Below are 56294 nucleotides of genomic sequence, written 5' to 3'. Positions count from 1 at the left end.
CGCCGGCGGCGAGCAGGGCGGCGCCGAGGTTGTGCGCGGGGCCGAGCCACTCGGGGTCCTCGGGGCCGAGGCGGTCGAACACCTCGTGGGCTCCTCGCAGCTCGACCACGGCCGCCGTCAGGTCCTCCGCCCGGCCGTGGAGCTGGTGGCGCAGCAGCAGGGCGCGGCCCAGGTAGCCCCGCAGCATGGCCACCGTCTCCGGATAGTCGTCGAGCGCGTGCCGCTGCCGCATCGCGTCACTCAGCAGGGCGACGGACAGGTCCAGGTCCTCGGGGCGGCCGAGACGTTCGTAGAGAGCGGTCAGCTGCTGGGCGCCCAGGCCCTGGTACACCACGCTGTCGACGTCCGCGCCGGCGTCGCGGGCCAGCTTCTCTGCCTGACCGAGGACCGTGACGGCCCATTCGATGGCGCCGGGGTCGCCACTGCGGGCGGCGTCGCGGGCGAACGCCCCGGCCGAGGGCGGATCCAACCGCGAGGCGGTGGCGCGGGCCGCGTACAGCTGCTCCATGACGGGAGGCATCGGTGTCTCGGGCGCCAGGTCCCGCGCCGCGAAGAACAACTCGGCGGCGGCACGGACCGCCTCCTCGTACGCCTGCCGCTCGGCGACCTCCTGGCTCCGGTACCAGTAGAACCAGGCCAGCACGGTGAGCGCGTCGGGGTCGGCGGGGGCGGCAAAGAACGCCAGGGCCGCCCGCAGGTCCTCAGCCTCCGCCGCCGCCCGCGGGCCCACCACCGCGTCACGCCCGCCCGCCTCATACCGGGCCACCCGGCGCCGTAACGCGCTGAGTCGACGCTGATCATGCATTCGGCACCCCGTACCCCCTGCGCCCCGGCCCCTCTCTCCGACACTAACAGGCTGTACCACCGAAGTAACGGTTGGCTGCCTGGGCAGGCGGCGCTCGGCGGAGCGCCCGGCGCACACATCCCCTGTCCCGTGCCGCATCCACCAACGACCCGGCGGGCATTGAGCCCTTTTCCAACCTGCGGACGAGCTAGGGCCAATCAGCTCGGCAGGGGTCGCACGGTGGGCAGGAGCGTGGCGGCCAGGACCTCGGCGACATCGTCCGCACGCAGTCGGCCGGCCTGGACGTCGGCTGCGGCGGCGTGGACGAGGTGGTAGTAGACGCTCACCAGCCACTCGGCGGGCAGGTCGGCCCGGATCGCGCCCTGCTCCTGCCCGCGTTCCAGCAGGCCGCGCAGCGGGGTCAGGACGCGGTGGTGGCGGTCGCGCAGTTGCTCGGGCGTGAGGGTCGCGGACACGGCGGTGAACAGCCCCAGGTGGCGATCGAGGATCCGCCAGGAGGTGCGGGCCAGGGCCACCAGGGCCTCGTCGGCCGGCAGCGCCCGAAGGCCCTCGGCGTTCAGCACGGCGGAAGTCTGCGCCATGGCGCGGTCCATGACGGCGTCGAGCACCGCCTCCCGGGTGGGGAAGTGCGTATAGAGGGTGACGCGGCTGACGCCGGCGGCGCGGGCGATCGCGGCCATGCCGGCGTGTGGGTCGCTGCGGAAGCAGTCCAGCGCGGCGTCGATGATCGCGGCGATGTTCCGCTCGGCATCCGCACGCCGCTTCCCGGTCCTGCCTGTCGCGGTGCTGGCCATGGCCACAATCTTAACGTCTGTGTTCGGGTTATGCGTGAATGGACGTTACGCTATCCCTAACACCAGTGTTCAGGTTAAGGAGCGCATACCGTGCCATCCGACTCCGCCCCTCACACCCAGCACGCCGACCACACCGCCGCACCGCCTGCCCCGCACCCCCATCGCTGGCGGCTGCTGGCCGTACTGTGCCTGGCCCAGTTCATGCTCATCGCCGACGTGACCGTGATCAACGTCGCCCTGCCTACCATCGGCGAGGAGCTGTCCCTCTCCCCCGGTGCGCTCACCTGGGTCGTCACGGCCTACACCCTCTTCTTCGGCAGCCTGCTCCTCCTCGGCGGCCGGCTGGCCGACGCCCTCGGCACGCTGCGGATGTTCCTGGCCGGGCTGGTCGTCTTCACCGCCGCCTCGATCGCCTCGGGCCTGGCTACCAGCGGCGGCATGCTCATCGCCGCCCGCTCCGCCCAGGGCGTCGGCGCCGCACTGCTCTCCCCCGCCGCCATGGCACTGGTCGTCGCGCTCTTCCACGGCCCCGACCGCCACAAGGCCCTGGGCGCCTGGGCGGCCATCGGCGGCGCGGGCGCGGCGGTCGGCGTACTGCTGGGCGGCCTTTTCGTCTCCGGACCCGGCTGGGAGTGGATCTTCTACATCAACGTCCCCGTCGGCCTCCTTGCGCTGGGAGTCGTGCCCGCCCTGCTCGGCGAGGGCCGACAGCAGCTCGCAGGCGCGTCGGCGGCGCCGTCGCGACCCGACCTGCCCGGCGCGCTCACCCTCACCGCAACCCCGGCCCTGCTGATCTACGGGCTCGTCCAGGCCCGCGACCACGGCTTCGCCGACGCCTCCGTCTGGCTGCCGCTGGTGCTAGCCCTGGCCGCCGCGACGGCGTTCGTCGCGGTGGAACGCACCGCCCGCGACCCGCTGGTGCGTCTGGGCCTGCTGGCGCGCCGTACCCTCGTCGGCGGCGGGGTGGTGATGCTGGTCGCCTCAGGGCTGCTGATATCGGTCTTCTTCCTCAGCTCCTTCTATGTTCAGCACGCTCTGGGCCGCAGCGCGCTGGTGACGGGGCTGGCGTTCCTGCCGGTGGCCGTGGCCATCACGCTCGGCGCCCATCTCGGTGCGCGGGCTGTGCAGAGCGTGGGCTGGCGCCCGGTCGCGGCCACCGGCTTCGTGCTCGCGGCGGCCGGCGCGCTGCTGCTGGCCGGCCTGTCGCCGGACAGCGGCACCTGGACCGGGGTGGTGCCGGGCTTCGCGCTGTTCGCCCTCGGCATCGGCCCGGCGTTCGTCTGCGCCACCACCGCCGCCATGACCGGCCTCCCCCACCACGACGCCGGACTCGCCTCGGGCCTGGTCAACACCGCCCACGAGCTCGGTGCTTCACTCGGCGTCGCCGTCATCGCGGCCATCGCCGGGGCCAGCCTGGACGGCGGCCACGGCGGCGCGGGCCCGGTCGATGCCGGCGGCTTCGACAACGCCTTCACCGCGGTGGCGGCCATCGCCGCGGCCGGCGCTCTGGCCGCCGCGTTCCTGCTGCCGCCCGGCCGCCCCGACCGCGCCCAGGGGCCGGTCTTCGCGCACTAACGGGGGCTGGCTTAACGCTTGCTGAGGGGCGCTCAGGTCCCTCTCAGCGGCCTCCCGGCAGCGTGGGTTCGTCCCGGTGAGAGCCATCCGGGCAGACTCAGAAAGACCAGTGAGAGGCAATCCATGAAACGAGGTAAGAGGCTCCTCGCCGTCGCCGCGGCTATCGCCGTGCCCATCGGCCTGGGCGCCACCGGGATCGCGTACGCGCAGACCCAGCCGGACGCGGCCACGTCGTCCAGCGTCTCGGAGTCCATCGAGCAGTGGCAGCAGCTGCACGGTCCGGGCCACAAACACCCCGACCACGGACCCGGCCACCAGCCACCCGAGGACGTCGACCACGGACCCGGCCACGGGCACGAGCACGGGCACCACAACGGGGACCACCAGCCGCCAGAGGGTGTGGAACACGGCCCGGGACACCAGCGTCCTGACAGTGCTGAGCAGAACTGACGCGGGGCGCTGATCACGGCGCCCACGCGTCTGCGGCCCGGGGAACGGCGTACCCGTTCCTCGGGCCGCAGAGCGTCGTCTCCGCGCTCAGCTCGGCCGGGGAATACGCACCCGGAACAGGGCACCACCGGCTGGCGCGTCCGTTACCTCGACGCTGCCGCCGTGCTCGCGGGCGATCTGCCGCGCGATGGCCAGTCCCAGACCCGCGCCGCCGGACCGGCGACCCCGCGCGTCGTCCAGCCGCACAAACCGGTCGAAGACACGCTCACGCTCCCCGACCGGGACACCGGGACCGTCGTCGGCCACGTCGACCACCGCCTGCCCGTCCTCCTCCGCCGTGGCCAGTCGGACACGGGTGCGGGCGTGCCGGGCGGCGTTGTCGGCCAGGTTGCGGACCAGACGGACCAGCGCCTCCCGGTCACCACGCACCTTGACCGGCGTCAGGCTCGCCTCCACCGTCACGCCGGTCGTGGCGCGCAGCCGGGCCCGCTCGCCGTCGACCACGTCGTCGAGGTCCACCTCCTCGTGCCGCAGCGCCAACCCACCCTCGTCCGAGCGGGCGAGCAGGAGGAGATCCGTGATGAGGTCGCCCAGCCGCCTGGCATCGCCCTGGGCGGTGCGTAGCGCGTCGGGGTCGATCCGCCCGCCGTCGCGTTCGGCGATCTCCAGAACGCCGGTGAGGGTGGTCAGCGGGCTGCGCAGCTCGTGGCCGGCGTCGGCGACGAAGCGCCGCTGTGCCCGCTGCGCGCTCTCCAGCCGGGTCAGCATCGCGTTCATGGTCGCCGCGAGGCGAGTGATCTCGTCGTCTCCGCCGGGTTCGGGGACACGGCGGCCGAGGTCGCCCTCGCCGATGGCGGCCACCTGCTCGCGTATCCGCTCGACCGGCGCCAGCGCCCGGCCGGTAAGCCGACGGGCCAGCAACCCCATCAGCACCACGGTCAACGGGACCGTGACCGCCGCCATGACCAGGACCGTGGCCACCGCGACGTGAACGGGGCGGAGCGGCTCGCCCACCACGAGCGTGTGCTCCTCGCCGTCCACCTCGACCCGCTCCGCCAGCACGAGCATGCCGCCGGTCTGCGTCGTGGCGGTCTGCCCAGGCGGTGGGGCGAGGCCGGCGACGGGGGCGTCCGGACGGCTGCCCGCGACGAGCCTGCCGTCGGAATCGACGAGTTGGGCCACCGCCACGTCCAAGTGCGCGTTCCAGGGCATCCGGGCCTGACCCGCTGAGGCGTGCGGATGGGAGGCGGCCTGGCCGTCCTCGATCTCCTCGATGGCGTCGGTGAGCGTGTCCTTGATGGAATCGAGCAGCACCTGGTGCAGCACGAACACGCCGCCACTGGTGCCGAGGAGGAGGGCGACGGCGGTCACGGCGACCGTGACCCACACCAGGCGGCGGCGGATCCCGGCACGGAAAGCCGGACGCGCGGCCACCTCAGCCACCTTCCGGGTCGAGCAGGTACCCGGCACCGCGCACGGTGCGTATCGCCTGGCGTCCGAAGGGTTCGTCGATCTTCTTGCGCAGATAACGGATGTAGACCTCGACGACGTTCTCGCTGCCGTCGTAATGGGCGTCCCAGACTCCGGCCAGGATGTCGGTCTTGGCCAGCACGGTGCCCTTGCGGCGCATCAGGAACTCCAGCAGGCCGTACTCGCGCGCGGTCAGCTCGACCTCCACGCCGCCGCGCGCCACCCGGTGCCGGGCCGGATCCAGCGTCAGGTCACCTGCCGCCAGCACCGTCGGCCGCGCCGCCGAGCCCCGCCGGGTCAACGCCCGCAGCCGCGCCACCAGCACCACGAAGGAGAACGGCTTGGTCAGGTAATCATCAGCTCCCAGGTCGAAAGCGTCGGCCTCGTCGTACTCACCGTTCTTGGCCGTCAGCATCAACACCGGCGTCCACACGCCCCGATGTCGCATCCGCTTCACGATCTCGTAGCCGCTCAGGCCCGGCAGCATGATGTCGAGTACGACGACGTCGTAGTAGTCGCGCTCGGTCGCCGCCCACAGCCCGTCGACGCCGTCGGACTCCACATCGACCTCGATGTGCTCGGTGGCCAGCCCGCGCCGCACCGTCTCGGCGATCCGCGACTCATCCTCCACGAGCAGGATCCGCATCGCCTGTTTTCCCCTCGCCGGTGATCCGCTGGGGATGGTAGGGCGACCTGCGTCAGCGGACGGTAAATACCTGGTGAGGAAGGCCAGCTGGCGTGCTGGAGCGGCATGAGGCTGCATGTGCGGGTGGCGGTGGTCCTCGACGCCTACCCGCGGGCGGATGATGGTGAGATCGCCTCCAAGGAGGGCGCGGGCCGCTACGCCCTGGGGCCTTCCCGACCGGGGGGCACCGCATCGTGAGCGAGAGCCTGCGCATACGGCGCGCCGACCGAGCCCGACCGATGCTGTGTAGTGCCGTCACGGGGCGGGGTGAGTTCGTCCGCATCGGCCGCCGGGAGCCGCAACGCCCGCTCTACAGGACACCGCTGGCTCACCGACGCCCAGCGGCTCTACGCCGAGCACCCCACGCGCCGAGTCGACCAAGTCTGAGCGACGCCCGGACCGCCCCATTACCCCCCGCAGGTATAGTGGTTCGCGCATGATCAGCGAGGGTGAGGCGATGACGGCACCGACGGTCCGATGGAGCCGCTCCTACGGGGGCCACGCCAGCGGCCTGCGCCGAGCCGCGATCATCCTGGTCACGGCGCTGGTCGTGCTCGTCCACCACCAGACCGCCAGCGTGGCCATGACGGCTCCGGACTCGTCATCCTCCGCCGCATCTGCCGCACCGGCCATGCACGGCATGGCGCACACCCCCGGGATGTCCATGCCGGGTGGTTCCGCCACGGCACCGGAGGAGCATCCCGCATCGGGATCCGACGCCTCGCGTGCGGGCACCTCGGTGGATGCTCCGGCCCCGGGGCCCTGCACCGGTGTGAGCATGCAGCACTGCGCCACCGCCAGCGTGGACGCGATGAAGCTGGCGCCGCCGTCCGCTTCGTTCACCGAGCGCTCCCCTGACTCCCACGCGGCGGTCTCTCACCGCATGGCCGCGAGTGTGCCGCAGCGCTCGCCGCCCGATCTGTCCGTCCTGTCCCGGTGGTTGATCTAGGCCGTGCCCAACGGCGCGCCGCGCCGTGCCCGCACACGACCTGACACCACACCGAGACTCAAGGACACCTTTCCATGCCCAAGAACGCCATCAGCCGCCGTCCCATCCTGCTCGCCGGACTCGGCGTAGCGGGCGTCGGAGCTCTCGCCGCGTGCAGCGACGCTTCCAGCACCTCCGGCTCCTCCGGGGCCCCCGACCTGGTCAGCCCCTCCGGCGACGCGGTCCGCCGGGCGGAAGACGCGCGCTCCGGCACGGGTCGGGTGCGGGAGCACTCGCTGACCGCCGCGCCCGCCACCCTCGACCTGGGCGGCGGCGTCACCGCCCGGACCTGGGCCTTCGGCGAGCGCACGCCCGGCCAGGAGATCCGGATCACGGCCGGAGACACCCTCGCCGCCGACCTGGTCAACCGCCTGCCCGACAACTCCACCACCTCCATCCACTGGCACGGCCTGCACCTGCGCAACGACATGGACGGCGTGCCACCGGCCACCCAGCGAGCGGTTGCGGCCGGGAGCACCCTCGCCTACCGCTTCGTCGCCGACGCCCCGGGGACGTACTTCTTCCACCCGCATGTCGGTGTTCAGCTCGACCGGGGGCTGTACGCCCCGCTGATCGTGGAGGACCCGCACGAGCCCCTGTCGTATGACGACGAGTGGGTCGTGGTGCTGGACGACTGGCTCGACGGCGTCGCCGGCACCCCCGGCGAGGCGTTCCACGAACTGTCCCAGGGCATGGGGGACATAGGCGGCATGGACCATGGCGACATGGAGGGCATGGACCACGGGTCCATGGGGTCGCTCATGCTCATGGGCGCCACCAGCGAGCTGCTCGGCGGCGACGCCGGGGACGTGAACTACCCGCACCACCTCATCAACGGCCGCATCCGGCAGGACCCGCAGGTCCGCACCGCCCGCCCCGGCGACCGGATACGGCTGCGCATCATCAACGCCGGTGGCGACACCGCCTACCGCGTGGCCCTCGGCGGCCACCGCCTGACGGTCACGCACACCGACGGCTTCCCCGTCGAACACGCGGAGACCGACGCCCTGCTAATCGGCATGGGCGAGCGCTACGACGTGCTGATCACCGTTGGCGAGGGCGTCTTCCCGCTGGTCGCGCTCGCCGAGGGCAAGGACGTCACCGGCCTGGCGCTGCTGCGCACCGGCCCGGGCGCCAGTCCGGGGGCGGCCGTCCGGCCCGCCGAGCTCGACGGCCGGATCCTGACCGCCGCCGAGCTGCGCGCGGCCGAGGAGGTGCGCCTGCCCGCCGTCGAGCCGGACCAGATCCACCGCGTCGAGCTGACCGGCGGCATGGACGCCTACGACTGGGCCATCAACGGCCAACCCTTCGACATGGACAACCCGCAGGCGAATCCGCTGCTGGTCGAGGAGGGCCAGCGGGTCCGGCTCGACTTCGTCAACACCACCGAGATGTGGCACCCCATGCACCTGCACGGCCACACCTACCAGCTCGGCAACACCGGCCCGCGCAAGGACACCGCGATCGTGCTACCCGACCAGACGCTCTCGGTCGTCTTCGACGCCGACAACCCCGGCCAGTGGATGCTCCACTGCCACAACGCCTACCACGGCGAAGCCGGCATGATGGCCCTCGTCGCCTACCGCGCCTGACGCCCAACACGACGAGCGTGCCCGCCCGTTGCCGCCGCCCCCGGCGGCGACGGACGGGCCGCCGCGGTCGGCATCGGTCGGGATGGGTCGGCGCTCGAAACGGACGCCTCAGCCAGGTCGCCGCTCGCCGCCGGTGAGGTAGTGAGCTGTTTCCAACCTGGCTGGCGCCATGGGATGTTGGTGTAGGGGCCGGGTGCGAGAAGAGGCGAAGCTCCTGGTAGATGGGTTGGCCAAGAGCAAGCTATCCATCCGGAGCTTCACGTGCTTGTCTATCCATCGGGGATTGATCTGTCCAGCTCGGCCCTGTGTCACCTATCCGGTCTGCTGGCAGCTCGACGCCTGGAGCGCGGGACGCGATGGCGGCGTCTGTCAGCCGGCCGGCAGGCTCTGCTGGCGCTGGCTCATCTCCGGTGCGGCCACACCTACGCACAGCTCGCAGCCGGTTTCGGGGTCGGCACCACCACGGCATACCGCTACGTCACCGAGGCCGTGGAGGTCCTCTCGGCCCTCGCGCCGGATCTCACCACGGTGGTCGCCTCAGCGACCGGCAAGGCGTTCGTCATCCTGGACGGGACGCTGCTGCCCATCGACCGGATCGCCGCCGACCGGCCGTACTACTCGGGTAAGCGCCACCGGCACGGTATGAACATCCAGGTCCTGGCCGACCCGTTCGGGCGCCTGCTGTGGGCCTCGCCCGCCCTGCCCGGAGCCGTCCACGACATCCGTGCGGCACGCACCCACGGCATCATCGACACGCTGACCAGCGCGACCATCCCCTGCTGGGCCGACAAGGCCTATCGCGGAGCCGGCGGGACCGTGCGCGTGCCCTACTGGGGACGGTGGGAGACGCTGTCAGCCGGCCAGCAGGCCCACAACCGTTCCCACGCGAAGATCCGAGCGCTGGGCGAACAGGCCGTGGCCACGCTCAAGAACTGGCGGCTGCTACGCAAGCTGCGATGCAGCACCACGCGCATCACTGACCTGGTCAAAGCCGTCCTCGCCCTTCAGCTGAGGTCCACAGCCTGAGGTTGGAACAGTTATTGACGTGCTCAGATCATGCTTTACCGTGAGGATTCTGCTCGCCTCACTCGCCTCATCCAACGTCTCTCCGGGAGGACAGCGCGAGAACCACCCGTTCAGGCTTTATCCGACGGTTAGCGCGCCATACCCCGCTGCGCTGGCTTGGCGTACCAACGGCCTTGGCGACGGCGGCCGTTCTTCTTGCGGCGCCGCCGGCTCAGGCCGAGATCCTGGACCAGAGGACGATCGACTTCCAGGATTCCGGTGCCTACGCGATCGTTCATTACGGAGTGGACAGCGAGGGCCACTACCTCCAGTTCTACCTGCACGACACCCTCGCCGACGGCCGCTGTGCCGTGGCCATCGCGGACTTCCAAGTCGACCAGGGATTCTTTGACCACCACCACATCGATCCCGGCCGGGTCTGGGTGTGTGAGGACGGCGCGCAAGCGTGGTCCGAGCGGTGGCACCCGTACCCGAACAACGACGATCAGGACCCGGACGCGGGAATCGACGGCTGGGAGATCACGGGCATACGCTGGGCCGCCGCCTGCTGGCAGGACAGCTCCGGTACCAGGGGCTGCACCGACGCGCGAGGCGAGCAGAACGTCAGCTTCCACGACATTCCCATGCTCCCCTGACACTGATCCCTGCCTGCCCGCGTCCGTCCGGGTCCGCCAGCGTGTCAGGTGGACCCGGGCTCGGACGGTGGCAGACGCTCTGTGCCGGCCAGCAGGCCCACAACCGCTCCCACGCGCGGATACGGACGCTGGGCGAACAGGCCGTCGCCACGCTCAAGAACTGGCGGCCGCTACGCAGCCTACGATGCAGCACCACCCGCATCACCGACCTCGTCAAAGCCGTCCTCACCCTCCGCCTGTCCAGCTCAAACTGAAGTTGGAAATGGCTCACTCGCTGGAAGTGGGCCGCAGTGGCCCGGCGTGGTGGGCGACGACTCAGAGCTCCTGACACAATGAGCGGATCTGTCGCTGGGTGATGAGGCAGCAGGCGAGTTTGAGGAAGGCTTCGTGGATGTCGTCCCGGCGTTCCCAGCGGATGCGGAGCTGTCGGAAGCCGTGAAGCCAGGCGAAGGTGCGCTCTACCACCATCGGTAGCGGCCCAGGCCGGAGCCGTGCGGAGTGCCGCAGCGGGAGCCGTGCGGAGTGCCGCAGCGGGCGATGACCGGCAGGATGCGGCGAGCGCGGATCTTCTCCCGGTAGATGTCGTGGTCGTAGCCGAGGTCGGCGAAGAGCGCTTCTGGCTTGCGGCGGGGCCGGCCGACACGCCCGCGCACGGGCGGGATGGCGTCCAGCAGCGGCAGGAGCTGGGTGACGTCGTTGCGGTTGCCGCCGGTGAGGATGACGGCCAGCGGGGTGCCGTGCCCGTCGGTGATCAGGTGGTGCTTCGATCCGGCGCGGCCCCGGTCGACCGGCGACGGGCCCGTCTGCTCCCCCCTTCTAGCGCCCTGGCGTGGCTGGAGTCGACCACACAGCGGGACCAGTCCAGGCGTGCGGCGGCGTCCAGTTCGGCCAGCAGGACGTGGTGCAGGCGGTTCCACACGCCGCCTTCGTTCCAGTCCCGCAGCCGCCGCCAGCACGTCATGCCCGAGCCGAAGCCCAGTTCCTTGGGAAGGTGCTCCCACTGGATGCCCTGATGCAGCACGTAGAGAACGCCACACAGCACCTGGCGGTCGGGGACCGGTTTGTGGCCCGGGTACCGGAACCGCCGCTCCCGACGAGGAACGTCATATAAAGGCTGTCCCGCAATCCCTGGCGGGACAGCCTTTAGAGATCCACGAGCCACGGATGCCCCGGGTGTACGCGAGCGTGTAGTTTGGCCAGGGCCTCGCGCTGAGCCCGGGTCATGTGTGGGACGGTCGTGTCGAAGTCTCTCTCCGGCGCTCTGGACATCTGCCGACTCGTGGTCCATCCCGTCACACATCGCCGTGGCGTCGCAACGGCACTGCTCGACGCTGTGGACTCGATCGAGCCCGCGGAACTGACCATCGTCTCCGCCGGAACCGCCAACCTACCTGCCGTCGCGCTCTATCGTCGGCGCGGATTCATCCTGTCGGCAAGCACCAGGTCTCGCCCGGCGTCACGGTCACGCTGCTGGAACGCAAGAACACATCGGCATCTCAGCCAATCCACAACTTTTGAAAATTGCTCCTCTTCTCGCGAGCGGAGGTGATCCGTCGCCGACAGACGTCATGGCGTCGCGACGTCGCGACTGTCCTCTCCGTGCCCTACGATCACGTTCCTGTGGAACAGCAAAGCGGCGGAGATCTCCCTCTCCTCCGCAAGCCCATCCTCTTGAGCTAACGCTCAGTATACACCGCAGACATCTTGCGACAGAATCAGAATTCACCCGACGCCGACATGAGATCACGCCGGCAACCCCAGACGCGCATCCGCCCCATCCGGAGAACGTTCAAAGGCAACGATCTCTGGACGGGAAAACCTCACCACTATGCCGGAGCGAGTGGTGGTACAGCCTGTGTGGATGCTCAACGCGGCACGCGGCGCCGTGGTTCAGATTCTGGCGTTCTGTCGTGCGCAGCGACTCTGCGAACTCCCATGACGTCGAGGTCAGCGTAAAGACGCCGAGGTCCGCTGCGCATGCGAGCCGGAATCGCAGCAACACTTCCTGCCTTGGCCCCTTTCCGTAGGGTGCCGCAACCATCCGATCACAAAGGCGTTCGGGGCATCCGCAGGGGCTACCGGCGTTCGGGGATCGAGCATCGTCAATCCGTCGCAGACATGCGTCTGCGTCCTTCCGTCCCACTGGACGAGCCGGTTCAAGACAGGATTGCGTCCTTCGAACATCACCTCGACGCAGTTGCGGCCCAGCGGGACCTCGAAGATGCGAGGCCGGTGGCGCGACTCCATGACTTCACCTCCGAGACAGACAGCCACACCTGCGACCCTGCCTTCGTCGGTGATCATGGCCACCCACGCGATCCGGTCGGAGACCGACCTCCCGAGATCGTCCGTCGTCCCGAGCTCTCCCACCGAGGGAGGGGAATCATTATGCAGCATCCGGTTTTTCCTGGCGCTCGCCCGTCAGGGGCATATATCAGAGTTTGCATTCTCCTTCCGATTTGGTCGCGCCGGAGGTACAGGTGTATGCCTGTCAGCGGTCGATGACGTCCTCAACGGTGCGGCCGGGAGCCAGCTCTTCTCGGTCGATGATCTCTGGCACCCATCGAACGGGAGACGAGGCCGGGAACACGGTTACCCTGACCCCGAAGTCCATCAGGATTTCCTTGCGCGCCTGGACGTCCGGGGACTTCCTCCACCTGGCCTCCACCGTCTCGCCGGTGGGGCGCAGGACCATGCCGGGCGGCCGCTGGGGCTCGTTCTCCAGTTCTCGCAGCTCGCGACTGAGCTCGACATATCGTTCCCGAAACCACTGGGAGTCTTCGGGTCCGTCGTACAGGCCGACCTCCCGGTCGGCGCGAAGTCGTTGCTGGCTCGCCTTTACCTCGGCGATGCGGTCCGTCACTCCGTTTCCCGCGTCGTACACCGACTCCACGATGGCACCGTGACCATACTTCTCCAGAAACCAAGCCTCGACCAGCTTGTCCAGGCTCGCCACGCGAATAAGGGGAGCCGGACGGCAGTGCATGGCGTTTTTCCAGCCTTTGTTGCGGGCAGTGCACACGTATCGCGGAGGGATATCAGCGGAAGTCTGCGTGAAGAGTCTGTTATGACACTGTCCACAGTAGGCCACTTCCGTAAGCAGATAGGCACGATTCGACTTTCGCCCCCGAAAGGGGTTGTCGGTTACGCTCAGGACCTCCCGAAGCGCATTGTGCGTGGTCTGGGCCCACAGCCCCTCGCACAGCCGGACGGGTTTCCCTGTCTGGTCGATTACCGGCTTGCCAGGGTCGGCCGCGAGCGGGCCTGCCATACATCACGGCGAGATGGTCACTCGGCGAGAGCTCGCCGAGCCGGTTGAGGCGAGCGGCCTCACTGCTGCACGTCACGTTCTCCGGATCGGCGAGGATACGACGCGCGATTTCGCGCAGTACCTCTGCGGCATGGGGGTGCAACTCAACGCCCTCAACCCTGCCGTTCGGCACGGTGCGCACATATCGGAAGCCGTAGGACGACTTGCCCTTCGGGCGGCCAGCGGCGCGCATCTTGACCGTGGCGTTCCGGTTGCGCCGCTGAATGGCACGCAGCTCCATCTGCGCGCCCCACGCTTCCATGGTGAAACGATTCTCATCGGCGGGATCGTCGAGGTCCCAGACACCCTCGTGACCATAGGTTACGAGGAGCTTGCCCTCATCGCGCATCTTGTAGCCAGTGTTCAGGCAGTCGACGACGTTGCGTCCGAGCCGGTCCACGGCGGCAGCCACCAGCCCGTCGTATGTGGCCCGCTGGTCCCGGAGCCACGGCCCGAGCATCGGACGGGTCATCGGGTCCGTGGCCCCGGACACCTCCCAGTCGTCGGCCCAGTCGATGATGTGGCCGCCGACGGCTTCGGCAGCGGCCAGCACGTCCTCGCGCTGCCGCTCTGGTGACAACGTCCCGGCCTTCACCCGCGACAGTCGCCGCACGCCGAGCAGACACTTTCCGCAGCCGTCGTACGGTCGCTCGATCTCGTCCACGTTGGTCCCGCGCATTGCATCTCCTGTATCGCCGCAGCGTAAGGAGAATCGGCGGCACCACCCAGGACGATCTTGGCCTGCTCGATCAGCCCAAGAAGCTCAACCGCACTTGACGGTTGGGATTAGAGATGTTGGTGTCGACCAGGCAGATCGACTGCCAGGTGCCCAGGCTCAGCCGGCCGTCGAGGACCGGCACGGTGGCGTGGGGAGCGACGAGAGCAGGGAGGACGTGGTCGCGGCCGTGGCCGGGGCTGCCGTGCTGGTGCTCCCAGCGACCGTCGGCGGGGAGCAGGTCCCGCAGGGCGGCCAGCAGGTCGTCGTCGCTGCCCGCGCCGGTCTCCAGGATGGCCACGCCCGCCGTCGCGTGCGGCACGAACACGTTCAACAGGCCGTCACGGCCCCGCGCGACCTCGGCGAGGAAGGACTCGCAGTCCCGCGTGAGGTCGGCGACGGTCTCCGACGCCCCGGTGGTGACCTCCAGGACGCGGCTGGTGAAGTGGGAGCTCATGCCCCCACGGTACGGTCCGCCGGGGCGGGGTGCCGCGCGAGTTCGCTGGACTCGCGGACGATCAGCTCGGGCTCCAGCACGATCCGCTGGTGCTGGTGGCGGTCGGCCGCCTCGCCGGTCTCCTCCAGCAGCAGTTCGGCGGCCTGCCGTCCCATCTGGATCGCGGGCTGGCGCACCGAGGTGAGCGGGACGGCGGCGGCCGCGGCGAACTCGATGTCGTCGTACCCGACGAGCGCGACCTCCTGAGGGACCTTCACCCCCGCGGCGAACAGCGCCTGGAGGACGCCGAGGGCCAGCAGGTCGTTGGCGCAGAACACGGCGGAGGGCCGGGGGCTCATCGCAAGGAGCGCGGCGCCGGCCTCGCGGCCGGCGGAGACGTCCAGCCGCGGCGCCTCCACGTGCCGCAGCGCGCCACGGCCGAGGCCCGCCTCGGCGAGCGCGGCGAGCGCCCCCTCCCTGCGGTCCTGGCACTGCTGGAGCGACATCGGCCCGCTGACGTACGCCACGTCGGTGTGCCCCTGGGTGAGGAGGTGCCGCACGGCGAGGGTGCCGCCGAGCACGTCGTCGACGGAGACCGAGCACCCCTCGGCGCTGGGCAGCACCCGGTCGACGAAGACGAAGGGGATGCCGTGCCGCCTGAAGTCGGTGAGGTTGCGTCCCGACATGTCGGCCGGGGTGACGAGCACGCCGCGGACCCGCTGTTCGGCGAAGAGGGAGAGGTAGTCCGCCTCCTCCGAGGTGGACTGGGCGCTGTTGCAGAGCATGACGCCGAGCTTGGAGGTGCGGGCGACGCGCTCGGCGCCGGTGGCGACATCCACGAAGAACGGGTTGGCCATGTCGAGAACGAGCAGCGCGATGATGCGGCTCTGCCCCGCGCGCAGCTGACGGGCCGACTCGCTGCGGACGTACCCGAGTTCGTCGATCGCGGCCTGGACGCGCTGCCGGGTCTCCTCGGCGACCATGTGTGGCCGGTTGATCACGTTCGACACGGTCCCGACCGACACGCCCGCCTGCCGGGCGACCTCCTTGATCCCCACCGTGTGAGCCATCCGCCCTGTTCCGTTCGTCTCGCCCTCTGGCCGCAGCAGCCTCACCGCTGCCGGGCCATGGTAAGGCGCGGGCCGGCCGTGGTGCTGGCGCGGGCCGTGATCAGTCGAGGTGGAACACCTCGGTCAGCGGGGTCATGGCCTCGTCGGGCCGGGAGCCGTCGAGCGCCTCGAAGAACCCGGCCATCTCGGCCTGCCAGCGGGCGTTGACCTCGGTCTCCGCCATGGCGCGCTGCGCGGCGGCGAAGTCCTCGGTCTCCAGGTAGCCCACGAGCAGGCCGTCGTCGCGCAGGAACAGCGAGTAGTTGCGCCAGCCGGTGGCGCTGAGGGCGTCGAGCATCTCGGGCCACACCTCGGCGTGGCGGCGCCGGTACTCCTCCAGGCGGTCGGCCCGGACCTTCAGCAGAAAGCAGACGCGCTGCACGCCGCTCACGCTCCCCTCGGGGTTGAATGGTTTCATTGAGCCTGGGGAGCGGCACGCTAGCCAGAGCGGATCGCGAGCGTCAAGATGATGCTCCGATCCTCCCTTGACAGAACGTGACAGGCCCTCCTAGTTTCACTGGAGTGAAACGATTCATCTCCGCATGTCCAGCAGTGTTCGGTGTTCAGGGAGCCCTGATCGCATGACCGTCTCCTCCGCCGTCAAGGCGGCCTTGACCACGCAGGCCATCGAGACCCCGTCGTGGGCCTACGGCAACTCCGGGACCCGCTTCAAGGTCTTCGCCCAGCAGGGAGTGCCGCGTACGCCCCAGGAGAAGCTCGAGGACGCCGCCCAGGTGCACCGGCACACCGGCGTCGCCCCCAGCGTCGCCCTCCACATCCCCTGGGACCGGGTCGACGACTACGCCGCGCTGGCCGCCCACGCCGAGGACCTCGGGCTGCGGCTGGGCGCCATCAACTCCAACGTCTTCCAGGACGACGACTACAAGCTCGGCAGCGTGTGCCACCCCGACGCCGCCGTCCGCCGCAAGGCCCTGGACCACCTGCTGGAGTGCGTCGACATCATGGACGCCACCGGCTCCCGCGACCTCAAGCTGTGGTTCGCCGACGGCACCAACTACCCCGGCCAGGACGACGTCCGCGCCCGCCAGGACCGGCTCGCCGAGGCGCTCGACGCCGTCTACGAGCGGCTGGGCGAGCACCAGCGGATGCTGCTGGAGTACAAGTTCTTCGAGCCCGCGTTCTACACCACCGACGTGCCCGACTGGGGCACCGCCTACGCCCACTGCCTGCGGCTGGGCCCGCGCGCGGAGGTCGTCGTCGACACCGGGCACCACGCCCCCGGCACCAACATCGAGTTCATCGTCGCGGTGCTGCTGCGCGAGGGGAAGCTCGGCGGCTTCGACTTCAACTCCCGCTTCTACGCCGACGACGACCTGATGGTGGGCGCGGCCGACCCCTTCCAGCTCTTCCGCATCATGTACGAGGTGGTGCGCGGCGGCGGCTTCACCGACCACACCGCGTTCATGCTCGACCAGTGCCACAACCTGGAGCCGAAGATCCCCGCGATCATCCGTTCGGTGATGAACGTCCAGGAGGCGACGGCCAAGGCGCTGCTGGTGGACCGCGAGGCGCTCGCCGCCGCGCAGGCCGACGGCGACGTGCTCGGGGCGAACGCCGTCCTCATGGACGCCTACAACACCGACGTCAGGCCGCTGCTGGCCGAGGTGCGCGAGGAGATGGGCATCGACCCCGACCCCATGGCGGCCTACCGTCGCTCCGGATGGGCCGAGAGGATCGTGACCGACCGCAGGGGCGGGCAGCAGGCCGGCTGGGGAGCGTGAGAGTCGATGACGGAGAGGGCACCGATGACACCGACGGCGCAGGGACCACACCCGGCGGTCGAGGCTCTGCTGGAGCGCTCGCACCGGCTGGGCGCGGATCCACGCAACACGAACTACGCGGGCGGCAACACCTCCGCCAAGGGCACCGCCACCGACCCCGCCACCGGTGACGACGTCGAGCTGATGTGGGTGAAGGGCTCCGGCGGCGACCTCGGCACCCTGCGGGCGGAAGGGCTCGCCGCCCTGCGGCTGGACCGGCTGCGGGCGCTGCGCGCGGTGTACCCGGGGGTGGAGCGCGAGGACGAGATGGTGGCCGCGTTCGACTTCTGCCTGCACGGCAGGGGTGGCGCCGCGCCGTCGATCGACACCGCGATGCACGGCCTGGTCGAGGCGGCCCACGTCGACCACCTCCACCCCGACTCGGGGATCGCGCTGGCGTGCGCCGCGGACGGTGAGGCGCTCACCAAGGAGTGCTTCGGCGAGCGCGTGGTGTGGGTGCCGTGGCGGCGCCCCGGCTTCCAGCTGGGCCTGGACATCGCGGCCGTGCAGCGGGCCCACCCGCAGGCGATCGGCTGCGTGCTGGGCGGGCACGGCATCACGGCGTGGGGCGCGACCAGCGAGGAGTGCGAGCGCAACTCGCTGTCCATCATCCGCACCGCCGAGGCGTTCCTCGCCGAGCGCGGCCGGCCGGAGCCGTTCGGCCCCGTGCGGGAGGAGTTCCGGCCGCTGGCGGAGGCGGAACGGCGGGCGCGGGCGGCGGCGTTGTTCCCGACGATCCGGGGGCTCGCCTCGGCGGACCGGCCGCAGGTGGGGCACTTCACCGACGCGGACGTGGTGCTGGACTTCCTCTCCCGCGCGGAGCACGCGCGACTCGCGGCGCTGGGCACCTCCTGCCCGGACCACTTCCTGCGCACCAAGGTGCGGCCGCTGGTGCTCGACCTGCCCGCCGACGCGCCGCCTGAGGACGCGGTGGCCCGGCTGCGCGAGCTGCACGCCGCCTACCGGGAGGAGTACCGGGCGTACTACGAGCGGCACGCGACACCCGACTCGCCGGCGATGCGGGGCGCGGACCCGGCGATCGTGCTGGTGCCGGGGGTGGGCATGTTCTCCTTCGGCAAGGACAAGCAGACCGCGCGCGTGGCGGGCGAGTTCTACGTCAACGCCATCAACGTGATGCGGGGCGCCGAGGCGGTGTCGTCGTACGCGCCGATCGAGGAGTCGGAGAAGTTCCGCATCGAGTACTGGGAGCTGGAGGAGGCCAAGCTGCGGCGCATGCCGGCGCCCAAGCCCCTGGCCACCCGCGTCGCGCTGGTGACCGGCGGCGGCTCGGGCATCGGCGCGGCGACGGCGCGGCGGCTGGCCGCCGAGGGTGCCTGCGTGGTCGTGGCCGACCTCAACGCGCAGGCCGCCGAGGAGGTGGCCGCGGATCTGGGTGGCCCCGACCGGGCGGTGGCGGTGACGGTGGACGTCACGGACGAGGAGCAGATCAGGGCAGCCCTCGCCTCGGCGGTGCTCGCGTTCGGCGGCGTGGACCTGATCGTGAACAACGCGGGTATCTCGATCTCCAAGCCGCTGCTGGACACCACGGCGGCGGACTGGGACCTCCAGCACGCGATCATGGCGCGCGGCTCCTTCCTGGTGTCGCGTGAGGCGGCCCGGGTGATGATGGAGCAGCGCCTGGGAGGTGACATCGTGTACATCGCGTCCAAGAACGGCGTTTTCGCCGGCCCGAACAACATCGCCTACGGGGCGACGAAGGCCGACCAGGCCCACCAGGTGCGGCTGCTGGCCGCCGAGCTCGGGGAGCACGGCATCCGCGTCAACGGCGTCAACCCCGACGGCGTGGTGCGCGGCTCGGGCATCTTCGCGGGCGGCTGGGGCGCCAAGCGGGCGGCCGTGTACGGGGTGCCGGAGGAGAAGCTGGGCGAGTTCTACGCGCAGCGGACGCTGCTGAAGCGCGAGGTGCTGCCCGAGCACGTGGCGAACGCCGTGTTCGCGCTGACCGGTGGCGATCTCAGCCACACGACGGGCCTGCACATCCCGGTCGACGCCGGGGTGGCGGCGGCGTTCCTGCGGTGACGGCCGCGGGCGGCGGTCGGGGGGCGGTGGCGGACGCCTCGGCGGCGTTCGCCGCCGTGGACCTCGGGGCGTCGAGCGGCCGGGTGATGCTCGGGGTGGTGGGCCCCGACGCGCTGTCGCTGCGTGAGGCCCACCGTTTCCCGAACGAGCCGGTGCGGGTCGGCGGCACGCTGTACTGGGACATCCTGGCGCTGTACCGGGGTGTGCTGGAGGGCCTGCGGGCGGCCGGCCGCCTCAGCGGCGGCCGGCTCGCGGCCGTCGGCATCGACTCGTGGGCGGTGGACTACGGGCTGCTGGACGCCTCGGGGACGCTGCTGGGCAATCCGGTGCACTACCGCGACGCCCGCACCGACGGCGCGGCGAGGCGGCTCGAGGCGGTGATCTCGCAGCGGGAGCTGTACGCGGCGACGGGGCTTCAGCACCTGCCGTTCAACACGATCTACCAGCTGACGGCGGCGCGGGAGAGCCCGCAGCAGGCGGCGGCCCGGCGGCTGCTGCTGATTCCCGACCTGGTGTCGTACTGGCTGACGGGCGTGGAGGGCACCGAGCTGACGAACGCCTCGACGACCCAGCTGGTCGACCCGCGCACCGGCGACTGGGCGCGGGAGGTGGCGAAGGCGGCCGGCGTGGACCTGGGGCTGTTCGCGCCGCTGCGCCGGCCGGGGGACGCGGCGGGCTCGCTGCTGCCCGAGGTGCTGTCGGAGACGGGCCTCGCGGGTCCCGTGCCGGTGACGGCGGTGGGGTCGCACGACACGGCCTCGGCCGTGGTCGGGGTGCCGGCGGAGGGCCGGCGCTTCGCGTACATCGCCACCGGGACGTGGTCGCTGGCGGGTCTGGAGCTGGACGCGCCGGTGGTGACCGAGGAGTCCCGGCGGGCGAACTTCACCAACGAGCTGGGCGTGGACGGCACCGTCCGGTACCTGCGCAACATCATGGGGCTGTGGCTGCTCCAGGAGTGCCTGCGGGCTTGGGAGGCGGCGGGGACGCGCCACGAGCTGGGCCCGTTGCTGCGGGAGGCGGGCCGGGTGCCGGCGCTGCGGTCGGTGGTGGACGCCGGGGACCCGGGGTTCATCGCGCCGGGCCGGATGCCGGAGCGGATCGCCGAGGCGTGCCGCCGCACGGGGCAGCCGGTGCCGCGGGACGCGGCCGAGACGGTGCGCTGTGTGATGGACTCCCTGGCGCTGGCGCACCGCAGGGCGGTGCTGGAGGCGCAGCGGCTGTCGGGCCGCGAGGTGGAGACGGTGCACGTGGTGGGGGGCGGCGCCCACAACGACCTGCTGTGCCAGCTGACGGCGGACGCCTGCGGGCTGCCGGTGGTGGCGGGGCCGGCCGAGGCGGCGGCGCTCGGGAACGTGCTGGTGCAGGCGCGGGCCGCGGGCGCGGTGGCGGGCGGTCTCGACGCGTTGCGCTCGCTGCTGCGGGCGACGCAGCCGCTGCGGCACCATGTGCCGACGGGCGACACCGCGGCGTGGGAACGGGCCGCCGCCCGGATCGCCGGCGGTCCCGGCGGCGGGAAGGAGTAGGCGGGATGCGGGTCGCGCTGTTCGTCACCTGTGTCAACGACACGCTCTACCCACGGACCGGCCAGGCGGTGGTGACGCTGCTGGAGCGGCTCGGGGTACGGGTGGAGTTCCCGATGGGGCAGAGCTGCTGCGGGCAGCCCCAGTTCAACACCGGGTACCGGCGCGAGGCCGAGCCGCTGCTGCGCCGCTTCGCGCGGGCGTTCGACGGCTACGACCACATCGTGACGCCGTCGGGCTCGTGTGCCGCGATGGTGCGGGACAACTACCCGCGGATCGGGCGGCGGGCCGCGGCGGAGGGCCGGGGCGGGGAGCTGGCCGAGGCGGCGGCGTCGGTGGTGCCCCGGACGGTGGAGCTGTCGGAGTTCCTGGTGGACGTGCTGGGCGTGGTGGACGTGGGCGCGTACTACCCCCACTCCGTCACCTACCACCCGACGTGCCACGGGCTGCGGATGCTGCGGCTGGCGGACCGGCCGCGGCGCCTGCTGGAGCACGTCAGGGGCCTGGAGCTGATCGAGCTGCCGGGTGCCGAGGAGTGCTGCGGCTTCGGCGGCACCTTCGCCGTGAAGAACGCGGCGGTCTCGGCGGCGATGGGCGCGGACAAGGCGCGGCACGTGACGGAGACGGGCGCGGAGGCGGTCTGCACGGTGGACAACTCCTGCCAGATGCACATCGGGGGCACCCTGGCGCGTGCGGGCTCCACCGTCCGCCCGGTGCACCTCGCCGAGATCCTGGCCAGCACCGAGGAGGCTCCCTGGTGAGCGGCACCTACCTGGGCATGCCGGCGTTTCCCGTCGCCGCGGACGCGGCGGTGCGCGACGAGCGGCTGCGCGGCAACCTCACGCACGCCACGCAGACCATCCGCGCCAAGCGCGCCAGGGCGGTGGCGGAGCTGCCGGACTGGGACCGGCTGCGCGCCGCGGGCGCGGCGATCAAGGACCGGACGCTGCGTCACCTGGACCACTACCTGGAGCGGTTGGAGGCCTCGGTGACCGCGGCCGGCGGCCAGGTGCACTGGGCCGCCGACGCGCGGGAGGCCAACCGCATCGTCACGCGGCTGGTGCTGGCCACGGGCGAGCGGGAGGTGGTGAAGGTCAAGTCGATGGCGACGCAGGAGATCGGCCTGAACCAGGCCCTCGCCGCGGCCGGCGTCCGCGCCACCGAGACGGACCTGGCGGAGCTGATCGTGCAGCTCGGCGACGACCTGCCCTCCCACATCCTGGTTCCGGCGATCCACCGCAACCGGGGCGAGATCCGCGACATCTTCCGGGAGCGGATGGCCGACTGGGGCCGTCCCGCGCCCGAGGGCCTGACCGACGCGCCGGCCGACCTGGCGGAGGCGGCCCGGCTGCACCTGCGGGAGAAGTTCCTGAACGCCAGGGTCGGCGTCTCGGGCGCCAACTTCATGGTGGCCGAGACCGGCACGATGGTGGTGGTGGAGTCGGAGGGCAACGGGCGGATGTGCCTGACGCTGCCCGAGACCCTCATCTCGGTGGTCGGGATCGAGAAGGTCGTCCCGAGCTGGCGGGACCTGGAGGTCTTCCTCCAGCTGCTGCCCCGCTCCTCCACGGCGGAGCGGATGAACCCGTACACCTCGATGTGGACGGGCACGAGCGAGGACGACGGCCCGCGCGCGTTCCACCTGGTGCTGTTGGACAACGGCCGCAGCGACACGCTGGCCGACACGGTGGGCCGGCAGGCGCTGCGCTGCATCCGCTGCTCGGCCTGCCTGAACGTGTGCCCGGTGTACGAGCGGGCCGGCGGGCACGCCTACGGCTCGGCGTACCCGGGCCCGATCGGCGCGATCCTGACGCCGCAGCTGCGGGGCGTCGGCACGGAGCTGGACGCGTCGCTGCCGTTCGCCTCCTCGCTCTGTGGCGCCTGCTACGAGGTCTGCCCGGTCGCGATCGACATCCCCGAGGTCCTGGTCCACCTGCGGGAGCGGGTGGTGGCCGGCGGTGAGGTCACGGTCGGCGGCGAGAAGCGGCGCATCCGGCCGGCGAAGGGGCACGCGGCGGAGCGGGCGGCGATGCGGGCGGCGCGCTGGGCGCTGGACCATCCCGGGGCGCTGCGCGTGGGCCAGCGGCTGGCCGCCCGCACCCGTCGGCTGCATCCGCGGCGGCTGCCGGGGCCGGGGCGGGCGTGGAGCGCGACGCGGGAGGTGCCGAGGGTGCCGGCCGAGTCGTTCCGTGACTGGTGGCGTCGGACGCGTGAGCAGGGCCCCGCCGGTATCGGAAACGGGGGCGGCGGAAACGGGAGCGGCGGCACCGGGGACGGCCGCGGAGTCGGCGACGGCGCCGGGAACCGGGACGACGGCGGTCGGGAGGCCGGGCGGTGAGCGGACGCGAGAGGGTGCTGGGCCGGGTGCGGCGCGCGCTGGCGGACGTGCCGCGCGGGGAGGCTCCGGACGACGTCCCGGTGGCGCGGGAGTACCTGCGCCACCACTCCCCCGCCGACCCGGTCGCGATGCTGGCCGACCACATGGCCGACTACCGCGCCCTGGTCCACCACACGGACGCGGCGGGCCTGCCCGCGCTGCTGGCGCGGCTGCTGGCCGAGCGCGGGGCGCGGTCGGTGGTGGTGCCGCCCGGCCTGCCGCCCGCCTGGCTGGAGGAGCTGCCGGAAGGGGTCCGCCGGGTCGCCGACGACCCCGCGCTCACGCCGCACGAGCTGGACGCGGTCGACAGCGTGGTCACCGGCTGCGCCGTCGCCGTCGCCGAGACCGGCACGATCGTGCTCGACGCCGGGCCCGAGCAGGGGCGGCGCCGCGTCACCCTGGTGCCCGACCACCACGTGTGCGTGGTCCGCGTCCCCGAACAGGTCGTCGCCTCGGTGCCCGAGGCCCTGGAGCGGCTCACGCCGAGCCGGCCGTTGACCTGGATCTCCGGGCCGTCGGCGACCAGCGACATCGAGCTGGACCGCGTCGAGGGCGTTCACGGGCCCCGCACGCTGGAGGTCGTGCTGCTCGGATCGGCCCGGCGGCCGGACGGGCCCGCCTCCGGTCGCTGACCGCGTCGGCGGGTGAGACGGTGACGGTATGGAGCTTGCCGAGGCCTTCGACGTGGCGCAGGACGAGTTCGCCGGCCGGGTGCACCGGATCCGGGCGGACCAGTGGGACAACGGCACACCGTGCGTCGACTGGTCGGTGCGCGACCTCGTCAACCACCTCACCGGCGAGCACCTGTGGGCGCCGTGGCTGCTGCGCGGCGCCACGCTGGAGGAGGTCGGCGACCGGTTCGACGGCGACGTGCTCGGGGCGGACCCCGTGGCGTCCTGGGACCGGGCCGCGGCCGCCTCACGCACCGCGGTCCACGAGCCGGAGGTCCTTGAGGAGACGGTGCACACCAGCGGCGGGCTCACTCCGACGGACGAGTACCTGCGGCAGATGACGCTCGACCTGACCGTCCACGCCTGGGACCTCGCGCGCGGCATCGGCGCCGACGACCGTCTCGACGCGGAGCTCGTGGAGCTGGTGTACGGCTACGCCGCGGACCGGGTCGACTCCTGGCAGGGCGTGGGGGTCTTCGACCCCCCGGTGGAGCCGCCGACGGGGGCCGGCCGCCAGCAGGAGCTGGTGGCGCTGCTGGGGCGGGAGCCGTAAAGGCTGTCCCTCGGGACGGCGCGCCCCAGCCGGCCGCGAGGCACGCCTCCCGCGTCCCGCTCCGGGGTCTGCGAAGGACCGGGCGCCAGGGGCGTCGGGGTGGCCGCGCCCCCCTGCCTCCGGGCCCCTGTGCGCGGGACCGCCGTGGCCTGAGAGGATTCCCACGTCAGGTGATCAGCGGCTGAGGGGGTGTCCGATGCTGGTCAGGGCGGCCCGCCCGGAGGAGGCGGCCCTCCTCAGCGAGCTGGCCCTCCGCTCGAAGGGCCACTGGGGATACGACGAGGACTTCCTCGAACGATGCCGCGAGGAGCTGACACTCCGGCCGGGGGACGTCGAGCAGCGGCGCACCGCGGTCGCGGAACGGCACGGGCGCGTCCTCGGGTTCGTCACCGTCCAGGGCGACCCACCGGACGGCGAGCTGGGCATGCTGTTCGTGGACCCGCCGGCCATCGGCGGCGGCGTCGGACGTCTGCTCTTCGAGCACGCGCTCGCCGTCGCGCAGACCCTCGGGTTCACACGGCTGGAGATCGGGGCCGACCCGCACGCCGAGGCGTTCTATCGGGCCATGGGGGCCACGCGTGTCGGAAAGGTGCCGTCCGGCTCCGTTCCCGGCAGGGAGCTCCCCCTGATGACCGTCGACCCCGGACGCCGCGGGACCGGCCGCGGGTCGACACCCACGGCTGCTGAGGACCGATGGTCCTAGGTCGGGGGGTTTCGGACGCTCGGCCCCTGGTCGGTTACGGCGCGAGGGCCGGGCGGCCTAGCGTGGCGGCATGGACACCGACGCGACGGGGACGCTGGACGAGGCGCTGCTGCGGCTGCACGCCACCGGACCCGAGTTCGAGGGCTGGTTGAGCAACCACGGGACCATGGCCGTCGAGGCGCTGGCGCGGTGGGGGCAGGCGGGGCGGGTGCACCGGTGGGTGGACGCGTACGCGCGGCGTCTGGAGGAGCCGCCCGCGCCGTACGAGCGGATCACGGCGGACAACTGGCGCCGCGCGCTGGGTGATCCGCGGCACCTGGCCGACTGGACGGCGTACTTCACGGCGCGGCTGGTCGAGCGGCCCTGGCGGGAGGTGCTCGCCACCTGGTGGCCCCGGCTGCTGCCCGGCATCGCGGCCGGCGCCACCCACCCGGTGATCCGGGTGGGGCACGCGGTGCGGGTGCTGCTCGGGGAGGGGGAGAACGCGCCCCGTGTCGCGGAGCTCGCGCACGGCCTCGGGTACTGGGCGGCGCGGCACCAGCCGCTGCCGTCCGACGTCGCGGCGCTGCCCGCGCCGACGGAGGCGTCCGGGGCGCTGCGGGCCGTCCCGCGGGTGGCGGACCAGTCGGGAGGCATCAACGGACGGCTGGCCCAGATCACGGCACTGCCCGCGTGGGGCGGCGGTATCCCAGAGAAGACCGAGGCGGCCGAGGATGCCGGCGAGGCCGTGCTGGCGGCGGCCGAGCGGTCCTCGGCGCGGCTGGCGGAGCTCGTACGGGCGGCGGCCGGGTACTACGCCACGCACGCGCACGGCTCCCCGGTGATGCTCGTGCACGCCGTGACCGCGCCCAACGCGGTGCTGCGGACGTTGCCCGCGCTGCCCCGCGAGCTCTGGCCGGCGAGCGTGCGGACGGCCTGGTCGGCGAGTGCCGCCGTCGTCGCCGCCTACGCCCCCGCGGGCGGCCCCCGACCGGCCGTGGCGGCGGGCGCGGTCAGCGCGCGGGAGCTGTTCGAACGGGCCGCCGTCCATGGCGACGAGCACGCGATCAAACTCGTCGACACGGTGCTGGACCTCCTCACGGCGGACAGGGACGACGAGCTCGCGCGGGCGGCGGGCCTACGCGCGGTGGAGCTGATCGACCCGCTGGAGGCGTGAGCGCCCGACGCCGGGTCAGAAGGCTGACGGCGGCGGACGGCGGCACGCGGCGGCCGGGCGACGCGGAGAACGGGAGAGGAGCCAGCTCGGCGCCGACCGCCGCCGGCGACGTGGACCGAACGCCAGCGCCGCCGGACTCCCGCGCGCGTCCGGGTGAACCCGGCCCCGGACGGCCCGTCGGCAGCGGGAACGCGGCGGCCGGTGCCGTAGCGTGCGGGGCGTTCCCGCCCCACACGTCCGAAAGCGGTCCGCCATGGAAGCGCCCGAACTCCTGCCGGTCGTCGCCGTCCTCTCGCTGGTGACCGTGGAGTTCGGCGGCCACGCGCTGCTGCGGTTCATCACCACCGAACGCGACACGCTCACGCCGTTGCGCGAGCGGTTCTTCCGCGCCGGCCACGCCCACGCCGGCGTGCTGCTGACCCTGTCACTGGTCTACTTCCTCTACCTGCCGCGCGCCCGCTTCTCCTCCGGCGGCGAGTGGCTGTTCGGCATCCTCCTGCTGGCCGGCGTCCTGGCGCAGTCCGGCGGCTTCTTCCTCCACCTCGCCCTCGGCGCGGAGGGGCGCACCTCCCCCGGCACCCACGTCACCCGGGCAGGTGCCGTGCTCATCGCCGTGGCACTCGTCGCCCTCGGCGTGGGCCTGATCCACCACCTCTGACCCGATCGCCGCCCGACAGGAGGACGCGTCGGAACGAACGGGATCCCCCCCACCCGCTTCGCCCCAGCCGGGATCGCCCGGCACGGCTCAGAGCTTCGCGGAGGCGCCATGCCATTCCTCCAGGTCATCGACTGCCGGACCGGGGAGGTCGAGGAGGTGAGCCGGCTGCTGGAGCGGTGGGCGCGGCTCGGGACGGGCGGGCGCCCCGCACCGCGGATCGTCCTCGGCACGGACCGCTCGGACCCGAACCACGTGATGGGAGTCGTGGAGCACCCCTCGCCCGGCGAGGCCATGGCCGGCTCCGCACCGCCCGAGACCGACCAGGCCCTCCGCGAGCTCGCGGCCCTGTGCGAGCGGCCGCCGTCCGTCACCGACCTCGACGTGGCGGGCGGGGGCCAGGTCACCAAGGCAGCGGCCCGCCGCTTCCTGGAGGAGACGGACGACCGGAACCGCCTGGCCGCGTACGACGAGCTGTGCACCGCGGACTACCTCGAACACGACCCGGCGATGCCCGAGGAGACGGTGGGTCTGGCGGAGGCCGGGCGGGTGTACCAGGAGCTGGTGGAAGCCCTCGAACTCAGGCACACCGCCCAGAGCGTGATCGCCGAGGGCGATCTGGTCTCCGCCCGGTTCACGGTCCGCGGGCGCCACGTCGGCGCCTACCAGGGCTTCCCACCCAGCGGCCGGACCTTCGAGTCGACCGGGCAGATCACGCTCCGGTTCCGTGAGGGCCTGATCGCCGAGTCCTGGATCCACTGGGACATCCAGGGAGCCATGGAGCAGCTCGGCCCCCCGCCGGCCCCGTCCGCGTGACGCCCCGGGCAGGCGAGGAACCCGCCCGGAGCGCCGCGCGCACGGCCGTCACGCCCCTCCCGGCCCCTGGAGCACCTGGTCGATCTCGGCGATCTCCGCCGCCTCCAGGGGAGCGGCGTCGAGGATGGCGAGGTTCTGGTCGAGCTGCGCGACGCTGCTGGCGCCGATGAGGACGGAGACGACGCGCGGGTCGCGCAGCACCCAGGTGAGCGCCAGCTGGGCGAGGGTCTGGCCGCGGCGCTCCGCGACGGCGTTGAGCGCGCGGAGCACGGCCAGCCGATCGGGGCTGAGGGCGTCCCGTCGCAGGAAGTGGCCGACGGCCATCCGGGAGTCCGCCGGCACCTCACCCGAGAGGTACCGGTCGGTCAGCAGCCCCTGCGCCAGCGGGGAGAACGCGATGAGGCTGGTGCCGGTCTCGCCCACCGCGTCCAGCACGCCGTGCTCCAGGTCGCGGCGGAGCATGCTGTAGGCGCCCTGGTGGATCAGCAGGGGCGTGCCGAGCTCGCGCAGGATCTCGGCGGCGCGCCGGTGCTCCTCGGCGGGGTAGTTGGAGATGCCGACGTACAGGGCCTTGCCCTGCCGGACGGCGGCGGCGAGGGCGCCGAGGGTCTCCTCCAGCGGCGTGTCGGGGTCGTGGCGGTGGGAGTAGAAGACGTCGACGTACTCCAGGCCGGTGCGGCGCAGTGACTGGTCGAGGCTGGCCAGGAGGTACTTGCGGGAGCCGAAGTTGCCGTAGGGGCCGGGCCACATGTCGTAGCCGGCCTTGGTGGCGATGAACAGCTCGTCGCGGTAGGGGCGCAGGTCCTGCGCGAGGAGGGTGCCGAAGTTGGCCTCGGCGGCGCCGTAGGGCGGGCCGTAGTTGTTGGCCAGGTCGAGGTGGACGACGCCCCGGTCGACGGCGCGGCGCAGCACGACGCGCTGGGTCTCCAGCGGCGTGGTGTCACCGAAGTTGTGCCACAGGCCGAGCGAGACCCTCGGCAGCAGCACGCCGCTGTGGCCACAGCGCTGGTACGTCATGGTGTCGTAGCGGTCGGCGGCGGCGACGTAGCTCACCGGGTCTCTCACGGCTCTCCTCCTGCTGGCGTGGTGGGTGAGGGGACGGGACGGGCGGGGACGGCCGGCGGGGCGTCAGGTGAGCGCCTCGCCGAAGCTCTCGAAGGCGTGCTCGTCGAAGAGCACGAAACGCACCTCCGTCAGGCGCGCGGCGGCGCTGCCGGCCGCGTCCCCCGCGGTGGCCTCGCGGACCGCGCGCACCGCGATGCGGGCGGCGTCGGCCATCGGCCAGCCGTAGGCGCCGGCGGAGACCGCCGGCAGGGCGACGGTGGCCGCCCCGAGCTCGGCGGCGACGCGGAGCGAGGCGTGGTAGCAGGAGGCGAGCAGGGTGCCGCGGTCCTCGGTGCGGGAGTGGACGGGCCCGACGGTGTGGATCACCCATCGGGCGGGCAGCCGACCGGCGGTCGTCGCGACGGCCTCCCCGACCGGCAGGCCGTCGGGGTACCGCGTGGCGCGCAGTTCGCGGCAGGCCGCGAGGATGTCGGGGCCGCCCGCGCGGTGGATGGCGCCGTCGACGCCGCCGCCCCCGAGCAGCGAGGAGTTGGCCGCGTTGACGACGGCGTCGACGTGCTGCTCGGTGATGTCGCCGAGGACGCGGGTGAGGCGCGGGGTGTCGCTGGTGCCGGCCATGTCAGCCATCCTGCCAGCGCGCGGCCCAGCGCAGCCCGCCCAGCAGGTGGTGGCGGAAGTCGGGGTCGGCGTAGCTCTCGGCCGTGTGGCCGAGCGCGGTGTAGAACGAGCGCCCGCCGGCGCGTTCGTGGCACCACACCATGGGGTGGTCGGCTCCCATCCGGCCGCCGTCGTAGGTGCTCTCGTCGGCGGCTGCGAGGACGCGCACCCGCCCGCGCGGGTTGGCGGTGAAGTTGTACCACTCGTCGGTGAACTCCCACCGCTCGCCGAGGTGGGCGGTGGCGGGGTGGTCGCGGTCCTCCACCGTCAGGGTGCCGGGCTGGAGCGCCGGGTGGCCGTCGAAGACGGCGCCGACGACGTCCCGGCCGTACCAGGGCCACCCGTACTCGGTGCACGCGGCGGCGTGCACGCCGACGAAGCCGCCGCCCGCCGCGAGGTGGGAGGTGAGGGCCTGCCGGCCGTCGTCGGTGAGGACGTCTCCGCTGGTGGACAGGAACACGACGGCCGCCGCGCCGGGAAGCGCGCCGGCCAGCTCCGCCGGGTCCTCCGTGTGGTCGAGGTCGAACCCGTGCTCGGCGCCCAGCTGACAAAACGCCTCCACCCCGTCGGGGATCGAGTCGTGACGGTAGCCGGTGGTGCGGGTGAAGACGACGATCCGGGGTGGGCTCATGGGTTCCCATCGTAGGTGTCGACGCCGTCCCGGCCGTCGACGCCGACGTCCCCGTGGCCGGCGGTCTCGCCGCGCAGCAGCCGCAGGTCCTCTCCCCAGGCGTCGAGCACCGGGCCGTGGCCGGCGGCTCGGGCCTGCCGTTCCACGGTCGCGAAGACGCGGCGCAGCGCGGGCTCCCACCGCGGGCCGAGCAGTTCCTCGACGAGCGCCGTGAGCCCTTCCGCGGGCCACGGCGGGTCGGCCAGCGGACGGCGCGTGACCTCCCACAGCAGGTACCTGTTGAACGGCCGCACCCGCCGCTCGCGCGCGAAGGCGTGGGCGAGCAGGTACGGCAGGGCCTCCGCCGCGTCGAGGCGGCCCTGTGTCGCGAGGCCGTCGCGGAGGTTCTTCAGTGCCCGGTACGCGGCGTTGACGAAGGCGTCGAGGGATCCGGCGGCCTGGGCGTGGGCCTCCTCCTCGCCGAGGGTGGCCTCGCGCTCGACGAGCCGGGCGAGCAGACCGTCGGGGGTGTCGTGGAGGATCCTGGCGTGGACGAACGCGTACCGGTCGAAGTCGCTGCCCGACTCCGGCAGGCCGTGGGCGCGGAACGCCGCGAGCGGCATCACCACCACGTCGAGGCCGGGGGTGCGGCGGGCGGCGACGCCCGTCGTGGCGCCGTCGGCCGTGACGACGTACACGTCGTGGTCGGACCAGCGGGTGGCCATGCCGGGGCGGGCCATGGAGCCGCTAAGGACCGCGCCGAGGACGGCCGGGTCGCGCCGGGCCTCCTCGCACAGGGCGGTGAAGGCGGCGTCGCTCGCGGAGGTCATCGCCCCACCCCAGCAGGCCGGGCGGCGGGCGACAACCGGGTTTCGCGGGGTGAGGTTCCCGCCCCGGACGTTTCCTCGCGGTGGGCTGTCCGGCACCATGCTCGGGGAGACCCTTCGAGGAGGACGATCATGCGCGGTGAGAACGCGGCCAGGCTCTGCGAGCAGCAGGCGGAGGCCTGTGGCCGCCTCGGCTCGCCGCTCTACGCGGCTCTGCTGACGCGCGTAGCGCAGGACGTCCGCGACGGCGGCCCGTGTGGCGTGACGTTGGCGGAGTACGAGGACGCCACGCTGGAGGACGCCGTCCCGCTACGGCTGCTGGGCGCCGTCCACGCGCTGGCGTTGACGGGCCGGGCCCCGGCGCTCGCCGCCCACTACCCGAGCGCCGGCGGCACGGCGGAGCCGGAGGACCACGACGCGGTGTGGTCGGCGTTCCGCGAGGCCGTGGCCGGGCACCGGGAGTGGGTCGCGCGGTGGCTGCGCCGACCGCCGCAGACCAACGAGGTGGGCCGCGCGAACCTGCTGCTGGCCGCGCTGCTGCACACGGTGCCCGAGCCGCAGTGGCCCGTCCGCCTCCTGGAACTGGGGGCGAGCGCCGGCCTGAACCTGCGGGTCGAGCAGTTCCGCTACGAGGCCGACGGCTTCTCCTGGGGCTCCCCGGACTCCCCGGTGCGGCTGGCGGACGCGTGGCGCGGCGGGGTTCCGGGCTGGCTGCGGGAGGGCGCGGCCCGCCACCCGAGCCTGCGGATCGTCGAGCGCCGTGGCTGCGACGTGACGCCGATCGACCCGCTCTCCCCCGACGGGTCGCTGGCGTTGCGGGCGTATCTCTGGCCCGACCAGCTGGAGCGGACGGCGCGCCTGGAGGGAGCGCTGCGGCTCGCGACGAAGGTGCCGGCCACCGTGGAGACGGCGGGGGCGGCGGAGTTCCTGGCCGGCGTGGAGCTCCAGCCCGGCACGCTGACCGTGGTGTGGCACTCGGTGATGCGGCAGTACGTTCCCGCGGCCGAGTGGGAGGGGGTCGAGCGGGAGCTGACGCGGCTGGCGGCGTCCGCCGGACCGGACGCCGGGTTCGCCCACGCGTCCTTCGAGCCGGGCCGGGTGGCGGGCGCGTCCGGCTTCTGGCTGACGGTACGACAGGCGGGCCGGCCCGAACGGGTGCTGGCCTCCGCGCGACCTCACGGACTTCCCGCGCGTGGGCACCACGCCGAGGCGGGGGCGAGGTCGTAGGCTCGCGGCATGGGCCCCACGCGCTTCAAGGACATCGCTCTGGACGCCAACGACCACCAGGCGCTCGCCGACTGGTGGTGCGCCGCGCTCGGGTACGTGCGGCGCGAACCACCCGAGGGAGAGACGCGGCCAGCGCAGTGGCCGGTGCCGATCCACGACCCGACGGGGCACGGACCGCAGATCTGGATCAACCCGGTGCCGGAGCCGAAGACGGTGAAGAACCGCATGCACCTGGACGTGTGGGGGGACAGCGAGAAGCTGCTGGCGATGGGGGCCACGCTGCTCAGGGCCAGGGGCGAGGGCCGGGACTGGGACGTGCTGGCCGACCCGGAGGGAAACGAGCTGTGCGTCTTCACACCGCCGCCCGAACAGGTCATCCACCTGGCACGGCGGTGAGCATGGCGGTGAACGCGCCGGCGCCCGCGCCGTGCGCCGGCCCGTGGCCGGGGCGGCGGTGGGAGGGGGGCCGGAGGACCGGGAGGGGGGTCACACACCCCGCCAGGTGCGGCGGTCCCGCGCGGCGGCGTAGATCGTCTCGACCACGTCGGGCTTGAGGACGCCGCCGCGCGCGGCGAGCGTGGCGAGGTCGGCGTCGGTCAGCACCTCGACGTCCGCCATGCCGTCGCTGATCTCCACGCGGGCGGGGGCGACGCAGACCAGGACGGGCCGCACGTCGACGGGGAAGCCGCAGCCGCGGCCGAGAGCGTGCCGGGCGCGCACGGCGTCGCGGCGGCAGAGGCGGACGTGGGGCGCGTGGCGGCGGACGCGGCCGGGCCTGGCCGCCTCGACGGTGTCGGGGCCGACCCGCAGCCGCGCCCCGCGGTAGGGCACGGTCCTGAAGGTGAGGACGCCGCCGGGGCCGATCGCCAGGTGCGAGATGTCGGCGGCGCCGGGCAGCGGGACGGAGTGCAGGACCCGCCAGCCGACGCCGGTCAGCCGGTCCAGGCGCGCGCCGGCGAACTGCTCGCCCGCCAGCCGGGCGCGCAACGCCGCCGCCTCGCCCGAGCGCGCGAGGAGCCGCTCGGTCAGCCGCCGTGCCCGGCGCGTCGAAACGGCGGCGACCTGGCCGTGGAGGGTCTCGCCCGGCCGGTTGGGCGCGAGGTCGTCGTCGGGATGCAGCCACAGGGCCCCTGTGCCGAAGGGCTGCCCGCCCGGAGTCTTCGGTCTCTCCATCGCACACCCCCTCATCCCCATGACACCATCGTCCGGGCCCCCGCGGCGAGGGCAGCGGGTGGAGGGAGTGACGAGGGTGGCACGGCTGATCGACACGGTGGCGTGGGTGTACGTCGAGGAGGGGCGGATCCTGACGGCGAGGTCCCGCGGCAGGCGGCTGTTCTACATCCCGGGCGGGAAGCGGGAGCCCGGGGAGGACGACGTCACGACGCTGCTGCGGGAGGTGCGGGAGGAGCTCACGGTGACGCTGGAGCCCGGGAGCGTCGCGCACCTGGGCACGTACACGGCGCAGGCTGACGGCCATCCGGAGGGCACCCTGGTGCGGATGGCGTGCTACACGGGCAGCTACCGGGGCAGCCTGGCCGCCAGCGGCGAGATCGAGGAGATCGCCTGGCTGCGGCTGGCCGACCGCCACCGCACGGCTCCGGTGGACCACGCCGTCTTCGACGAGCTGGCGGCGTCCGGACTGCTGCGGTGACGTCCGGTTTCCGTAGCATGGACGTCCGGTGGTGAACGAAGGGCGGCGCGGTGTCGGGTACCCGGACGGACGGCAGGGTGGAGCGGGGACGCAGGACCCGTCGGCTGGTGCTGGGCCGGACGATGGAGATCGCCTCCGTCGAGGGGCTCGAAGGGCTGTCGCTGGGCCGCATCGCCACCGAGCTGGGACTGAGCAAGAGCGGCGTGTTCGCGCTCTTCGGCTCCAAGGAGGAGCTTCAGCTGGCGACGATCCGCGCGGCGCGGGCCGTCTTCGCAGAGCACGTGGTGCGGCCGACCGAGGAGGTGCCGCCCGGCCTGGAGCAGGTGTGGCGCCTGTGTCAGGGGTATCTGGCGTACTCCCGTGAGCGGGTCTTTCCCGGCGGTTGTTTCTTCTTCACGGTCTCGGCGGAGTTCAGCGCCCGCCCGGGCCCGGTGCACGACGCGGTCGCGTCGGCGCGGGCGGAGTGGCTCGGGTTCGTCGAGGACACGATCGAGCAGGCCCGCGCGGCCGGGGCACTGCGGAGCGGGGTGGCGGCACGGCAGCTGGCGTTCGAGCTGGTGGCGCTGCTGGAGATGGCCAACGTCCAGTCGGTCCTCTTCGGCGACAGCAGCGGGTACGAGGCGGCGGAGAGCGGGATCCGGGCCCGGCTGCGGGCCGAGGCACGGGGCCGGGCCGCGGCGGTCCTCGGCACGGCCGGTGCTGACGCGGACGCCTAAAGGCTGTGTCGTTCGGCGCCGGCGCGGGCTCGTCACGTCGACGGGCGCTGTCGTCGGGTCCCGCGTGTCCTGTGCGGCATCACGGCGCCGGCGCGCAGCTCGGCGGAAGGCTGGTCGCGTTCGGGGACCGCGTGCGCGGCGGAGAGAGCGGTGGCGGAGCCGGCCGCTGACGCTCAGGCGCACCCGCCACGGGCGACGTTGAGGTCCTGACAGACGGGGAGGCCCGCCGTGACGTCTCGGTCCGGTGGGGACGAGACCGGATCCGCGTGACACACCCGGGCGCCGGAGGCTGCGAGCAGGACCACGTCGACGCCGTGGTGGGCGGCCACGGCGCGCGTCGTGTCCCGGACGCCACGCACTGCCCCCGGTGAGCCGTGAGGCGGTGCGCGACGCGTGGTCCCCGGGGCCGTGCCCGCGACCTCGGCTCAGGCGCCGGCGGGCTTCGCGGACACGCCCTGGCGGCGGTCCGTCGTGGCGGGCGCCGCGACGGCGGCCGGTTCGGTGACGGCCATGAAGTCGAGGACGGCGTCGATGACGGCGGGGTCGGCGATGACGCGTCGGTGCCCCAGTCCCTGGGTGACCAGGAGGTCGGCCTGGTGCTCGTAGGCGGCGGCGATGCGGCGGGCCTGGGAGGGGGCGATGACGTCGTCCGTGTCGTCGTGGACGACCAGCATCGGCAACGTGAGCTGCTCGGGGCGCCGGGTGGTGTCGAGGCGCGACCACAGGTCTGTCTCGCCGGGGAAGGCCCGCTCCAGGCGACGGCGCAGCTCCGTCCTGACGCGGGGGCCGATGGCCAGTTGGGCGCAGAAGCCGTCGAGGACGTGGTCGAAGTCGGCGGGGGCCGCGATGGCGACGAGGCGGTCGGCGATGTCGTGCTGGCGCAGGGTGAAGAAGGCGGCCAGGCCGCCGAGGGAGTGGCCGACCACGGCGGAGAAGCGGCCGTGGCGCTGGTGGAGCCGCCAGGCGAGGTCGCGGTAGTCGAAGGCGGTGCTGGTGGAGCCGCCGGAGCCGCCGTGGCCGGGGGCGTCGAAGGCGACCGGGCTGTGGCCGGCGGCGAGCAGGGCGGTGACGAGGGGAGCGAAGCGGGAGGCGCGGGACTGCCAGCCGTGGAGGATCAGCACCGGGCTTCGCCCGTCACCCCAGGCGAAGGTGTCGACGTCGGCGCCCGCCACGTGGAGCGTGCCGGTGGTCGCCTGCCGCATCAGGGGCTCCTCCGCGGGCCTGAGCCTGCTGCGGCCGACGGGGGTACGGAAGAGGCGGTGGGCCAGGCGCGCCGCGGTCCTGGGGGCGGGACGGGAGAGGCTGGCGAGCGTCGTGCGAGCGAGTCCTGCCGTGAGGTTCATGCCCGGTGGCTCCTCGGTCGGTGATGAGACGCCCGAGATAGTAGCACGATCGTTCGCATAGTTTCATTGGGTGGGCTGGGGCTGCGGCTTCGGCTGGGGCGGGGACTGGGGGGCGGAGGCCGGCCGCTCGGTGCCCGACACCGCCGGGGCCTCGGGCCGCTCCCGCCCCTCACGCTGCTCCCGTTCCTCACGCCGCACCAGGTCCGCGTACCGGCCGCCGAGGGCGAGCAGCTGCTCGTGGGTGCCGCGCTCGGCGATTTCGCCTCCGTCGAGGACGACGATCAGGTCCGCGTCGCGCACGGTGGACAGGCGGTGGGCGATGGTGAGCGTGGTGCGGCCTCGTGAGAGCGAGTCGATCGCGCGCTGCACGGCGTGCTCGGTGCGGGGGTCCAGCGCGCTGGTCGCCTCGTCCAGCACCAGCACGGGCGGATCGCGCAGGATGGCGCGGGCGATGGCCAGCCGCTGCTTCTCGCCGCCCGAGAAGCGGTAGCCCCGCTCCCCCACGATCGTGTCGTAGCCCTCGGGCAGCGACGCGACGTGGTCGTGGATCTGCGCGGCCCGCGCCGCCCGTTCGATCTCGGGCCAGGTGGCGTCGGGCTTGGCGAAGCGGAGGTTGTCGGCGATCGAGGCGTGGAAGAGGTAGGTCTCCTGGGACACCACGCCGACCGCGCGGGCCAGGGCGGCGAAGCTGAGGTCGCGCACGTCGACCCCGTCGAGCGTGACCCGGCCCGTGGTGACGTCGTAGAGCCGGGGCACCAGGTACCCGAGGGTGCTCTTGCCCGCGCCCGTCGCGCCGACGACCGCCAGCGAACCCCCGGCGGGGACCGACAGGTCGATGTCGCGCAGCGTGGGTGGCGCGGCGGGATCGTAGGAGAAGGAGACGCCCTCGAAGCGGATCTCGCCGCGGACGCGCGCCGGCTCCACCGGGTCGGCGCGCTCGGTGATGTCGACCCGCAGGTCGAGGTACTCGAAGATGCGCTGGAAGAGAGCCAGCGACGCCTGGATGTCGACGCCCGTGGAGAGCAGCGAGACCGCGGGCCGCAGCAGCCCCTGCTGGAGGCTCACGAACGCCACGAGCGTGCCGATCGACGGCGGTGTCCCACCCAGCTGGAGCATGGCGCCCGCCGACCAGTACAGCAGCGCGGGGATCGCGGCCATGATCATGCCGATGGTCGACATCCGCCAGCGGCCCGCCATGCTCGCCCGCACCTCCAGGCCCACCAGCTCGCGCGACTCGGCGGCGAAGTCGCGGGTCATCGCCTCGCCACGCCCCATCGTGCGGGAGAGCAGCACGCCGCTCACCGACAGGGACTCGGTGACGATGGCGGCCATGGCGGCCATCTGCCGCTGCCGCTGGGTGGTGATCCGCTTCCGCTCGCGCCCGACCCGCCGCGCGATCCAGACGAAGAACGGCAGCAGCGCCAGCGAGACGAGGGTCAGCCGCCAGTCCAGCGCCAGCATGGCCACGACGGTGGCGACGACGGCCGTGAGGTTGGAGACCAGCGAGGTGGCGGTGGAGGTGACGGTGGCCTGCATCGAGCCGATGTCGTTCGCGATGCGGGACTGCACCTCACCGGTGCGCGTGCGGGTGAAGAACGCCAGCGGCATCCGCTGGAGCTTGGCGTAGACCCCGGTCCGCAGGTCGTGCATGACCTGCTGGCCGACCGTGGTGGAGATCAGCGTCTGGAGCACGCCGAAGACACTGCTGGTCACGGCGGCGGCGATCATGCCGAGGGCGAGCAGGGCGAGCAGGCCGGTGCGTTGCTGCGGCAGCGCGGTGTCGATGATCTCCCGGAGCAGGAACGGCGAGGCGACCGCGACCAGCGAGGAGGCGGCGACGAGCAGACCGACGACGGCGAGTCGGCCACGGTAGGGCCGGAACAGGCGCAGGATGCGGCGGATCTGTGCGGGTGGGAGTGGGGCGGAGGCAGGCGCTGCCTCCCGCTGCGGCCAGGACAGGCTGTCGTGCGGCATGGGCTCCTTCGGACACGCGCGGGCCGGCGGAAGCGCCGGCCGATGGTGACAACCTCCCAGGCTACGGGCGTTGCCGGCGTCCTCGCCTCCCCGTGCGGCGCGGCGTTCTGGCAGCCCGCGCGCGGCGACGGCCGGGGGGCCTGGCGGCTCTCCGGGCGGCCCCGGTCGGCCGGGACACTGGGCGAGGCCGGGTGGGGCGTGGTACCACAGCTGCCATGCCCGCTGCCCTCCCCGCCCGTGACGCGTACGACGTCGTCGTCGTCGGTGGCGGCCACAACGGACTGGTCGCCGCCGCCTACCTCGCCCGAGCCGGCCGCCGCGTGCTGGTGCTGGAACGGCTGGCGCACACGGGCGGGGCCGCCGTCTCCCACGAGGCGTTCCCGGGCGTGCCGGCCCGCCTGTCCCGCTACGCCTACCTCGTCAGCCTGCTGCCGCGCCGCGTCGCGACGGACCTCGGACTGCGGCTGACGCTGCGCCGCCGGCCGTTCTCCTCCTACACGCCCACGGTGCGCGAGGGCCGGGCCATGGGACTGCTGGTCGCTGGCGACACCCCACGGGGTGAGGACAGGACCCGCGCGTCGTTCGCGCGCCTCACCGGCTCCGAGCGGGAGTACGCGGCCTGGCGGCGCTTCCACGCCATGACCCGGCGGGTGGCCGAGGCCGTCTTCCCCACGCTCACCGAGCCGCTGCCCACGCGCGAGGAGCTGCGGCGACGGGTGGCGGACGACGCCGCCTGGGAGGCACTGTTCGAACGGCCGCTGGGCGAGGTGGTCGAGGACACCTTCGACGACGACCTGGTGCGCGGGGTGGTGCTCACCGACGCGCTCATCGGCACCTTCGCCGACGCGCACGACCCGACGCTGCGCCAGAACCGCTGCTTCCTCTACCACGTCATCGGCGGCGGCACGGGCGACTGGGACGTGCCGGTGGGCGGCATGGGCGCGGTGACGGACGCGCTGGCACAGGCGGCGCGGACGGCGGGCGCGGAGCTCGTCACCAGCCACGAGGTGACGGCGATCGCCACGGACGGACGGGCGGCCGAGGTCAGCTTCCGCTCCGGGGACACGGAGGGCACCGTCGGCGCCGCGTGGGTGCTCGGCAGCCTCGCCCCGAGGGAGCTGGCGCGACTGCTGGGCGACACCCCGCCGCCCCCGACCGACGGCGCGCAGTTCAAGGTGAACATGCTGCTGCGGCGCCTGCCCCGGCTGCGCGCGGACGACGCGGAGGCGAGCGAGGCGTTCGCCGGGACCTTCCACGTCGCCGAGGGGTACGAGCAGCTGGCGGCGGTCCACCGGGACGCGGCCGCCGGGCGGCTGCCGGCGAAGCCGCCGTGCGAGCTGTACTGCCACTCGCTGACCGACCCGTCGATCCTCTCCCCCGACCTGGTCGCTCGCGGCTACCAGACGCTGACCGTCTTCGGGCTGCACACCCCCGCCGCGCTGTTCACGCGGGACAACGACGGCGCACGGGAGCGTCTCCTGGCCGCCACGCTCGCGGCGGTGGAGGAACACCTGGCCGAGCCGCTCGCCGACTGCCTGGCCCGCGACGGGGAGGGGCGGCCGTGCGTGGAGGCCAGGACTCCGCTGGACCTGGAACGCGAGCTGCGGCTGCCGGGCGGCAACATCTTCCACCAGGACCTGGCGTTCCCCCACGCGGCGGAGGGCACGGGGAGGTGGGGAGTGGAGACCGGGCACGCCAACGTGCTGCTGTGCGGGGCGGGTGCCGTGCGGGGCGGCGGTGTCAGCGGCGTCGGCGGGCACAACGCCGCGATGGCGGTCCTCAGCCGCTGAGCACCAGGTGAGGCGGGGCCGGGCGGCGGGACCCGGCGGCGGGACGGAGCGGCGCGGCCGGCGGCACGCCCACGGTCCGCACGCGGGCCGTCCGTAGGCCGTCCCGCGGGCCGGCGGGCCATGGACCCGCCCGTGGGCCGGCGTACCCGCACAACGGGCCACGCGCCGACCGGGTCGGTGCCGCGGTCGGGGCCACGTCCCTTCAACGTGCCCCTGACCACGGTCGACGCCGGCCGACGCGTGTCGGGTGGTAAGCGGGTGCGCGGGGAGGCCATCGCCCACTCCCCACGCACCCGCGGTCTGTGACCGCTAGTGCAACCAGCGGTGGCGGTTCACCAGCGGCAGCCTCTCCCAGACGCGGCCGAGCCCCCAGACCCGACCGGCCGAGCAGACGGCCACCACGACCATGACGGCCGCGTAGATGACGTGGTTGTCCACGAGCGGATTGGTGGACATGCTCGGCGATCCGTCGGACAGGTGACGGGCCGGCGGGAACTCACCCAGCCACAGCGACAGCATCATGAGACAGCCGCCCACGGCGGTGAGCCGTAACGCGATGCCCGTGACCAGCGCGAAGCCGAGGCCGAACATGCCGGCCATGTACACGAGGTCCACCCAGGCCTCGCCGGCCCAGTCGTGGTAGGTGGACTCCATGGGGCCGACGGAGACGCTCCCGAGGTAGCCCTCGGCAGGTGAGGCACCCTCCAGCCAGGAGTTCTCCGAACTGGTGGAGTACCCCAGGCCGAAGGCCTTGTCCAGGAACGCCCACAGGAAGATCGAACCGGTGGCGATGCGCAGCACGGCGAGGGCACGCGCCGCGCCGAGCGACGTCGCCGGCGCGCGCGGTTCGGTGGACCGCCGGGTGGCGACGGGCACCGTGGTGGAGGTTGACATGGTGTTCAGGCCCTTCTCGATCCTTGGCCACGAACCCGATGGCCGTGACTGGTGTCGGGTACGAGAACCGCCGTCGGGTGGTGACTGCCTCGACGCCCCGGGGGGCGGGTTAGCAGTCCGATTTGGGAGCGCTCCCACCCGACGGCGGCACACCACATGCTGCGCAACTGTCATGCCTACGTCAATGACTTCGTCAGTTCCAGTTTCAAACAAAAATCCGCCAACGACGCCACACCCGCCCCGGATGGCTCCAGAAGGTGTCGACAAGCAGCCATCCGGGGCAGGTTCCGCGTCGGCAGACGTCGTCCCGGACGTCAGCCGATGCGGTGGCACGCGCGTGACCCACCGGACACCCCCGTTGACCGGGGGCCCGGAGCGGCTGGACTCCGGTGGGACGCGCGGGGAGAGTCGGGGCGCGGCGGAGGCGGCGTGGTGTCGGCGAGCGGTGGTGGCGACCACTCGCCGACTCACAGCCCCTCGCCCCGACTTCGACGATTGAACGCACTCCGACGGTTCGCTTCCCTCAACCGCGTCCGCAGCAGCGGGCGACGGTCCCCGCCGTCCTCGCTGTCGACCTCGCGGCGTTCGACGACCGGCTGTTCGTCGGCTTCGGACGACCCGTCGACGACCGGCGCCCGGACGGCGAACCAAGGGAAGGGGAGGTGGCACGCGACGGGATTGCCTTGGGGGGGTGGCATGGTTGCGGCCCTTCTCGTTCTTGGATCTCCTTACGAGAACCACCGCCGAGCGTGAGCGCAGTGCGGCTCTGTGGAACTGTGTGGGAGCGCTCCCACCCAACGGATGCCTTCATAGTGCGGGCAGGTAACGGCCGGGTCAACACCTCGTGCGTTCCTTTTTCAAACAGACAACGCGCCCTCGCCCGCGAACCGTTGGGAACCCGTGCACGGGGTGAAGCCTCCCGCCCTCCCAGGCCCGTCCCCGGGGCTCCACGGGCGCCCCGCGGATTCGGGGCGTGAAGCCGCCACCGCAGCTCGCGGGTCGGAACACGCGCCGGGAAAACCGGTTGAAATTCGGCACCACGGGCTTGGACCCTTGGCAGGTTGACCAGGTAGGACCGAGCTGACGCTGGGATGTCATGCAGATTCGCGATCTTCCGTACGCCGACCCCGGAGAGCCGGACGTACGGTCCGGCTTCCGGTTCCTCGTCTGGATCTTCCGCCGCCAGCTGGGCGGCCAGGCCAGGTCCATGGCCTGGGGGATTCTCCACGTGGCCTGCGTCGGCACGCTGCCGGTGATCCTGGGGCTCGCCGTCGACGCCGTCGTGGACGGCTCGGGGCGGGACCTCGCGGCCACCGCACTCCTGATGCTCGTGGTGACCCTGCTGATGGCCTTCGCCGACGCCATGCTGCACCGGGCCGCGGTCACCAACTGGATCACGGCGGCGGCGCGCGTGCAGCAGCTGCTCGCCCGGCGCACGGCCGCGTTGGGTGGCGTGCTGACCCGGCGGGTGGCGGCCGGTGAGGTGGTGAAGGTCTCCACGGGTGACGTGGAGAAGATCGGCTGGTTCGTCGAGTCGTTCTCCCGGTTCGCGGCCTGCGTCGTCGTCTCCTTCGGGGTCTGCGTGGGGCTGGTCGTCTACGAGCCCCGGCTCGGGCTGATCGTGGTCTGCGGCGTGGTGGCCGTCGTGGGCAGCGTCTTCCCCCTGCTGCCGGCGGCGACCCGGCGGGCCGACCGGGAGCGGGCGAAGTCCGGGCGGGCCACCGAGCTGGCCTCGGACACCGTCGCCGGCCTGCGGGTGCTGCGCGGCATCGGCGGCGAGGAGCTGTTCCTGGAGCGGTACCGGCGGGCCTCCCAGGAGGTCAGGGCGGCCTCCGTGCACAGCGCCCGCATGTGGTCGCTGATCGACGCCGTGCAGGTGGTGATGCCGGGTCTGCTGCTGCTGGTCGTGGTCTGGCAGGGCGCGACGCTCGCGCGTGACGGGCGGCTGTCCCCCGGCGAGCTGGTCACGGTCTACGGGGCGGTGATGTTCCTGATGTTCCCGCTGCGGATCTTCCAGGAGGTGGCGATGGCGTTCACCTTCTCCCGGCCCTCGGCCAAGCGCGCCGTGCGGGTTCTCGGGCTGCGGCGGGAGGAGAGCCCGGCGGGCGGCGAGGGCGCCGCGGACCGGCGGGACCGGCCCGCGACGGGTGAGGGCGTCCCCGATGGCGCAGCCTCCCGGGCAGCGCTCGCGAACGGGCACCTCGCGGGCCCGACGGCCGATCGCGCGGCGCCGCTCACCGGCGAGCTGTGGGACCCCGTCAGCGGTCTGCGGGTGGCCGCGGGCGAGCTGACGGCCGTCGTCTGCGGGGACCCGGACGCGGCCGAGCGGCTCGCCGAGCGGCTCGGCGGGCATCCGGCGCGCGGCGGTGGCGGGCCGTCGGTGCGGCTCGGCGGCGTGGCGTTGGACGCGGTGCCGCTGGCGGACGCCCGCACGGCCGTGCTGGTCCAGGACAAGGACCCGGTGCTGTTGTCGGGGACGCTCGGCGAACTGCTGGCGGTCCCGGCCTCCGGGCGCGTCTCGGCGGACGACGCGCTGCGGACGGCGCAGTGCGTCGACGTCCTACAGGCTCTGGCCCAGGCCGCCCCGGGCGAGGGGGGCGATCCGATGCGCACGCGCATCACCGAGCGGGGTCGTTCCCTCTCGGGTGGCCAGCGCCAGCGGTTGGCGCTGGCACGCTCGCTGATCACCGATCCCGAGGTGCTGGTGCTCGACGAGCCGACCTCGGCGGTCGACTCGCACACCGAGGCGCGGGTCGCCGACGGCATCCGTGAGCTGCGGGAGGGGCGCACCACGGTCGTGTTCACCTCCAGCCCGCTGCTGCTGGACCGGGCGCAGCGGGTGGTGTGGGTGCGCGACGGCCGGGTTGCCGCAGCGGGCACGCATCGGGAGCTGCTGCACGGCGAGCCCGGGTACCGGGCGATCGTGACGCGGGATCCGGCGGCGGAGGCGTCGGAGTCGGAGGAGGCGGACGAGTCGGAGGCGGACGGGACGTCGGCCGAGGGGCCACCGTCGGACGGCACGTCGGACGACGGGAGGTCGACCGACGGGACGTTGTCCGACACGTCCCTGGCGGACGGGTCGGAGTCCGGCGGGCTCGGCGATGCGCGCCAGCCCACCCACTACGCGGAGGAGACGGCATGATCGGCGTGAAGCCGCCGGAGTTCGACCCGGCGGGCGGCGAGCACACGACGCGGCTGCCGGTGGCCGGCCCGGCGACGGTGCGCGCGTACGTGGCGCAGCTGCTGCGCCGTCATCGTCGGGCCTTCGCGGCGCTGCTGGCGGCCAACGCCGTCGCCGTCGTGGCGTCCATGGTCGGCCCGTACCTGCTCGGGCAGGTGATCGAGGCGCTGACGGACGGCCGGGAGCTGCATCTGGGCCGCACGGTGGCGATCTTCGCGGTGGCGCTGGCGGTGCAGGCGTTCTTCGTGCGCCTGGCGGTGCTGCGTGGCGCGATGCTGGGCGAGCGGATGCTCGCCGACCTGCGGGAGGACTTCCTGGTGCGCTCGGTGGGGCTGCCGCCGGGGGTGCTGGAGCGGGCCGGGACGGGTGACCTGCTGGCCCGGATCAACACCGACATCGACCGGCTGGCGCAGGCGATGCGGGAGGCGGTGCCGCAGCTGACGATCGCGGTCGTGTGGGCCGGTCTGCTGCTGGGCGGCATCGTCGTGACGGCGCCGCCGCTGGGCGTGGGCGTGCTGCTCGCGTTGCCGGTGCTGCTGTCGGTCTGTGTGTGGTACTTCCGCAGGGCGCCGGCCGGATACCGCTCGGAGGCGGCGGGGTACGCGGCCGTGGCGGCGGTCCTGGCGGAGACGGTGGACGCGGGCCGGACGATCGAGGCCCACCGGCTGGAGGGGCAGCGGGTGGCGCTGTCGGACCAGCGGGTCAGGCAGTGGACGCGCTGGGAGGAGTACACGCTGTGGCTGCGGTCGGTCCTGATTCCGACCGTCAACGTGTACCACTCGATGATCGTCGGCGGCGTGCTGTTGCTGGGCGGCTGGTTCGTGCTGGAGGGCTGGGTCAGCGTGGGAGAGCTGACCACCGGGGCGCTGCTGGCGCAGATGATGGTCGAGCCGGTGGGGATGATCCTGCGGTGGTTCGACGAACTCCAGGTCGCGCAGGTGTCGCTGGCGCGTCTGGTGGGGGTGCGGGAGATCGAGGACGAGACCGGCGACGAGGACGCCACACCACGCGGGCGTGAGCTGAGCGCCCGACAGGTGCGGTTCGGGTACGTGGCCGACACCGACGTGCTGCACGGGGTGTCGCTGGCGGTGCCGCCGGGGACGCGGGTGGCGTTGGTGGGTCCCTCGGGCGCGGGGAAGTCGACCCTGGGCCGCCTGCTGGCCGGCATCTACGCGCCGCGGCGCGGCGAGGTCACGCTCGGCGGGGCCCGGTTGGCGGGCATGCCGGCCGAGCGGGTGCGGCAGCAGGTGGCGCTCGTCAACCAGGAGCACCACGTGTTCGTCGGTCCGCTGCGCGACAACCTGCTGCTGGCGCGGCAGGACGCCGAGGACGCCGAGCTGTGGGCGGCGTTGGGCGCGGTGGACGCCGACGGCTGGGTGCGGTCGCTGCCCGACGGACTCGACACCGAGGTCGGCTCCGGCGGGGTGAGCGTCACTCCGGCCCAGGCGCAGCAGATCGCGCTGGCGCGGCTGGTGCTGGCCGACCCCCACACGCTCGTGCTCGACGAGGCCACGTCCCTGCTGGACCCGCGGGCGGCCCGTCACCTGGAGCGCTCCCTGGCGAGGGTCCTGGACGGCCGCACGGTGATCGCGATCGCGCACCGGCTGCACACCGCACACGACGCGGACGTGATCGCGGTGGTCGAGGACGGGCGGATCAGCGAGTTGGGCAGCCACGACGAGTTGGTGGCGGCGCAGGGCGCGTACGCGGCGCTGTGGAGGTCCTGGCACAGCTGAACGCGCGGCGCGGCCGAGCGGGGGCACGCGCCTGACGGGGGCGGGCGTGCCTCGGGCGTCCGGCCACGTGCACCCCGCCGCGTGGGCTTCTGCCGTCCGGGGGAACGGCGCCTCGCACGCGGCGCGGCGCCGGGGGCCGCGGGGCGTCTGTCCTACCGTTGCCGAGCCGAGGCCGGTGCCCGTTGTCCCGTCCTCCCGCTGTCCGGCTGTTCTCGCCGCCCCCACCCGACGGCCGGAGGGAGGTGGACGGTCTCCGCCCCGGCGCGTGCGTCGTCGGAGACTGTCGCGGTCCGCCTCGCCGACGGCTGACCCCGTGGCCTCGTCACGACAAGGAGTCCCGGCCGTGTCCGTCACCCCGAGCGAGAAGGCAGCCGCGGACAGCGTGCTGCGCACCCAGTACCAGAAGTCCGTCGCCGCCTACTGGAACACCCACCAGCACGATCCGCTGAGCCTCCGGCTCGGGGAGGCGGACGGCCTCTACCACCACCACTGCGGCCTCGGCGCCTACGACCCGGCCGTCCTGAAGGGTCCGAGGAACACCCGGGACCAGCGCGTCCTCGAGGAACTGCACCGGCTGGAGTCCGCCCAGGCCGACGTCCTCCTCGACCACCTCGGCCCGATCCGCTCCCGCCACCGCGTGCTCGACGCCGGCTCCGGCCGTGGCGGCACCGCGCTGATGGCGCACGCGCGGTTCGGCTGCGAGGTGGAGGGGGTGAGCATCTCGGAGTACGAGGTCGCCTTCGCCACCGACCGGGCCACGCGGCGCGGCGTGGCCGACCGGGTGCGCTTCCACTTCAGGAACATGCTGGACTCGGGATTCACCACGGGTTCGATGCGGAGCGTCTGGACGAACGAGTCGACGATGTACGTCGAGCTGCCCGAGCTGTACGCCGAGGTCTCCCGGCTCCTGGGCCACGGCGGCCGGTACGTCTGCGTCACGGGCTGCTCCAACGACGCCGCCGGCCTGCGCTCCCGCGCGGTCAGCCGGATCGACGAGCACTACGTGTGCAACATCCATCCCCGTAGCGCGTACTTCAGGGCCATGGCGGCTCACCACCTCGTTCCACTCGCCGTCGTCGACCTGACCGCCGCGGCGCTTCCCTACTGGGAGCTGCGGGCCCGCTCCAGCGTCGCGACGGGCATCGAGGAGGCCTTCCTGGAGGCGTACCGGGAGGGCAGCTTCCACTACCTGCTCATCGCGGCCGACCGGATCTGATCCGGGAGCCGGCCACGGTCGTCACGGTCCCCGTGGCTCAGGCCGTCAGCACGACCGCGCCGACACCACTCGCCGCGCCGATGACGACGAAGGCGGGCATCAGGACCCGGTACTCCACCCAGGCACCGGCGCGGAAGCGCATGAAGCGGGGGGTGCCGAGGGGATACCACCGCTTGCCGGCTATGGGCAGCGGCCAGAGCATGGGGCAGCCGGAGATCGTGAGGGCGTCGCCCAGGGTGTGCACGATGGCGCCCACGACGATGGGGATGCCGATCCACAGGTACGGCTCGTCCTCGAAGAGCCAGGCCGCGCCGTTGCCCGGCTCGTCCAGCACCGCCGCCAGCAGCCAGGCGCTGGTCGCGCCCAGCAGCCACACGAGCACGTCGCTGGAGACCCGCGCCATCCGCCACAGCAGGCCCTCCACGGCGAGCACGACGTGGATGAAGAGGATCACCAGGACCGCCCAGCGGCCCCACGTGACGGCGGCGAAGGAGAATCCGGCGCCGACGAGCACCGCCCATATCCACGTGTGGGTGAGGGTGCGGTGGCCGCCGCTGCGGCGCCGCTCCCCCTTCGCGCGGGTGGCGTTGTAGACGGCGGCGGATATCTTCCCCAGGACGATGGCCAGCAGGCGCGAGGCGGGTCCGAAGGCCCGGGAGATCGTGGCCGAGGGCTGGTCGAGGTCGGGGGCGAGGGCCGCGCCGGCACAGATCATGGCGCCGACCACCAGCACGGGCCACGGCATCGGGTGGTCCGCGTAGGCGGCGGCCGCGCCCACCCCCAGCCATACTGCCGCTCCTGACAGTGAGTGCGCCGGTCCCATCATGGCCGCGCCCGCCCCCGTTCGAGTGGTGAGTGGTGGTGTCCGTCGGACGTGTGGTGTCGGCGGGACAGCGTAGTACCGCGCGATCTTGGCGCGGCGGCCGGTTCCCGACCGACGGGCGGGTACAGGCAGTATGGGGGCGTGACCCTTATCGATCAGATGCCGGCCGACAGTGACCCCGACGCCCTCTTCGACGCTTTCTCGACGTGGGCGACCGAGCAGGGGATCTCCCTGTATCCGGCGCAGGAGGAGGCGCTGATCGAGGTGGTCTCGGGGTCGAACGTCATCCTGTCGACCCCGACGGGCTCCGGCAAGTCCCTGGTGGCGGCCGGTGCGCACTTCGCGGCGCTGGCGCGTGATCAGGTGACCTTCTACACCGCCCCCATCAAGGCACTGGTGTCGGAGAAGTTCTTCGACCTGTGCAAGCTGTTCGGCACCGAGAACGTCGGGATGCTGACCGGTGACGCCTCGGTCAACGCCGACGCGCCGGTGATCTGCTGCACGGCCGAGGTGCTGGCCTCGATCGCGCTGCGCGACGGGGCGGCGGCCGACGTCGGCCAGGTGGTGATGGACGAGTTTCACTTCTACGCCGAGCCGGACCGGGGCTGGGCCTGGCAGATCCCGCTGCTGGAGCTGCCCCAGGCGCAGTTCGTCCTGATGTCGGCGACGCTCGGGGACGTGGCGCGGTTCGAGGAGGACCTGACGCGCCGCACCGGGCGTCCGACGGCGGTGGTCCGCTCGGCGACACGGCCGGTGCCGCTGAGCTACGAGTACCGGACGACGACGCTGACGGAGACGATCACCGAGCTGCTGGAGACGCGTCAGTCCCCGGTGTACATCGTGCACTTCACGCAGGCCCAGGCGATGGAGCGCGCGCAGGCGCTGACGAGCATCAACATGGCGACGCGGGCCGAGAAGGACGAGATCGCCGCGCTGATCGGCAGCTTCCGCTTCACGACGAGGTTCGGACGCAACCTCTCGCGCTACGTCCGGCACGGCATCGGGGTGCACCACGCGGGCATGCTGCCGAAGTACCGGCGACTGGTGGAGCGGCTGGCGCAGGCCGGGCTGCTGAAGGTGATCTGCGGCACCGACACCCTCGGGGTGGGCGTCAACGTCCCGATCCGGACGGTGCTGTTCACGGCGCTCACCAAGTACGACGGGAGCCGGGTGCGGGTGCTGCGGGCCAGGGAGTTCCACCAGATCGCGGGGCGGGCCGGGCGGGCCGGCTTCGACACCTCGGGCTTCGTGGTGGCGCAGGCCCCCGATCACGTGGTGGAGAACGAGAAGGCGCTCGCCAAGGCGGGGGACGATCCGAAGAAGCGCCGCAAGGTGGTGCGGAAGAAGGCCCCCGAGGGGTTCGTCAACTGGAGCGAGGACACCTTCCAGCGGCTGATCGCCGCCGAGCCGGAGCCGTTGACCTCGCGGTTCAGGGTGACCCACGCGATGCTGCTGTCGGTGATCGCCCGGCCGGGAGACGCGTTCGTGGCGATGCGCCGGCTGCTGGAGGACAACCACGAGCCGCGCCGGCAGCAGCTGCGGCACATCCGGCGGGCGATCGCGATCTACCGCTCGCTGGTGGACGGCGGCATCGTGGAGCGTTTGGACAGCCCCGACCCGCAGGGCCGCATCGTGCGGCTCACGGTGGACCTCCAGGCAGACTTCGCGCTGAACCAGCCGCTGTCGACGTTCGCGCTGGCCGCGTTCGAGCTGCTGGACCCGCAGTCGCCCTCCTACGCGCTGGACATGGTGTCGGTCGTGGAGTCGACGCTGGACGATCCCCGGCAGATCCTGGCCGCACAGCAGAGCAAGGCGCGCGCCGAGGCCGTCGCGGCCATGAAGGCGGACGGGGTGGAGTACGAGGAGCGGATGGAGCGGCTGATGGACGTGGGGTACCCGCGCCCGCTGGAGGAGCTGCTCTTCCACGCCTACGGGGTCTACCGCAGGAGTCATCCGTGGGTGGGTGATCATCCGTTGTCTCCGAAGTCGGTCGTGCGGGACATGTACGAGCGGGCGATGACGTTCTCCGAGTTCGTCGCGCACTACGAGCTGGCGCGGACGGAGGGGATCGTGCTGCGGTACCTCGCCAGCGCCTACAAGGCGTTGGAGCACACCGTGCCGGAGGACCTGAAGTCCGAGGACCTGCAGGACATCACCGCGTGGCTGGGCGAGATGGTCCGCCAGGTGGACTCCAGCCTGCTGGACGAGTGGGAGCAGCTGGCCAACCCCGAGGCCGAGGACCCCGACGAGGCCAGGGACCGGGCCGACCAGGTGGCGCCGGTGACGGCCAACCCGCGGGCGTTCCGGGTGTTGGTGCGCAACGCGATGTTCCGCCGGGTGGAGTTGGCGGCGCTCGGCGACGTCGAGGAGCTGGGCAGGCTCGACGGCGAGGCCGGCTGGGACGCGGACGCGTGGGAGCAGGCGTTGGCGGGCTACTGGGAGGAGTACGAGGAGATCGGCACGGGCCCGGACGCGCGAGGGCCGCGGCTGCTGCGGATCGAGGAGCGACCGGAGGACGGTCTGTGGCGGGTGCGGCAGACCTTCGACGACCCGGAGGATGACCACGACTGGGGCGTCGCGGCCGAGGTGGACCTGACGGCGTCGGCGGCGGAGGGCCTCGCCGTCGTGAAGGTGACCGACGTCGGCCCCCTGTGAGGGGCGGCCGCGGCCGGCCGGGCGCGTGCCACGGCCAGCGTCCGGCGCAACGCGGTGCCGTACCAGCGGATCTCCTCCGGCTCGCTCGCCGTCAGGAGGCCGAGGGCCGCGCCGTGGGCCGTGTCGTCGGGCAGGGGCGGGCGCAGGCGTCGCAGCAGGGTGCGTTCGTGGGGGTCGGGCACGGCGGCGGCGAGGTCGGGCGGTGGGAGGACGGCGGCGAGTGCCGCCGCCGCCTCCCAGGAGTTCCTCGCGTGCCGGGTGAACAGGCTCGTGTGGCGGCCGCGCCATCGGCGGGGCCGGTGGTCGGCCCCGGTGCGCAGGAGCAGGCGCAGCTCCCGGGGAGGCGGGCCGCTCAGCCACTCGGGGCGCCACCGCAGGAGGAGCGCCAGCTCGGCGGCGGAGTAACGCCACGCGGGCTCGCTCCCTCTTCCCTCGCCGAGCGTGACGGGCGCCAGGCAGCCGCCGCGCGCGAGGCGACGGAAACGGGCCGGGCTGACGCGCAGCAGCGCCGCGCCCTGGGCGGCGTCGACCAGCCGGACGCGGGCGCGCAGTGAGGGACGGAAGCCTCGGACGGCGCTCAGCCGGTCCAGTTCGGTGCGCGGCACCCGGCGCCGCCAGGGGATCTCCGTGGGAACGGTGCGGAGGTGGCCGAGCCGCACGGCGAGGTCGATCTCCCGCCGTGTCAGGCCGAGAGCCTGGGCCGCCTCACGGCTGGTGACCGTCTGCTGGGGGACGGGGGTGACGAGGGCTGGGGCGAACGACATGACACACTCCTCGCGGCGACATGACTACCGTGCGTCATTATTCTAGCCACGAAAAGTCACGCTAAGCAACTCTGAGTCACCGACAGTTCGGAGGGCGGCCGAGAGGCCACACCCGGCGGATCAGTGCGGGTCGCGCGCCGCCAGCCCCATATGCTCGCCCACCTTGTTCACCAGGAGGGTCATCTCGTACCCGACCTGACCGATGTCGGCGTCGGCGCCGGTGAGTACGCACAGGCAACTGCCGTCGCCGGCCGCCGTCACGAACAGCACGCCGTCCTCGAACTCGATCATCGTCTGCCGAACGTCACCGCACTGGAAGTGCTCGCCAACGCCGTTGGCGAGACTGTGCAGGCCGGACGCGACGGCGGCGAGGTGCTCGGCGCTGCTGCGCCGCAGCCCACGGCTGATCGCGGTGACCAACCCGTCGCTGGACAGCAGCAGGACGTGCCGCACCCGGGACACTCGCTGCGCCAGGTCGTCCAGCAGCCAGTCGAGCGTGGTGCCCAGTGCCATCCCCAGCTCCCCCTTCTCGTAAGGCGACTGCTGAGTCAGCCTTCCCCAGTAACGGGCTGTCGGCAACCATTTCCGCAGCACCGCTATCCGGAAGCGACCGTACCGTTTCCTCTGGTCAACCACGCGGGCGGGGCCGCGTCCGGCGCCGAACCGCTCCGTGGCGGCCTCAGCGGCCCAACTCCCTGCGCCCCACGCGGCGCAGTCGACGCCGCTGGGAGGAGTCCAGTGCGAGGTACGCCACAGCGGGGACGCCCACCATGACCAGGGCCGCGACCCAGAAGTTCGTCAGGATCCACAGCACCAGCCCTGCGCCGACCGCGCCGACCGCGATCTTGGCTCCACGAGACATCGTCCCAACCTCCTTGGCCACGGCGGCGGATGCCGCTCTCCGTGTCGGACCCACGCGCCCTCCGGGTGAGCCGACTTCCAGTGTCCCTCGTTCGCCCCTCGTTCCGCCGCCGTCGACCGGGTCCGGCCGTCGCCGGGACGGCCGTCGCGTCCGCTCACTTTGGTACGCTTCGAGACTCCGCCCTGACTAGTCAAATTTGATGACCGAAGGAGTCGACCAGCGTCGTGACCTCGCTCACCAGCTGTGCGGCCGTCTTCCTGCCCGCCGACCCGCCGCGCGCCTCCCGGGTCGCCTTCTGGCATCCCGACCGGGAGCCCCCGGGCGAGACGGAGGACCTCACCGTCGTCCTCCCCGCGTCAGACGGCCCTCCCGCGCCCCGGACCGTTCCGGCCAGGGTGCTGGCGCTGCGCGACGCGCTGCCGGTCCTCACCCGGGCCCGCGCCGCCGGGGGCGACCCGGCCGCCGCGTTCTGGGGTGCCGCCGCCGTCCTGGCCCTGCAACTGGCGGCCCGGGGACGGCTGCTGCCCGGCCTCACCGCGGCCGACCACGACGCCTGGCGCCTCGCCCCGCTGGAGCCGGCCGACGCCCAGCGGCTGACGGAGCTGGCCGCCGCCATGCCGACCCACGCCCACGCCGTCGCCCTCGCCACGGCACCCGACCACGAGCCGCTGCTGCCGCACCCCGACCGCCTGCTGCGTGCCTTCCTCGACGCCGTCGCCGACACGCTGCCGCGTACCCCGGCCGCCGCCCTCGCCGCCGGCGGTCCCGCGTTCGCGCGGGCCGACGCGCACGAGCGGACCTGGCCCGAGCATCGCGGCTGGGCCCGGGAGGTCGCGGCCGGACACGACACCGGGGTGCGCCTGTCGTTGCGCGTCGAGGTTCTCGACCTGCCGGAGCACCCCGCGCGGCACGAGCACCACGCCGACGGCGGGTCCGCCGGCTTCCGCGCCGTCCTCCAGGTCCACAGCCTGAGCGACCCCACCGTCGTCGCCGACGCCGCCGAGCTGTGGTCGGGCTCCTCACGCGCGCTCGACGCGTTCGGCCCACGGGCCCAGGCCGACACCCTGCTCACCCTCCGACGCGCCGCCGCGGCCTGGCAGCCGCTGGCTCCGCTGCTGACCGCCGCCGTGCCCGACGCGGTGGACCTCGCGGAGGAGGAGGTCGCCGAACTGCTCGGCGAACCGGTGAGCCGCGCCCTCACAGCCGCAGGCGTCCCGGTGCACTGGCCCCGCCATCTCCTGCGGGCCCTGACCGCCCACGTCGTCGTCGGCCCCGACACCGCCGACGAGGACGGCGGGAGCGACGGCACCGGGTCGGCCACGCGGCACGGCTCGCCCTCGCTGCTGGCCCCCGAGCAGTTGCTGCGCTTCAGCTGGCGGGTCGCGGTCGGCGACGCCTCCCTCACCCGCGCCGAGCTCGACCGGCTCGCCGAGGCCGGCCGCCCCCTGGTGCGTCTGCGCGACCAGTGGGTGCTGCTCGACCCCGAACGGCTGCGCCGCCTGCGCGACCGTCGCGACCGCCATGTCACCCCGGCGCAGGCGCTGGGCGCGGTCCTGGCCGGCAGCCTCGAAGAGCAGGACGAGGAGCGGGACGAGGAGCGGAGCGAGGAGGCAGCGGCGGCGGAACGGGTGGAGGTGCGTGCCACCGGCTGGCTGGCGGACCTCCTCGACCGCCTCGCCCACCCCGAGAGCGCCACCGGCCCCGACGCCGCGAACGGCACCGTCCCGCCGCCCCCGCGGCTCGCGGCCACCCTGCGCGACTACCAGCTGCGCGGTCTGGCCTGGCTGGACCGCCTGACCTCGCTGGGCCTCGGCGCCTGCCTCGCCGACGACATGGGCCTGGGCAAGACGGTCACGCTCATCGCCCTCCACCTGCGCCGGCAGCTCACCCCGGCCACCGCGGGCCCCACCCTCGTCGTCTGTCCCGCCTCACTGCTCGGGACCTGGGAGCGGGAGGTCGCCCGGTTCGCCCCCGGCACGCCGACGCGCCGCTACCACGGCGCCGCCCGCGAGCTGCCGCCCCACCCCACCGAACGCGGCATCGGCACCGACACCGCCGGCCACCGCGACGACCACACCGCAGGCCACGGCGACGCCGACCACCGTGACCCCGGGCTCGTCCTGACCACCTACGGCACGATGCGACGCGACGCCGCGCTGCTGGCCAAGGCCACCGACTGGTCCCTCGTCGTCGCCGACGAGGCCCAACACGTGAAGAACCCCCTGTCGGACACGGCCAGGCAGCTGCGCACCATCCCCTCCCGGGCCCGGGTCGCGCTCACCGGCACCCCCGTCGAGAACGACCTCTCCGAGCTGTGGGCGATCCTGGACTGGACCACCCCGGGACTGCTGGGCCGCCGCGCCACCTTCCGCCGCCGCTACGCCGCCGCCGTCGAGGGCGGCACCGACCCGGCGGCGGCCGAGCGCCTCGCCCGCCTGGTCCGCCCGTTCCTGCTGCGCCGCCGGAAGACCGACCCCGGCATCGCCCCGGAACTCCCCCCGAAGACCGAGACCGACCACGCCGTGTCGCTCACCCGCGAACAGGCGGCGCTGTACGAGGCGACGGTCCGCGAGGGCCTGGCCGCCGTGTCCGAGGCCGACGGCCTCGCGCGCCGGGGCCTGGTGATCCGGCTCCTGACCTCCCTCAAGCAGATCTGCAACCACCCGGCGCACTTCCTGAAGGAGGACCCCACCGGCGACGACGGCGCCGCCGTTCGGCTGCGGGGCCGTTCGGGGAAGCTGGAGCTCTTCGACGAGCTGCTGGAGACGATCCTCGCGAGTGGTGGCAGCGTGCTGGTCTTCACCCAGTACGTGCGGATGGCGCGGCTGCTCCAGGCGCACCTGTCGGCGCGTGGCGTCGACAGTCTGCTGCTGCACGGCGGCACCCCGGTGCCGCGCCGCGAGGAGATGGTGCGGCGGTTCTCCGCGGGCGAGGTGCCGGTGTTCCTGCTGTCGCTCAAGGCGGCCGGCACCGGGCTCACCCTCACCCGGGCCGAGCACGTGGTCCACTTCGACCGCTGGTGGAACCCGGCCGTCGAGGCCCAGGCGACCGACCGCGCCCACCGCATCGGGCAGGACCGTCCGGTCCAGGTCCACCGGCTGATCGCCGAGGGGACGGTCGAGGACCGCATCGACGCGTTGCTGCGCCGCAAACGGGAGCTGGCCGAGGCGGTGCTGGGCGCGGGGGCGTCGGGCGAGGCCGCCCTCACCGAGCTGTCCGACGACGACCTCGCCGCGCTCGTCCGGCTCCAGGACCGACCGGGAGGTGAGGGTCGTGGCCGAGGCTGACACCGACGAACGGGTCTACGCCGCGCCGCCGCCGGCCCGGGGCCGCGGGTTCGCGGTCACCTGGTGGGGGCAGCGCTGGCTGCGGGCGCTGGAGGACACCGCCCTGGACGGAGCGCTGGTGCGGCAGGGCCGTCGCCACGCGCGGGCCGGCGCCGTCGGCGCCGTCTCGGTGCGGCCCGGCAGGCTGACCGCCGTCGTGCGGGACGCCGACGGCACCGCTCACCGCGCGGACGTGCTGCTGCGACAGCTGACCGCGGCGGAGTGGGACCGGCTGCTGTCGGCGATCGCGCGGGAGGCCGGCCACCTGGCCGCGTTGCTGGACGCCGAACTGCCGCCGGCGCTGGTCGAGGACGCGGAGGCCGCCGGCGTCGAGCTGCTGCCCGGCATCGGGGACCTGGAGCCGTCCTGCGAGTGCGGCGAGTGGGACCACTGCGCGCACACCGCGGCCCTGTGCTACCAGGTGGCCCGGGTTCTCGACGCCGACCCGTTCGTGGTCCTGCGGCTGCGGGGGCGCACCGAGCGGGCGCTGCTGACGGAGCTGCGGCGTCGCTCCCGGCGGGACGGCGAGGAGCGGACGCCGCCCGAGGCCGCCTCGGCCGTGGCCGAGCCGGCCGGGCTGCCCGCGGCGGAGGCGTACGCGCGGCCCGTCGCGCCGCTGCCGCCCCCGCCCCCGCCGGTGGCGCGGGCGGGCACCCCGGCCACCTTCGCGGGGGACATGCCTCCGGGGCCCGGACTCGACGTCGGCGCGCTGGAGTTCCTGGCCGCCTCGGCGGCGCGGCGGGCGCGGGGCCTGCTCGCCGCGGCGCTGGCGCCGGTCACGGGGGACGCCGCGCGGGGAACGGCCGAGCCCGGCGCACCCGGCGCGTTCGACGAGCCGGGCGCGTTGGACGAGTCGGCGGGCGCGTCCGCGAGGACCGACGCGTTCGAGAGGACCGGCGCGTCCGACGAGCTGGACGGGCCCGGTGAGCACGAGGGGCTCGACGGACTCGACGGACTCGACGAGTGGCAGGACGCCGCACGGCTGGCCTCGCAGGAGCCGCCCGCACGGGTCCTGCGACGCCTGGCCGAGGGCTGCGGGCGCACCCCCGAGGAGCTGGAGCTCGCCGCGCGGGCCTGGCGGCTGGGCGGCCCGCCGGCCCTCGCGGTCCTGGAGG

At 73.2% G+C, this 56294-nt stretch carries 50 protein-coding genes and 3 pseudogenes (2 of these 53 cut by a window edge); 31 read left to right on the top strand and 22 right to left on the bottom strand.

Annotation, left to right across the window (positions count from 1 at the left end; all coding sequences use genetic code 11):
- Both ACTWP5_RS17550 and ACTWP5_RS17545 read right to left on the bottom strand, forming a co-directional pair.
- On the bottom strand, positions 1-805 hold the start of the coding sequence (locus ACTWP5_RS17550) for a CHAT domain-containing protein (protein WP_443221915.1). The gene continues 3227 nt to the left of window position 1, outside the view; 805 of the gene's 4032 nt are visible here — the first part of the coding sequence; it begins with the start codon at positions 803-805; its stop codon lies beyond the left edge, outside the window.
- A gap of 197 nt (positions 806-1002) precedes the next feature.
- Positions 1003-1599, bottom strand: coding sequence for a TetR/AcrR family transcriptional regulator (locus ACTWP5_RS17545; RefSeq protein WP_443221914.1), 597 nt, complete (start codon positions 1597-1599; stop codon positions 1003-1005).
- Between the two features lie 90 nt (positions 1600-1689).
- Here ACTWP5_RS17545 and ACTWP5_RS17540 point away from each other — a divergent pair, with 90 nt between their 5' ends.
- Together ACTWP5_RS17540 and ACTWP5_RS17535 are read left to right on the top strand one after the other, a co-directional pair.
- Positions 1690-3174: an MFS transporter gene (locus ACTWP5_RS17540; protein ID WP_443221913.1), complete on the top strand. Its 1485-nt coding sequence runs from the start codon at positions 1690-1692 to the stop codon at positions 3172-3174.
- Between the two features lie 123 nt (positions 3175-3297).
- Positions 3298-3624 carry a hypothetical protein gene (locus ACTWP5_RS17535; RefSeq protein ID WP_443221912.1) on the top strand — a complete coding sequence of 109 codons (327 nt, stop codon included), beginning with the start codon at positions 3298-3300 and terminating at the stop codon, positions 3622-3624.
- An 87-nt stretch (positions 3625-3711) separates the two neighbouring features.
- On the opposite strand, the gene ACTWP5_RS17530 is transcribed toward ACTWP5_RS17535, so the two are convergent.
- Together ACTWP5_RS17530 and ACTWP5_RS17525 are read right to left on the bottom strand one after the other, a co-directional pair.
- The gene (locus tag ACTWP5_RS17530) at positions 3712-5058 is read right to left on the bottom strand and encodes a sensor histidine kinase (RefSeq protein WP_443221911.1); all 1347 of its coding nucleotides are present in this window, start codon (positions 5056-5058) and stop codon (positions 3712-3714) included.
- 1 nt (position 5059) lies between these two features.
- The gene (locus tag ACTWP5_RS17525; protein WP_443221910.1) at positions 5060-5740 is read right to left on the bottom strand and encodes a response regulator; all 681 of its coding nucleotides are present in this window, start codon (positions 5738-5740) and stop codon (positions 5060-5062) included.
- Positions 5741-5845: 105 nt separating this feature from the next.
- Between ACTWP5_RS17525 and ACTWP5_RS17520 the strand changes: the two genes are divergently transcribed.
- The 6 genes and pseudogenes from ACTWP5_RS17520 to ACTWP5_RS17495 all read left to right on the top strand — a co-directional run.
- On the top strand, positions 5846-5977 hold the full coding sequence (locus tag ACTWP5_RS17520; RefSeq protein ID WP_443221909.1) for a hypothetical protein: 132 nt from the start codon (positions 5846-5848) through the stop codon (positions 5975-5977).
- Positions 5978-6215: 238 nt separating this feature from the next.
- On the top strand, positions 6216-6728 hold the full coding sequence (locus tag ACTWP5_RS17515; protein ID WP_443221908.1) for a hypothetical protein: 513 nt from the start codon (positions 6216-6218) through the stop codon (positions 6726-6728).
- 74 nt (positions 6729-6802) lie between these two features.
- Entirely contained in the window at positions 6803-8359 is a 1557-nt protein-coding gene (locus ACTWP5_RS17510) for a multicopper oxidase family protein (RefSeq protein WP_443221907.1), read from the top strand.
- A 261-nt stretch (positions 8360-8620) separates the two neighbouring features.
- Positions 8621-9385, top strand: a complete 765-nt coding sequence (locus tag ACTWP5_RS17505; RefSeq protein ID WP_443221906.1) for a transposase family protein — start codon at positions 8621-8623, stop codon at positions 9383-9385.
- A 173-nt stretch (positions 9386-9558) separates the two neighbouring features.
- On the top strand, positions 9559-10020 hold the full coding sequence (locus ACTWP5_RS17500; RefSeq protein WP_443221905.1) for a hypothetical protein: 462 nt from the start codon (positions 9559-9561) through the stop codon (positions 10018-10020).
- A 53-nt stretch (positions 10021-10073) separates the two neighbouring features.
- A pseudogene (locus ACTWP5_RS17495) lies at positions 10074-10274 on the top strand (IS5/IS1182 family transposase); the annotation flags it as partial.
- Positions 10275-10335: 61 nt separating this feature from the next.
- On the opposite strand, the pseudogene ACTWP5_RS17490 reads toward ACTWP5_RS17495, so the two are convergent.
- Positions 10336-11146, bottom strand: a pseudogene (locus ACTWP5_RS17490) (IS5 family transposase).
- 96 nt (positions 11147-11242) lie between these two features.
- Between ACTWP5_RS17490 and ACTWP5_RS17485 the strand changes: the two are divergent.
- Positions 11243-11569, top strand: coding sequence for a GNAT family N-acetyltransferase (locus tag ACTWP5_RS17485; RefSeq protein WP_443221904.1), 327 nt, complete (start codon positions 11243-11245; stop codon positions 11567-11569).
- Positions 11570-12511: 942 nt separating this feature from the next.
- Here ACTWP5_RS17485 and ACTWP5_RS17480 read toward each other — a convergent pair.
- The 5 genes from ACTWP5_RS17480 to ACTWP5_RS17460 all read right to left on the bottom strand — a co-directional run bounded on the left by ACTWP5_RS17480 (position 12512) and on the right by ACTWP5_RS17460 (position 15972).
- Positions 12512-12976: a hypothetical protein gene (locus tag ACTWP5_RS17480; RefSeq protein ID WP_443221903.1), complete on the bottom strand. Its 465-nt coding sequence runs from the start codon at positions 12974-12976 to the stop codon at positions 12512-12514.
- Between the two features lie 109 nt (positions 12977-13085).
- A complete protein-coding gene (locus ACTWP5_RS17475; RefSeq protein WP_443221902.1) occupies positions 13086-13994 on the bottom strand; it encodes a recombinase family protein in 909 nt (302 codons plus the stop codon).
- 85 nt (positions 13995-14079) lie between these two features.
- Entirely contained in the window at positions 14080-14502 is a 423-nt protein-coding gene (locus ACTWP5_RS17470) for a secondary thiamine-phosphate synthase enzyme YjbQ (protein ID WP_443221901.1), read from the bottom strand.
- Positions 14499-15551, bottom strand: a complete 1053-nt coding sequence (locus ACTWP5_RS17465) for a LacI family DNA-binding transcriptional regulator (RefSeq protein WP_443221900.1) — start codon at positions 15549-15551, stop codon at positions 14499-14501. Before ACTWP5_RS17465 ends, ACTWP5_RS17470 begins: the two co-directional genes overlap by 4 nt.
- A gap of 100 nt (positions 15552-15651) precedes the next feature.
- Positions 15652-15972 carry an L-rhamnose mutarotase gene (locus ACTWP5_RS17460; protein WP_443221935.1) on the bottom strand — a complete coding sequence of 107 codons (321 nt, stop codon included), beginning with the start codon at positions 15970-15972 and terminating at the stop codon, positions 15652-15654.
- Positions 15973-16171: 199 nt separating this feature from the next.
- Here ACTWP5_RS17460 and rhaI point away from each other — a divergent pair, with 199 nt between their 5' ends.
- The 11 genes from rhaI to ACTWP5_RS17405 all read left to right on the top strand — a co-directional run bounded on the left by rhaI (position 16172) and on the right by ACTWP5_RS17405 (position 27862).
- Complete coding sequence (gene rhaI / locus ACTWP5_RS17455) at positions 16172-17332, top strand: L-rhamnose isomerase (protein ID WP_443221899.1); 1161 nt, start codon at positions 16172-16174, stop codon at positions 17330-17332.
- 24 nt (positions 17333-17356) lie between these two features.
- A complete protein-coding gene (locus ACTWP5_RS17450) occupies positions 17357-19411 on the top strand; it encodes a bifunctional aldolase/short-chain dehydrogenase (RefSeq protein WP_443221898.1) in 2055 nt (684 codons plus the stop codon).
- Positions 19412-19497: 86 nt separating this feature from the next.
- Positions 19498-20934 (top strand): rhamnulokinase, encoded by a 1437-nt coding sequence (locus tag ACTWP5_RS17445; protein WP_443221934.1) that lies wholly within the window; start codon positions 19498-19500, stop codon positions 20932-20934.
- Positions 20935-20939: 5 nt separating this feature from the next.
- Positions 20940-21692: a (Fe-S)-binding protein gene (locus tag ACTWP5_RS17440; protein WP_443221897.1), complete on the top strand. Its 753-nt coding sequence runs from the start codon at positions 20940-20942 to the stop codon at positions 21690-21692.
- Positions 21689-23269 carry a lactate utilization protein B gene (locus ACTWP5_RS17435; protein WP_443221896.1) on the top strand — a complete coding sequence of 527 codons (1581 nt, stop codon included), beginning with the start codon at positions 21689-21691 and terminating at the stop codon, positions 23267-23269. Before ACTWP5_RS17440 ends, ACTWP5_RS17435 begins: the two co-directional genes overlap by 4 nt.
- Positions 23266-23940, top strand: coding sequence for a LutC/YkgG family protein (locus ACTWP5_RS17430; RefSeq protein ID WP_443221895.1), 675 nt, complete (start codon positions 23266-23268; stop codon positions 23938-23940). The genes ACTWP5_RS17435 and ACTWP5_RS17430 overlap by 4 nt, the downstream gene beginning before the upstream one ends.
- A gap of 28 nt (positions 23941-23968) precedes the next feature.
- Entirely contained in the window at positions 23969-24532 is a 564-nt protein-coding gene (locus ACTWP5_RS17425) for a TIGR03086 family metal-binding protein (RefSeq protein ID WP_443221894.1), read from the top strand.
- A 196-nt stretch (positions 24533-24728) separates the two neighbouring features.
- The gene (locus ACTWP5_RS17420; protein WP_443221893.1) at positions 24729-25235 is read left to right on the top strand and encodes a GNAT family N-acetyltransferase; all 507 of its coding nucleotides are present in this window, start codon (positions 24729-24731) and stop codon (positions 25233-25235) included.
- A gap of 70 nt (positions 25236-25305) precedes the next feature.
- Positions 25306-26391, top strand: coding sequence for a questin oxidase family protein (locus tag ACTWP5_RS17415; protein ID WP_443221892.1), 1086 nt, complete (start codon positions 25306-25308; stop codon positions 26389-26391).
- 253 nt (positions 26392-26644) lie between these two features.
- Positions 26645-27049, top strand: a complete 405-nt coding sequence (locus ACTWP5_RS17410; protein WP_443221891.1) for a hypothetical protein — start codon at positions 26645-26647, stop codon at positions 27047-27049.
- 108 nt (positions 27050-27157) lie between these two features.
- A complete protein-coding gene (locus ACTWP5_RS17405) occupies positions 27158-27862 on the top strand; it encodes an ester cyclase (protein WP_443221890.1) in 705 nt (234 codons plus the stop codon).
- A 48-nt stretch (positions 27863-27910) separates the two neighbouring features.
- Here ACTWP5_RS17405 and ACTWP5_RS17400 read toward each other — a convergent pair whose 3' ends face one another.
- The 4 genes from ACTWP5_RS17400 to ACTWP5_RS17385 form a co-directional block, all read right to left on the bottom strand.
- Positions 27911-28879, bottom strand: coding sequence for an aldo/keto reductase (locus ACTWP5_RS17400; RefSeq protein WP_443221933.1), 969 nt, complete (start codon positions 28877-28879; stop codon positions 27911-27913).
- Between the two features lie 111 nt (positions 28880-28990).
- Positions 28991-29545, bottom strand: a complete 555-nt coding sequence (locus tag ACTWP5_RS17395; RefSeq protein ID WP_443221889.1) for an O-acetyl-ADP-ribose deacetylase — start codon at positions 29543-29545, stop codon at positions 28991-28993.
- Position 29546: 1 nt separating this feature from the next.
- Entirely contained in the window at positions 29547-30215 is a 669-nt protein-coding gene (locus tag ACTWP5_RS17390; protein WP_443221888.1) for a ThuA domain-containing protein, read from the bottom strand.
- Positions 30212-31024: a hypothetical protein gene (locus ACTWP5_RS17385; RefSeq protein WP_443221887.1), complete on the bottom strand. Its 813-nt coding sequence runs from the start codon at positions 31022-31024 to the stop codon at positions 30212-30214. The genes ACTWP5_RS17390 and ACTWP5_RS17385 overlap by 4 nt, the downstream gene beginning before the upstream one ends.
- A gap of 129 nt (positions 31025-31153) precedes the next feature.
- Here ACTWP5_RS17385 and ACTWP5_RS17380 point away from each other — a divergent pair, with 129 nt between their 5' ends.
- A complete protein-coding gene (locus tag ACTWP5_RS17380) occupies positions 31154-32248 on the top strand; it encodes a DUF2332 domain-containing protein (RefSeq protein ID WP_443221886.1) in 1095 nt (364 codons plus the stop codon).
- A 9-nt stretch (positions 32249-32257) separates the two neighbouring features.
- Positions 32258-32644, top strand: coding sequence for a VOC family protein (locus ACTWP5_RS17375; RefSeq protein ID WP_443221885.1), 387 nt, complete (start codon positions 32258-32260; stop codon positions 32642-32644).
- 90 nt (positions 32645-32734) lie between these two features.
- On the opposite strand, the gene ACTWP5_RS17370 is transcribed toward ACTWP5_RS17375, so the two are convergent.
- Positions 32735-33421 (bottom strand): nuclease-related domain-containing protein, encoded by a 687-nt coding sequence (locus tag ACTWP5_RS17370; protein ID WP_443221884.1) that lies wholly within the window; start codon positions 33419-33421, stop codon positions 32735-32737.
- A gap of 76 nt (positions 33422-33497) precedes the next feature.
- Here ACTWP5_RS17370 and ACTWP5_RS17365 point away from each other — a divergent pair, with 76 nt between their 5' ends.
- The gene (locus ACTWP5_RS17365) at positions 33498-33899 is read left to right on the top strand and encodes an NUDIX hydrolase (RefSeq protein ID WP_443221883.1); all 402 of its coding nucleotides are present in this window, start codon (positions 33498-33500) and stop codon (positions 33897-33899) included.
- Between the two features lie 50 nt (positions 33900-33949).
- Positions 33950-34615, top strand: coding sequence for a TetR/AcrR family transcriptional regulator (locus ACTWP5_RS17360; RefSeq protein ID WP_443221882.1), 666 nt, complete (start codon positions 33950-33952; stop codon positions 34613-34615).
- A gap of 425 nt (positions 34616-35040) precedes the next feature.
- Here ACTWP5_RS17360 and ACTWP5_RS17355 read toward each other — a convergent pair whose 3' ends face one another.
- Together ACTWP5_RS17355 and ACTWP5_RS17350 are read right to left on the bottom strand one after the other, a co-directional pair.
- The gene (locus tag ACTWP5_RS17355) at positions 35041-35958 is read right to left on the bottom strand and encodes an alpha/beta hydrolase (RefSeq protein WP_443221881.1); all 918 of its coding nucleotides are present in this window, start codon (positions 35956-35958) and stop codon (positions 35041-35043) included.
- Between the two features lie 63 nt (positions 35959-36021).
- The gene (locus ACTWP5_RS17350; RefSeq protein ID WP_443221880.1) at positions 36022-37932 is read right to left on the bottom strand and encodes an ABC transporter ATP-binding protein; all 1911 of its coding nucleotides are present in this window, start codon (positions 37930-37932) and stop codon (positions 36022-36024) included.
- A 215-nt stretch (positions 37933-38147) separates the two neighbouring features.
- Here ACTWP5_RS17350 and ACTWP5_RS17345 point away from each other — a divergent pair, with 215 nt between their 5' ends.
- Complete coding sequence (locus ACTWP5_RS17345) at positions 38148-39722, top strand: phytoene desaturase family protein (protein ID WP_443221879.1); 1575 nt, start codon at positions 38148-38150, stop codon at positions 39720-39722.
- 309 nt (positions 39723-40031) lie between these two features.
- Here ACTWP5_RS17345 and ACTWP5_RS17340 read toward each other — a convergent pair whose 3' ends face one another.
- Complete coding sequence (locus tag ACTWP5_RS17340; protein WP_443221878.1) at positions 40032-40616, bottom strand: hypothetical protein; 585 nt, start codon at positions 40614-40616, stop codon at positions 40032-40034.
- A 1096-nt stretch (positions 40617-41712) separates the two neighbouring features.
- On the opposite strand from ACTWP5_RS17340, the gene ACTWP5_RS17335 reads away from it, so the two are divergent.
- From ACTWP5_RS17335 to ACTWP5_RS17325, 3 genes are all read left to right on the top strand, one after another.
- Entirely contained in the window at positions 41713-43758 is a 2046-nt protein-coding gene (locus ACTWP5_RS17335; RefSeq protein WP_443221877.1) for an ABC transporter transmembrane domain-containing protein, read from the top strand.
- On the top strand, positions 43755-45533 hold the full coding sequence (locus tag ACTWP5_RS17330; protein WP_443221876.1) for an ABC transporter ATP-binding protein: 1779 nt from the start codon (positions 43755-43757) through the stop codon (positions 45531-45533). The genes ACTWP5_RS17335 and ACTWP5_RS17330 overlap by 4 nt, the downstream gene beginning before the upstream one ends.
- A 343-nt stretch (positions 45534-45876) precedes the next feature.
- Complete coding sequence (locus ACTWP5_RS17325; RefSeq protein WP_443221875.1) at positions 45877-46749, top strand: geranyl diphosphate 2-C-methyltransferase; 873 nt, start codon at positions 45877-45879, stop codon at positions 46747-46749.
- 37 nt (positions 46750-46786) lie between these two features.
- On the opposite strand, the gene ACTWP5_RS17320 is transcribed toward ACTWP5_RS17325, so the two are convergent.
- Positions 46787-47575, bottom strand: coding sequence for a metal-dependent hydrolase (locus ACTWP5_RS17320; protein WP_443221874.1), 789 nt, complete (start codon positions 47573-47575; stop codon positions 46787-46789).
- 138 nt (positions 47576-47713) lie between these two features.
- On the opposite strand from ACTWP5_RS17320, the gene ACTWP5_RS17315 reads away from it, so the two are divergent.
- Entirely contained in the window at positions 47714-50227 is a 2514-nt protein-coding gene (locus ACTWP5_RS17315; RefSeq protein WP_443221873.1) for a DUF3516 domain-containing protein, read from the top strand.
- Positions 50228-50244: 17 nt separating this feature from the next.
- Here the strand turns inward: ACTWP5_RS17315 and ACTWP5_RS17310 are convergent.
- The 3 genes and pseudogenes from ACTWP5_RS17310 to ACTWP5_RS17300 all read right to left on the bottom strand — a co-directional run.
- Positions 50245-50991: pseudogene (locus tag ACTWP5_RS17310) on the bottom strand (DUF6397 family protein); the annotation flags it as partial.
- A gap of 120 nt (positions 50992-51111) precedes the next feature.
- The gene (locus tag ACTWP5_RS17305) at positions 51112-51504 is read right to left on the bottom strand and encodes a roadblock/LC7 domain-containing protein (RefSeq protein ID WP_443221872.1); all 393 of its coding nucleotides are present in this window, start codon (positions 51502-51504) and stop codon (positions 51112-51114) included.
- A 166-nt stretch (positions 51505-51670) separates the two neighbouring features.
- Complete coding sequence (locus ACTWP5_RS17300; protein WP_443221871.1) at positions 51671-51853, bottom strand: hypothetical protein; 183 nt, start codon at positions 51851-51853, stop codon at positions 51671-51673.
- A gap of 224 nt (positions 51854-52077) precedes the next feature.
- Here ACTWP5_RS17300 and ACTWP5_RS17295 point away from each other — a divergent pair, with 224 nt between their 5' ends.
- On the top strand, positions 52078-55140 hold the full coding sequence (locus ACTWP5_RS17295) for an SNF2-related protein (protein ID WP_443221870.1): 3063 nt from the start codon (positions 52078-52080) through the stop codon (positions 55138-55140).
- Positions 55127-56294, top strand: the 5' portion of a protein-coding gene (locus ACTWP5_RS17290) for an SWIM zinc finger family protein (protein WP_443221869.1). It continues 269 nt past the right edge of the window; 1168 of the gene's 1437 nt are visible here — the first part of the coding sequence; it begins with the start codon at positions 55127-55129; its stop codon lies beyond the right edge, outside the window. Before ACTWP5_RS17295 ends, ACTWP5_RS17290 begins: the two co-directional genes overlap by 14 nt.

Source organism: Streptomyces sp. 4N509B, assembly GCF_052245655.1.
Lineage (GTDB): Bacteria > Actinomycetota > Actinomycetes > Streptomycetales > Streptomycetaceae > Streptomyces.
The sequence above is the reverse complement of the archived record's forward strand: the minus strand, read 5'-3'. Positions and strand labels throughout refer to the sequence as shown.

What these genes read in the sequence shown, in the direction of transcription:
- ACTWP5_RS17545 (WP_443221914.1), bottom strand. Translation starts at nt 1,599, where the DNA reads ATGGCCAGCACCGCGACAGGCAGGACCGGGAAGCGGCGTGCGGATGCC.
- ACTWP5_RS17535 (WP_443221912.1), top strand. Translation starts at nt 3,298, where the DNA reads ATGAAACGAGGTAAGAGGCTCCTCGCCGTCGCCGCGGCTATCGCCGTG.
- ACTWP5_RS17525 (WP_443221910.1), bottom strand. Translation starts at nt 5,740, where the DNA reads ATGCGGATCCTGCTCGTGGAGGATGAGTCGCGGATCGCCGAGACGGTG.
- ACTWP5_RS17520 (WP_443221909.1), top strand. Translation starts at nt 5,846, where the DNA reads ATGAGGCTGCATGTGCGGGTGGCGGTGGTCCTCGACGCCTACCCGCGG.
- ACTWP5_RS17515 (WP_443221908.1), top strand. Translation starts at nt 6,216, where the DNA reads ATGATCAGCGAGGGTGAGGCGATGACGGCACCGACGGTCCGATGGAGC.
- ACTWP5_RS17510 (WP_443221907.1), top strand. Translation starts at nt 6,803, where the DNA reads ATGCCCAAGAACGCCATCAGCCGCCGTCCCATCCTGCTCGCCGGACTC.
- ACTWP5_RS17485 (WP_443221904.1), top strand. Translation starts at nt 11,243, where the DNA reads ATGTGTGGGACGGTCGTGTCGAAGTCTCTCTCCGGCGCTCTGGACATC.
- ACTWP5_RS17470 (WP_443221901.1), bottom strand. Translation starts at nt 14,502, where the DNA reads ATGAGCTCCCACTTCACCAGCCGCGTCCTGGAGGTCACCACCGGGGCG.
- ACTWP5_RS17465 (WP_443221900.1), bottom strand. Translation starts at nt 15,551, where the DNA reads ATGGCTCACACGGTGGGGATCAAGGAGGTCGCCCGGCAGGCGGGCGTG.
- rhaI (WP_443221899.1), top strand. Translation starts at nt 16,172, where the DNA reads ATGACCGTCTCCTCCGCCGTCAAGGCGGCCTTGACCACGCAGGCCATC.
- ACTWP5_RS17450 (WP_443221898.1), top strand. Translation starts at nt 17,357, where the DNA reads ATGACACCGACGGCGCAGGGACCACACCCGGCGGTCGAGGCTCTGCTG.
- ACTWP5_RS17445 (WP_443221934.1), top strand. Translation starts at nt 19,498, where the DNA reads ATGCTCGGGGTGGTGGGCCCCGACGCGCTGTCGCTGCGTGAGGCCCAC.
- ACTWP5_RS17440 (WP_443221897.1), top strand. Translation starts at nt 20,940, where the DNA reads ATGCGGGTCGCGCTGTTCGTCACCTGTGTCAACGACACGCTCTACCCA.
- ACTWP5_RS17425 (WP_443221894.1), top strand. Translation starts at nt 23,969, where the DNA reads ATGGAGCTTGCCGAGGCCTTCGACGTGGCGCAGGACGAGTTCGCCGGC.
- ACTWP5_RS17420 (WP_443221893.1), top strand. Translation starts at nt 24,729, where the DNA reads ATGCTGGTCAGGGCGGCCCGCCCGGAGGAGGCGGCCCTCCTCAGCGAG.
- ACTWP5_RS17415 (WP_443221892.1), top strand. Translation starts at nt 25,306, where the DNA reads ATGGACACCGACGCGACGGGGACGCTGGACGAGGCGCTGCTGCGGCTG.
- ACTWP5_RS17410 (WP_443221891.1), top strand. Translation starts at nt 26,645, where the DNA reads ATGGAAGCGCCCGAACTCCTGCCGGTCGTCGCCGTCCTCTCGCTGGTG.
- ACTWP5_RS17405 (WP_443221890.1), top strand. Translation starts at nt 27,158, where the DNA reads ATGCCATTCCTCCAGGTCATCGACTGCCGGACCGGGGAGGTCGAGGAG.
- ACTWP5_RS17400 (WP_443221933.1), bottom strand. Translation starts at nt 28,879, where the DNA reads ATGACGTACCAGCGCTGTGGCCACAGCGGCGTGCTGCTGCCGAGGGTC.
- ACTWP5_RS17395 (WP_443221889.1), bottom strand. Translation starts at nt 29,545, where the DNA reads ATGGCCGGCACCAGCGACACCCCGCGCCTCACCCGCGTCCTCGGCGAC.
- ACTWP5_RS17390 (WP_443221888.1), bottom strand. Translation starts at nt 30,215, where the DNA reads ATGAGCCCACCCCGGATCGTCGTCTTCACCCGCACCACCGGCTACCGT.
- ACTWP5_RS17385 (WP_443221887.1), bottom strand. Translation starts at nt 31,024, where the DNA reads ATGACCTCCGCGAGCGACGCCGCCTTCACCGCCCTGTGCGAGGAGGCC.
- ACTWP5_RS17380 (WP_443221886.1), top strand. Translation starts at nt 31,154, where the DNA reads ATGCGCGGTGAGAACGCGGCCAGGCTCTGCGAGCAGCAGGCGGAGGCC.
- ACTWP5_RS17375 (WP_443221885.1), top strand. Translation starts at nt 32,258, where the DNA reads ATGGGCCCCACGCGCTTCAAGGACATCGCTCTGGACGCCAACGACCAC.
- ACTWP5_RS17370 (WP_443221884.1), bottom strand. Translation starts at nt 33,421, where the DNA reads ATGGAGAGACCGAAGACTCCGGGCGGGCAGCCCTTCGGCACAGGGGCC.
- ACTWP5_RS17355 (WP_443221881.1), bottom strand. Translation starts at nt 35,958, where the DNA reads ATGAACCTCACGGCAGGACTCGCTCGCACGACGCTCGCCAGCCTCTCC.
- ACTWP5_RS17350 (WP_443221880.1), bottom strand. Translation starts at nt 37,932, where the DNA reads ATGCCGCACGACAGCCTGTCCTGGCCGCAGCGGGAGGCAGCGCCTGCC.
- ACTWP5_RS17345 (WP_443221879.1), top strand. Translation starts at nt 38,148, where the DNA reads ATGCCCGCTGCCCTCCCCGCCCGTGACGCGTACGACGTCGTCGTCGTC.
- ACTWP5_RS17340 (WP_443221878.1), bottom strand. Translation starts at nt 40,616, where the DNA reads ATGTCAACCTCCACCACGGTGCCCGTCGCCACCCGGCGGTCCACCGAA.
- ACTWP5_RS17335 (WP_443221877.1), top strand. Translation starts at nt 41,713, where the DNA reads ATGCAGATTCGCGATCTTCCGTACGCCGACCCCGGAGAGCCGGACGTA.
- ACTWP5_RS17330 (WP_443221876.1), top strand. Translation starts at nt 43,755, where the DNA reads ATGATCGGCGTGAAGCCGCCGGAGTTCGACCCGGCGGGCGGCGAGCAC.
- ACTWP5_RS17320 (WP_443221874.1), bottom strand. Translation starts at nt 47,575, where the DNA reads ATGATGGGACCGGCGCACTCACTGTCAGGAGCGGCAGTATGGCTGGGG.
- ACTWP5_RS17305 (WP_443221872.1), bottom strand. Translation starts at nt 51,504, where the DNA reads ATGGCACTGGGCACCACGCTCGACTGGCTGCTGGACGACCTGGCGCAG.
- ACTWP5_RS17300 (WP_443221871.1), bottom strand. Translation starts at nt 51,853, where the DNA reads ATGTCTCGTGGAGCCAAGATCGCGGTCGGCGCGGTCGGCGCAGGGCTG.